The following is a 56176-nucleotide window of genomic DNA, read 5'->3' as shown; positions in this document are numbered from 1 at the left end:
AGGGGTCACCGCTGACCGCGGTGATGTCCTCCTCGCGGTCCGCCCACCGCTGCTCGGCGGTGGTGAGCTGGGCGAGCATCGGCAGCGAGGCGCTCTCCGGCGCCTCGCCGGGGGAGCGTTCGGCCCAACCCTTGTCCGAGGACCAGCGCAGGGTGGCGCTGGCTGGTGCCTGCGCCGCCGGTGCGGGGCGGCCGAGGCCGGCCAGGTCCTTGGGGGTCGGTACGCCCGTCCCCTCGCCGCGCGCGGGTTGTCCGGCGCTGGGGCTCTCGGGGGCCTCGGCCTCCGGCGTGGCCGGCTCGGGGGCGTGTTCGACGGCGTCCTCGGCGGTGGCGGGCGCCGCGGCGGCGGGCGCGTCGGGTGGCGCCGAGCCGTTCTTCGCGGACTCCGGGAGCGGGGCGGCCAGGATCGCCGCGATCTCCGGCCGGGGCGCGGGCTGCGGAGCGTACGCCCCGGTCAGGTCCTTGGCATGCACCGCGCGGGTGATCCAGGCGCGGTCCAGCACGCGGCGTTCGTCCGCCTCGGCCACCAGGTCCTCGGACTGGTTGTAGTCGCCGTCCGCGGCCTGGACCGCCCAGAGGTGTACGGCGACACCATGCTCCTTGGCCGACACGAGGCCCGGCAGCAGATCGCCGTCCCCGGTCACCAGCACGATGTCGGAGCAGGCGCGGTTCCGGGCCAGTTCGGTCAACTCGGCGTGCATCGCCGCGTCCACGCCCTTCTGCGCCCAGCGGCCCTCGCTCCTGGTGAGGGCACCGAGGCGAACGGTGACGCGGGGCATGACCCGCAGCCGCCGGTGCTCCGGTTGCGGCACCCGGTCCGGGGCACCGTCGAACCAGTAGATGCGCAGCAGCGAGCACCCCGTGTCGGCCTCGGCACGCTCACGCAGCGTCTGGATCAGCTCCGTGTGGTCGACGGTGATCCGGGAGCGCGCGGGCTCCCCGGCCAACAGGCTCGCGGCGGCGCCCAGCAGATATCCGGCGTCCACCAGGACGACGCAGCGGTCCACGTTTCACCTTCTCTCGCAGCTTTTCCCTTGGAGTCTGCCCGAGGCTACCGGGGTCCACTGCCTGGACTCGATCATCAGTGTGGCGGGCTCCCACAGCGTGTTCCCACTCATGGTATCTGCCCGGAATGCGGCTTTTATAGGTGCGTGCGAGGCTGTTCGCGGTCCCCTTCCACGGTCCCTCAGGAGGACGACGACCATGGCCAAGAACAAGAACCGAGAACGCAAGCAGCAGCCACGCAGCGCCGCCGAGCGTGGCGCGGACCACGCCAAGCGCCAAGCGGAGGCCACCGCCTCGGGCGACATGACACCGGAGGGCGGGCCCACCGCCACCGCGCACAAGGGCCGGAAGAAGAGCTTCGGTCACAACTGACGCGGGCGCGCCCGTACGGCACCGGTGTGCGCCGTACGGGCGCCCCGTCGGGCGTGGCTGTGGCCTCGGCCGTCCAACGGCCACGCCACGGGCCAGTCCGGTCGTCAGGGCTCAGGGCGTGCCGGCCCAGGCCGCGGCGCCCAGGCTGCCCTTGATGTCCGAGGCGAAGCCGTTGTCCGGGTCCACCAGGTAGCCCAGCTCGAAGACGGTCGTCCGCGCCCGGCCCTCCAACCGCAGCCGCACCGGGTTCTCTCCCGGGTGGGACTGCAGGGTGCGCTTCAGCTCGGTGACGGTGCCCGGGTTCGCGCTGCGCTCCTGGAGCACGATCAACACCGGTGGCTTGCCGCCGTGTTCGGCTCCGGAGATGTCGAGCACGTTCAGCTCGGCGCCGATCAGGTTGATGTCGCCGTCCCGGTCCTTGACCCGGCCGCGTACGGAGATCACGTTGTCCTCCACCAGCTCCGGCGCGATCAGCTGGTAGCTCTGCGGGAAGAACAGCACGGGCACGGAGCCGTCCCGGTCGGTCAGCGTGACGATCGCCCACTGGTTGCCCTGCTTGGTGATCTTCCGGTCGATCGCGGTGATCAGCCCGGAGACTCGGACCTCGTTCCCCTCACGCTGTTCGGAGGCCAGCAACTCGGCGACCGGCATGTCGCGGTTCCGGGCGAGGATGTGCTCGGCGCCGTCCAACGGGTGCGCGGAGACGTAGAGCCCCAGCATCTCCCGCTCCAGCGAGAGCTTCGCCTTCCGGTTCCACTCCTGCTCGCCGATCGGGAAGTCCAGCCCCACCGCGGGCGCGCCGTCCTCCGCGTCCAGGCCGCCGAACAGGTCGTCCTGCCCGATCGCCGCCTGCTTCTTGACCGGGACGATCGCCTCCACCGCCTGCTCGGCGACCTCGCTGAGTCCCTTACGGGAATGCCCCAGGGAGTCGAACGCGCCGGCCTTGATCAGCGAGTCGATCGCCCGCTTATTGCAGGCCGCCAGCTCGGACTTGTCCAGGAAGTCGGTGAACGAGGTGTACTTGCCCTTGCTCTTGCGGGTACGGACCATCGCCTCGATGACGTTGCTGCCCACGTTCCGGATGCTCTTCATCCCGAAGCGCACGTCCTCGCCCACGGCGGTGAAGTCCGCCACCGACTCGTTCACGTCCGGGGGGAGCACCGTCAGACCCATGCTGCGGCAGTCCGCGAGGTAGATGGCGGCCTTGTCCTTGTCGTCGTCCACGGAGGTGAGCAACGCGGCCATGTACTCGGCGGGGTAGTTCGCCTTGAGGTAGGCGGTCCAGTACGACACCAGGCCGTAGCCCGCGGTGTGCGACTTGTTGAAGGCGTAGCCGGAGAACGGCAGCATCACGTCCCACAAGGCCTTGGTGGCCTCCTCCGAGTAGCCGTTGTCGATCATGCCCTGGTGGAACTTCTCCCACTCCGCCGCCAGCACCTCCGGCTTCTTCTTGCCCATCGCCCGGCGCAGCAGGTCCGCGCCGCCGAGGCTGTAGCCGGCCAACTCACGGGCGATCGCCATGATCTGCTCCTGGTACACCAGCAGGTGGTAGGTGGTGCCCAGGATCGGCTCGAGCGCGGACTCCAGCTCCGGGTGGATCGGCTCGATGGCCTGTCGGCCGTTCTTCCGCTCGGCGTAGTTGATGTGCGCGTTCGCGGCCATCGGGCCGGGACGGTAGAGCGCGAGGACGGCGGCGATGTCCTCGAACCGGGTCGGCTGCATCAGCTTCAGGAGGTTGCGCATCGCGGCGCCGTCGAGTTGGAAGATGCCCAGCGTGGTGCCGCGGGCCAGCAGTTCGTACGTCGCGGTGTCATCCAGCGGGAGCGTCTCGGTGTTGACGTCCACACCGCGGTTCTCCTTGATGATCTGCACGGTGTGATCGATGATGCCCAGGTTCCGCAGGCCCAGGAAGTCCATCTTGATCAGGCCCATGTCCTCACAGGACGGGTAGTCGAACCCGGTGAGGATGGTGCCGTCCTTGTCCCGCATGTGCAGCGGGATCAGGTCCATCAGCGGAGTGGCCGAGAGAATCACCGCGGCGGCGTGCACGCCCGTGCCGCGGATCAGGCCCTCCAGGCCACGGGCGGTGTCGAAGACGTTCTTGACGTCCGGCTCGTTCTCGTACATCGCCCGGACCTCGCCCGCCTCGTGGTAGCGGGGGTGCTCGGGATCGAAGATGCCGGCCAGCGGGATGCCCTTGCCCTGCACGTCCGGCGGCATCGTCTTGCTGATGCGGTCGCCCAGGGCGTAGCCGTAACCGAGGATGCGGTTCGCGTCCTTGATGGCGGCCTTCGCCTTGATCGTGCCGAAGGTGTTGACCTGCGCGGTGTACTCGCCGCCGTACTTGTCCGTCAGATAGCGGACCATCTGGTCGCGCTTCCGGTCGTCGAAGTCGAGGTCGACGTCCGGCGGGTTCAACCGCTCCGGGTTCAGGAACCGTTCGAAGAGCAACTGGTGCTCCAGCGGATCCAACTCGGTGATCCGGGTGAGGTACGCCACCAGCGAGCCGGTGGCCGAGCCACGCCCCGGCCCGATCGGGATGCGATTGTCCCGGGCGTACCGGCAGATGTCCGCGACCACCAGGAAGTACGAGTCGAACCCCATCGGCGTGATGACGTTGAACTCCGTCTCCAGCCGGTCCAGCACCTCCTGGCTCGGGCCGTCCGGATAGCGCAGCTCCAGCCCGCGCTCGCACTCCTTGCGCAGCCAGGACGCCTGCGTCTCGCCCTCCGGCACGTCCGGGAACTGCGGCATCTGGTCGACGTACTCGAATACCTCGTCGTACGGCTCCACCCGCTCGGCGAGCTCCAGCGTGTTGTCGCACGCCTGCGGCAGCTCGTCGAACAACTGCCGCATCTCCTGCGCCGACTTGATGTAGTAACCCGAGCCGTTGAACTTGAAGCGGCCCGGATCCGACTTGTTCTTGCCCACACCGACGCACAGCAGACTGTCGTGCGCGTCCGACTGGTCCTCGGTGACGTAGTGCGAGTCGTTGGTCGCCAACAGGGGGATGTCCACCTGCTGGGCGATGCTCAGCAGGTCCGACCGCACGTCGCGTTCGATGGACAGTCCGTGGTCCATCAGCTCGAGGTAGAAGTTCTCCTTGCCGAAGATGTCCTGCCACTCTCCGGCGGCCTTCACCGCCTCGGCGTACTGCCCCAGCCGCAGGCGGGTCTGCACCTCTCCCGAGGGGCAGCCGGTGGTCGCGATGATCCCCTCCGAATACCGGGAGATCAGCTCCTTGTCCATCCGCGGCTTCATGTAGTAGCCCTCGAAGGAGGCCAACGAGGACAGCCGGAAGAGGTTCCGCAGACCGGTGGCGTTGCGCGCCCACATCGTCATGTGCAGATACCGGCCGCCGCCCGAGATGTCCTTGCCGCCCTCGCCGTCGGCGTCCGCGCCGCGGCCCGAACCGCCCCAGAACACCCGCTGCTTGTGGAAGCGCGACTCCGGCGCGACGTACGCCTCGATACCGATGATCGGCTTGACGCTCTCGAACTTCCGCGAGGTCTGGAAGAACTCGTACGCCCCGAACATGTTGCCGTGGTCCGACATCGCCACCGCGGGCATGCCCTGGCGCTCGACCTCGGCGAACAGGCTGGAGTTCTTGGCGGCACCGTCCAGCATGCTGTATTCGGTGTGAACATGCAGGTGAGCGAAGTTTCCGGGCACGGCACAGACTCCTCGAGGGGCGGCAGCGGACTCCTGGGGGCGGTGCTCCACCCTATCCCCGTACGCCCCACGCGTGCCGGTGGTGGTGCGCTCGAACCGGTGTCGCACGCGGCACGGGTCACCCACCGCGAGGGTACGAGCCGCCCGGCCGCGGCGTCCGCGCGGTACGTCCACCGAGCGCGCTCGGCAGGCCGGCGCCCCGCGGCGTACCCTCACGCCTTGGACACAGCGGACAGCCCAGCAGCGAAGGGGAACTTCTCATGACGATCCAGCAGGCCGGCGCGACCGGGGCACGCGGTGAGCGGATTCTCGAGGTGTTCGGCGGCGCCTTCGGTGAACTGCTCGCCTCCGACCCGGCGGCGTTCCAGGTGAAGTTCCGGAAGATGGCCGCCTCCGCCTTCGCCTTCTATCGTGGGACGGCCTGCCTGTTCTACGCCGACCTGGACGACGGCGCGAACTCCGCCGGCCCCTTCCTGGACGAGCGCACCTCCCGGGTCTGGATGCACGGTGACCTGCACGCCGAGAACTTCGGCACGTACATGGACGCCAACGGCCGGCTGATCTTCAACGTGAACGACTTCGACGAGGCCTTCGTGGGGCCCTTCACCTGGGACCTGAAGCGCTTCGCCGCCTCCGTCGCGCTGCTCGGCTACACCAAGGCGCTCAGCGACGAGCAGATCTCCACGCTGGTGCGGTCGTACGTCAACGCCTACCGCGAGCGCGTCGGCGCGCTGGCGTCCGGCGCGAAGGACGAGGAGGTGCCGCCGCTCAACCTGGACACCGCGCAGGGTCCGCTGCTGGACGCGCTGCACGCGGCCCGGTCCAACACCCGCTTCGGGCTGCTGGACGGCATGACGGAGATCCGGGACTGGGAGCGCCGCTTCACGCCCGGCGGGGGAGCCATCGAACTGGACCCGGCCACCCGGCGGAAGGTGCTGGAGGCATTCGACGGCTATCTCGCGACGCTGCCCGGGGCGACCCAGCGGCGGCCGGACGCCTACCGGGTCAAGGACGTCGTCGGCCGGCGCGGCATCGGGATCGGCAGCGCGGGGCTGCCGTCGTACAACATCCTGCTGGAGGGACACAGCGACGCCCTGGAGAACGACCTCGTGATCTACATGAAGCAGGCCCAGGTCTCGGCCGTCTCCCCGTACATCACCGACCAGGCCATCCGCGACTACTTCCAGCACGGCGGCCACCGCACCGTCATCTCGCAGCGTGCCCTGCAGGCGCACGCCGACCCCTGGCTGGGCTGGACGGAGCTGGACGGGGCGGGGCAGTTGGTGGCCGAGGTCTCGCCGTACGCGGTGGACCTGGACTGGTCCGACCTGGACGACCCGGAGGAGATGGCCCAGGTGGTGGCGGACCTCGGCCGGGCGACCGCGACCATGCACTCGGCGGCGGACGACGAGAGCGGGCACTCGTTGGTGCCGTTCTCCACCGAGCGCGCCATCGACGACGCCATCGCCCAGGACGAGGACGGCTTCACGGAGCTGCTGGTGGACTTCGCCCACACGTACGGCGCAACGGCGCGGCGGGATCACCAGATCTTCGTGGACCTCTTCCGCAACGGCCGCATCCCCGGCCTGTGACGACCGACGACCGGCCCGTGGCCGGCGCGTACCGTACGGTCGGCGGGCCGGCCGTCGCCTGTGGCCGGAGCCCCGTGCCGCGTCCCCGTGCGGTACGTGCCACCGAGACTGGCAGGATGGCCGGGTGACGGCATCGAACCCCTCCTCGAACGGCCACGCCTTCTCCCGGGACGGCTCCTCGCACGAGCCCTGGAACGACAAGCCCGCGAACGGGCACGAGTCCCCGGGCGGCCCCGAGTGGCAGGCCGATGCCTGGGCGCACCACCCGGCCGGCAAACCCGGCCACGCGGCGGGCCCCGGCCTGCCCGTACGGCGGGAGGCCCGGGAGGCGGCGCTCGCCGCACTCGCGGTGACCGCGCTGGGCGTGCTGCTCGGACTGCTGTGGCTGTGGCTGGCACCCCGGGTGCCGCTGGTCACCAACGGCGAGGCGGTCTACCTCAAGAACCCGGAGGGGGAGGAGGCGATCGGGGCGGAGGGCACCTTCGTCCTGCTGTCCCTCGCGGTGGGCGCCGTCGCGGGTGCCGTGCTCTTCCTCTGCCGCCGGCAGGGCGGGGTGGGTCTGGTGGTCGGCCTGACGGTGGGCGGGCTGCTGGCCTCAGTCGTCGCCTGGCGGCTCGGCGTCTGGCTCGGCCCGACCGCGGACCTGGCGGCGCACGCCAAGGAGGTCGGTGCCGGTAACACCTTCGACGGGCCGCTAAAGCTACAGGCCAAGGGGGTGCTGCTGGCTTTCCCGTTCGCCGCGTTGGCCGTGCACCTGCTGTGCACCGCGATCTTCGGGGAGCGTGACCCGGAGCCACCCCCCGCGTCCGGGTGGTGAGCCCCGGCGGACTCCGGTGGCGTGCGCCGGGGCCGTCGCGTCACCTACGGGCGATGGGCGCCGTCCGTGCCGAGGTCAGCGCGACCAGGTCGGCCGGGGCCAGCTCGATCTCCAGGCCCCGCCGGCCCGCCGAGACGAGGACGGTGGGGTGCTCCCGCGCGGACGCGTCGACGACCGTGGCCAACCGCTTGCGCTGGCCCAGCGGAGAGATTCCGCCGCGTACGTAACCGGTGGCGCGCTCCGCGTCCGCCGGGTCCGCCATGACGGCGCGTTTCCCGCCGATCGCCACCGCCAGGGCCTTCAGGTCCAGGGAGGCGGAGACCGGCACCACGGCGACCGTCAGCGCGCCGTCCACCTGCGCCACCAGCGTCTTCAGCACCCGCTCGGCAGCCACCTGGAGCGCTTCGGCCGCCTCCTGACCGTAGGACTCCGCGGCCGGATCGTGCTCGTACGAGCGGGTGCTGAAGGAGATCCCGGCCCGGGTGGCGGCGACGGTCGCGGGCGTGGCCGCCGACTGCTTCCGCGGCTTCTTCGGCACGGTGTCCCTCCCATGTCCTTGTCGGACTGCCACGCACGCGCCTCGGTCCCGTCACGTACGTGCCGCCCATCGGCGGTCGTACGCCGGCTGGTTCTGCTGGTCCGGCTGGACGGGTTGTCCGAGGCGGTCAGTTACGGCTGGTCGGCCCGCGGGTGAGCTCCGCGGCCGGGAGGGAGGGCAGCTTGCCGATCACCGCCGTCTCCCGGCGCAGCAGCCGCAGTTCCTCCGCGAGCCGGGTGGCGGTGTCCGGTGCCTGCAGCAGCCGCTGCTTGCTCGGCGTGTCCAGCACGGTCGCCGCCGCGACCAGGTACGACACGACGGCTGGATCGTCCGGCAGCTCCTGCCCGGCGGCGAGCGTGCGCTCCCGCGCGCCGGCGAGCCGCTTCTGGTACGTACGGAACGCCCGCAGTACCCCGGAGGCCAGCGCTCCCGCGCCGTCCCCCTCGGCCTCCTCCAACTCCTCGACCTCCGCCATCAGGTACGGGCCGCTGGTGTCCACGGACAGCAGCCGGAATCGGGTGGTGCCGGTCGCCAGCACCTCGTATCCCCCGGCGGCCTCCTCCGCCCCGGCGGCCGGCGGTGCGCCCAACGGCTCCTCGTCCCCGTCCGCGTCCTCCGGCACGTCGCCCGCCCCGGACTCGCGGACGGTGGAGGCGTCGGCCACACAGCCGACGGGATAGAAGGACTTCATCGGCTCGTCCCCGAATCCGGCGGTCGGGTCCGTCCCCGTGGGCTCCGTGGGATCGGGCAACCCGGGGGCGGACGGTGCCACCTCCCGGCCGTCCCGGATGGCGACGACGGCGAACCGGCGGGGGGTGCCCTCCGGAAGCTCCAGGAGGTCGTGCATCAAGGCGCGGTACCGCTGCTCGAAGATGTTCAGCGGCAGCACGAGGCCCGGAAACAGCACCGAGTTGAGCGGGAAGAGCGGAAGCGCGACAGTCACGACCGGTAAGCGTAGTACGGTTCGCGCTTCCTGGGGGTGCGGGCCGGTGCGGGACGCCCGTACGGAGGAGAGCGGAGCCGGCCCGGTCGTGCCTATTGGTACCCGGGGGTCAGTGGCGGACATGACGCGTGCAGCCGTACGGCGGGTGGCGCGAGCGCGCCGGCCGCTGGTCCCGGCTGCCGCCCTCGAGGAGGCATAGAGGATGTCTATGGCGCGGGTTCGGATTTTTGATTCGACGTCGACTGCCGGCTCGTTCATCGTGTGTCCGAGAGGTCGGTGCACGCTCTGCGAGCGAAGGAGGGCCACCCGATGGCGCCCATGCGGACACCCGATGACGTGGATCCCTGGTCGGAGCCCCCGAAACCGCCACTGCCGCGCAAGGAACTCAAAGGGCTGCAACGCCGCCGCAACGGCCCCGCACTGCGCTACATGGCGGGACACCTGGCCATCGGCGCGCTGACCACGGCGCTCGTGGCGTGGAGTTGGGGCACCTGGTGGATGCTTCCGGCGATGTTCGCCCAGGGCGTGGTGTTGGTCTTCCTGTTCGCACCGATGCACGAGTGCACCCACGGTACGGCCTTCCGCACGCGGTGGCTGAACAGCGTCGTGGCGACGTTCTGCGGCGCCTTGATGATGCGGCCGGCGCTCTACTTCCGGTACCGGCACGCCGCGCACCACACCTACACTCAGGACCCGGCGCGTGACCCCGACCAGGTGCCCATGCCGGAGGGACTGTCCGGATACCTCGGCGAGGTGTTCGGGATGGAGTTCTGGCCGAAGATGGTGGGGACCCTCTACCGTGGCTGCGCCGGTCGCTACAACGAACGGGAGAAGCTCTTCCTCCCGGAGTCCCAGCGCTCCAGGGTGAGCTGGGAAGCCCGGCTGATGGTCGGCGGTTACGTCCTCGTCGCGGCCGGCGGCGTGCTCAGCGGAGCCTGGATCGGGCTGCTCGCGTACTGGCTGATCCCCCGGATCCTCGCCGAGCCCGCCCTCCGTCTGGTGCGGATGGCCGAGCACACCGGTATGGCGGAGGGCGCGGACCCGCTGACCAACACCCGGACCACGCTCACCAATCCGCTGGTCCGCTTCCTGTACTGGAACATGCCCTACCACGCCGAGCACCACCTCGCGCCGTCCGTGCCCTTCCACCGCCTCCGCCAACTGCACGAGGCGCTGCCCAACGCCCCGCAGGAGCGGGAGTACGTGGTCAGCAAGGGGTACGTACGGGCGCACCGCGACATCGTCCGGAACCTCGGCAACGGCGCCGGGTCCACCGTGCCGAGCAGCACCTCCGCGCGCGTGGCCGCCGGCTGAGCGGCGTACTGCGGCTTCCGCCCGCACCCTGACTCGCCGGCACGCTGCTTCCCGGCCGGCGCGTCTCCTCCCTCCTCCCGTGACCATCGCGATGCAAAGGAGCATCCGTTGCCCGGACAGCTTTCGCTCGGTGTCGACATCGGCACCACCAACGTCAAGGCGTGCGTCCTCGACACCTCGCGGGGACGGGTGCTGGCCTCGGCCGCGGCCGAACACCCGCTCCATCACCCGCATCCCGGCTGGGCTGAGCAGGACCCCGAGGCGTACTGGACGGCCGTCACCCACTGCATCGCCGGCTGCCTGGAGCAGTACCCGGGACCGGCCTCCGACGTGGTCGGCGTCTCCATCTCCGGACTGGTCGGTGTCACCCTCCCCGTGGACCGTACGGGTCGGCCGCTGCGGCAGGCGATGATCTGGATGGACAGCCGCTCGGAGGCCCAGTGCCGGAGCATCCGGGAGCGGGTGGGAGAGCGGCGTATCCAGGAGGTCAACGGGAACCGGGTGGCGCCCTGGTTCATCGAGCCGAAGGCCCTGTGGCTGCGGGAACACGAGCCGGACGTCCTCGAGCGGACCCACAAGCTGCTGTCGCCCGCCGGCTTCTGCACGATGCGGCTGACGGGCGAGTACGCCGTCAACCACGGCGACGCCGGACTGTTCTATCCGTACGACCACCGGCAGGGCCGCTGGGACCACGCGCTGACCGAGGCGCTGGGTCTGCCACCGGCCATCTACCCGGACATCCACAGTTCGGACACCGTCATCGGTACGGTCACCGCGGAAGCGGCGCGGGAGACGGGCCTCGCCGAGGGCACCGCGGTGGTGGCCGGCGGCACCGATATCGGGGCGGCCGCGCTGGGGGCCGGGGCGACCGAGGCGGGACAGGCGTACTACTCCATGGGCACCGGCTCCAACCTCGGCGTGCTGATCCCCCGGGGACAGCCGCTGGAGGAGTACCGCATCCTCAAGTGGCCGCACGTGCTGGACGGGATGACGCTGTTCGACGCGCCGATGGCCTTCACCGGGGCCTCGCTCAAGTGGTTCCGGGACAAGTTCGCCGACCCGGAGAGCGTCCTGGCCGAACGCATGGGGCGGAACGTGTTCGACCTCGTCACCGCGCAGGCCGAACAGGTCTCTCCGGGCGCCGACGGCCTGCTGTACCTGCCCTACCTGGGCAACTCCCTCGCACCGCGCTGGGACGGCAACGCCTCCGGGGTGTTCTTCGGCGTCCAGCCCTTCACCAGCCGTGCCCACGTCATTCGGGCACTCATCGAGGGCGTGGCCTTCGACCTCCACTCGAACGTACGGATCGCAGACGAGGCGGGAGCCGACTTCTCCGAGATGGTGCTCAACGGCGGGCCGACCAAGAGCGCGCTGTGGAACCGGATCACCGCCAACGTCACCGGACGGCGCCTGCTGATCCCCGACGTGGACGAGGCGGCCCCACTCGGCGACGCCGTCGTCGCCGCCTCCGGCGCGGGGCTCTACCGGGACATGACCGAACCCATGAAGCATCTCGCCCCGATCCGGCACGTGGTCGAGCCGGACCCCGAACTCCACGAGATGTACGGCGAGTTCTTCGACCTGTGGGAACGGCTCTACCGGGACCTCGAGGACAGCATGGCCCGCCACCACGCCCTCGTCGCCCGGCACAGCGACCCGGCGCCCAGCCAGATCAGCGGCGCGGGCAGCGACCACTGATCCGAGTGGGCCCGACGTACGGCCCGAACCCGGAGACGGCCACCGCCGCCGACACCCACACAAGGAAGCGAGTGAACGTGACCGAAGCAGGCCACAACTGGTGCCCACTGATCGCCGCCGCCGAAGTGGAGGAGGACGACGTGCTCTGCGTGCGGGCGTGCGGGCGGAACCTCGCGGTGTTCCACATCGACGGCGACTACCACGTCACCGACGACCGCTGCACGCACGAGGAGGCGTCGCTGTCCGACGGCTACCTCCAGGACGACACCATCGAGTGCCCGCGCCACCAGGGCGTCTTCCACGTGCCCAGCGGCAAGCCGATGGCCGCGCCGGTGACCCAGCCCTTGCGGGTGTATCCGGCGCGGGTCGAGGATGGGCAGGTCTGGGCCGACATTCCGGAATAGACCTGGGGGTGCTCGATGTCGGAGACCCCCGAGGAAGCGGCCGTACGCGGGGAGTTCACTCCGCCGCCTCCGGTTTCCTCGGTGTCTCCGCCACCGAGGAACAGCCTCCCGTACGTCAGCTTCAACCAACTCCGCTCCTTCCACGCCGTCGCGCTCGCCGGGAGCGTCACCGGCGCGGCTGCCCTGCTGCACGTCAGCCAGCCCACCGTGACGGTCCAACTGCGCCAGCTGGAAGCCCACTACAGCGTGGACCTGGTGCGGCGCACGCCACGCGGAGTGCGTCTGTCCGAACTGGGCGAGGCGCTGTACGAGCTCACCCAGCGGCTGTTCGCCCTGGAGGGCGAGGCCGTGGAACTGCTGAACTCCGCCGGCGGCACCCTGCGTGGCCGGCTGCGGGTGGGCGGCGTCGCGCCGCACTTCGTCATGCGGCTGCTGTCCGCCTTCAGCCAGGCCCATCCCGCCGTCGACCTGTCGCTGCGGCTGGACAACTCCACCTCCGTCATCCGCTCCCTGGTGGCCCAGGAGATCGACGTCGGCGTGGTCGGCCAGACCGCCCTGGACACCAGGCTGTACGCGCTGCCCTACAGCAAGCAGGACATCGTCCTCTTCTGCCGCGACGACCACCCCTGGGCCAGCCGGGAGGGCGTCGAACTCGCCGAACTCACCGGCCAGCCGCTGGTGATGCGGGAACAGGGCTCAACCTGCCGACTCACCCTGGAGCGCGCTCTGCAGGAACGGGAGGTGACCCCGCACATCGCCCTCGAGGTGGTGCGGGAGGGCGTACGCGACGCGGTGGTCGCCGGCTTCGGCGTCGGTGTCACCACCGAGTCGGAGTTCGTACCCGACCAGCGGACCCGGATGCTGCGCATCCTCGACGCCGACCTCTTCACCGAGGCGTTCACCGTGTGTCTGCGCCACCGCCGGAACCTCTCGGTCACCCGGGCGTTCATGAAGACGGCCGAGGAGTGCTTCGAGCGTCAGTAATCGGCGACCCGCCAGAAGAAGCCGTCCGGGTCGGCGAAGTGCCCGTGGTCGCCCCGCTCGGTCCGCACGGTCTCCGCGGTGATCCGGCCGCCGGCAGCCGCGGCGGCCGTCAGCACGGCGTCGACGCCGTCGGCGCCGTCGGCCTGCTCGGTACGATGCCGCAGGACCATCGCGGGGAAGCCACCGCCCTCCTGGCCGACTCCCGCGTCCTTCTTGAGGGTCGGGCGAGGCATCAGACAGAGCCAGCGGCTCCGTCGGCGGGATGGAAGTCGACGTACTTGCTGCCGTAGTCCCGGTCCGTCCTCATGCCCAGGGCCTCGTAGAAGGTCTTGGCGGTCTTCGGATCGCGGACCCCGAGAATGAGCGTGGTCTCGGTGGGACGAGGGGACGTCGCCGCCGGGCCGGTGTCCTCGCCGGTGCTCGCCGCCAGCTTCCAGACGGAGCCGTCCGGTGCTCGGAACACCGCGGAGTACGAACCGAACAGCGCCTTCTTCGCCGGCTTCAGGGTGTTCGCCCCGCCGCGTACGGCCTCCTCCCGCACCGTTCTGACCCCGGTGGGCTGAGTGAGGACGTAGGACAGGACATAGCCACGGAACCCCGAAGTCGCCTGCCCGGCACCGGCGTTCGTGGCCAGCGTCTCCGCCGGGGCCACGGCGAACCGACCGGCTCCGTGCATGTCGAGGTCGGCCGCGGCACACTCGTCGGTGACGGTGGGAGAGAGGGCGGACCGGTAGAACGTGCGTGCCTCGGCCACGTCGGGAGCCGAGAGCAGAACGGTGTCCAGTGAAAGGGTCAAATCGGCTCCTCGGGTTCGCCGGGAGCGGTGCGCCACGAGTGTGGAGCGGTGCTCCATGAGTGTGGATCACGCTAGGGGCGCTCGGAGAGAGCACGCTTCTCGATTCCTGACCGATGCTCGCCAGCGCCCCGCCGCGCGGCCCGCCCGTACGCCTACTGGCGGCGCAGGAGCCGCGTCGCGCCGGCCGCGACGGTGGTCGCCAGGAACCAGCCGAGCAGGATCATCGAGGCCGACGCCCACTGCTGCCAGCCGTCCATGCGCCAGGCCAGGTCCTGCCCGAAGGTGATCACCGGGAGCAGCAGGTCGAGGGTGTAGAGCGCGACGTTCCACTCCGGCGCCTCACCGCTCTTCAGCGGGTCCGGCTCGTCACCGGAGAAGAGCAGCATCCCCAGCAGCCACAGCACCGCCATCCACAGCGCGGCCTGGGCGGGACGGTAGCCGTAGGCCACCGTCCAGTCCTGCAGATAGCCCCAGACCTTCCCGGCCAGCGGCAGCGTCTCCCGTCTCCGGCGCTGCTTCGCCAGCAGCACCAGGCGCGCCGGGGCGTCCTCGCCGCGGTTCCGGTAGACGGTCGCCAGCTGTTCGTACGGCCTCGGGGAGTACTCCGGAGTGGCCGTGGCGAGCCAGCCCAGCCGCTGCTGCAGCGAGAAGCGGCCGCGCGGGATCAGCTCCTGGTACACGAAGCCGGCCATCCACAGCCGCTCGTCGCGTGGCCAACTGCCCACCTTGTCCACCAGCTTCTCCACGCTCGCCCCGGACAGCACGATCACGCCGCGCTCCGGTGCCTGCGAGGTGAAGCACAGCTCCGGAGTGGTGACCCGGCGCAGCGACAGCTCCTGGTCCCGCGCGAGCTGGAAGCGGGCGTTGTCCAGGACGAGTTGACTACCGAACCGTCCATCATCCAGCTTCACGCCGCCGTGGCACTCGAAGCGTTTCGTACGATGCCGCCCGGCGCCGCCCATGCCGTCGGGCAGCAGGTGCGTACCGGTCGCCGGGGTGGACCCCTGGGTGAGGGCCTGCCGTTCCGGCACGTCGTCGGCGAAGTGTGCGAACTGGTCGACGGTGAGCTGCGGCGCGTTGAGGGCGTACCGGCCCTGGTCGTTGCGCAGCACGCTGCCGTACATGAACAGCGAACCGCCGACCGTCGCCCCGCGCAGGTTCACCTCGCCGTCCGTGGCAAGCAGGCTGGCCTTGAGCTCCTGCGCGACGTTCAGCCCGTCGGCGGCGATCGCCCGGGACCGCCGGCGGCTGCCGATCCGCGACTCGTTCAGTACCAGGTCCGTGCCGATGCCGGCGTCGGTCAGCCGGACACCGTCCGGGATCTCACACCGGGCCAGGTGCAGGTCACCGCCGACACTGGCGCGGGTGGCCTCCAAGCGCGGTAAGTAGCAGTGCACCAGGCGTACGGTGGACAGCTGGGTCTCCGGCATCCGCAGCTCCTCCGCGAAGCGGCAGTGCCGAAGCTCGACGTACGACTCGACGCTGCCGCCCGCGAGATTCAGCGTCCCGATGATGTAGGCGCCGGTCAGGTGCAGCGAGGCGACCCGGCCGGGCAGCGCGGCCGGGCTGTGGTCCGGCAGCAGCAGCGTGCTGATCACCCGGGCCCGCACCGTACGCTCCGGACCCCAGTCGTGTTCGCTGCTCGGATCGTCCAGCTCCGGCTCGCCGCAGCGCAGGTCGTACGCGCTGCCGTTCCGGAACGCCTGCCACATGCCCCACTCCGCGGTGGTCGGCTGGAGCCAGGCGGGCGGATCGTCCGAGCCCGATGGTTCGCTCACGGTGTGTCCCCCCCAAGGCGCCTTGCCGGTCCGGCAGTCCCGCGGGACGTCCGGCGGGAGGTGGAGTCGGCCACCCCCTGCCGGACGCTCTTACCCGCGGGTGACCGGTTGAACGCCCCTCGTGGCGATCAGCTTTCGGACACGTGGCCGAGCGGGCCGACGGTCGGCCGTACCGTGGCGCTCGGCTCGTGGCGACCGCGCGCGGCGCTCGACCACGCGCCGTATCACCAGCTGATACGCGCGCCGGGCTCGCGCGCGGGGTCTGCGAGAATGGGTCCGTGATCTCCCGAATCGATCTGCGGGACTCCGCCCCCTCCGTCACCGACGGTACGCGCGCGCACGGAGTCGACCGCAGCCTGTTGCCCCGCGCCGAACTCGACGTCGAGGCCGTCCTGGAGAAGGTGCGGCCGATCTGCGAGGACGTGCGGCATCGTGGCACGGCGGCGCTGGTCGACTACGCCGCGCGGTTCGACGGTTGCGCGCTGGAGCGGACCCGCGTCCCCGCCGAGGCACTGCGACGTGCCCTGGCGGAGCTGGATCCCGCGGTGCGCGCGGCGTTGGAGGAGTCGATCCGCCGGGCCCGTGTCGTGCACCGGGAGCAGCGCGGCGCGGACTCCTCGGTGCGGGTCGTGCCGGGCGGCACCGTCGCGGAGCGCTGGGTGCCGGTGGAGCGGGTCGGGTTGTACGTACCAGGCGGCCGGGCCGTCTACCCGTCCTCCGTCGTGATGAACGTGGTGCCGGCCCAGGAAGCGGGGGTCGACTCGCTCGCCGTCGCCTCCCCGCCGCAGGCGGACTTCGACGGTCTGCCGCACCCCACGGTGCTGGCCGCCTGCGCGCTGCTCGGGGTGGACGAGGTGCACGCGGTCGGCGGCGCCCAGGCGGTGGCCATGTTCGCGTACGGCACCGCCGAGTGCGTGCCCGCCCAGCTGGTCACCGGGCCCGGGAACGTCTACGTCGCGGCGGCGAAGCGGCTGCTCAAGGGCCGGATCGGGATCGACGCGGAAGCCGGGCCCACCGAGATCGCGATCCTCGCCGACGACACCGCCGACCCCGTCCATGTCGCCGCCGACCTGATCAGCCAGGCCGAACACGACACGCTCGCCGCCGCCGTCCTGGTGACCCCCTCCGAGACGCTGGCGGACGCCGTCGACACCGAGCTGAAGAATCAGGTCGCCGCCACCCGACACCAGGAGCGGATCACCGAGGCGTTGGCCGGCCGGCAGTCCGGCACCGTGCTGGTGCGGGACCTGGCGCACGGCCTCGCGGTGGTGGACGCGTACGCCGCCGAGCACCTGGAGATCCAGACCGCGGACGCCCCGGCGGTCGCGGCCCGGGTGCGGAACGCCGGGGCGATCTTCGTCGGGGCGTACGCCCCCGTCTCGCTGGGCGACTACTGCGCCGGCTCCAACCACGTGCTGCCCACCGGTGGCTGCGCCTGCCACTCCTCCGGACTGTCCGTGCGCTCCTTCCTGCGTGCCATCCATGTCGTGGACTACTCCCGGGACGCGCTGGCGGAGGTCACCCAGCAGGTGGTGACGCTCGCCGAAGCCGAGGACCTGCCCGCGCACGGGGCGGCCCTCAAGGCGAGGTTCGACGGAAAGGTGCCACAGTAAGTGACCCGCGACACCCGTGACCCCCGGGAGGCCGGCGGCGCCCTGGACGACGGCGGCTCCCTGCCGGTGCGCGACGAACTGCGCGGCCAGTCGCCGTACGGCGCGCCGCAGCTGGACGTGCCGGTGCGGCTGAACACCAACGAGAACCCGTACCCGCTCCCCGAGCCGCTGGTCGCCCGGATCGCCGAGCGGGTCGCCGAGGCGGCCCGCGGGCTGAACCGCTACCCGGACCGGGACGCCCTCGAGCTGCGCGCCGGACTCGCCCGATACCTCACCGACTCCACCGGCCACCCGGTGCGTACCGACCAGGTCTGGGCGGCTAACGGCTCCAACGAGGTGCTGCAGCAACTGCTCCAGGCGTTCGGCGGCCCGGGGCGCACGGCGCTGGGCTTCGAGCCGACGTACTCGATGCACGCGCTGCTCGCCCGAGGCACCGGCACCGGCTGGATCGCCGGGCCGCGCCGGGCCGACTTCACCATCGACCTGGACGCGGCCGTGCGCACCATCGCCGAGCGGCGCCCGCAGGTCGTCTTCGTCTGCTCGCCCAACAACCCCACCGGCACCGCCGTCGACGCGGACACCGTTCGCGCGCTGTACGACGCCGCGCAGGCCGCCCGCCCCTCGCTGGTGGTGATCGACGAGGCGTACGGCGAGTTCAGCCACGCCCCCTCGCTGCTGCCGCTGCTCGAGGGCCGGCCGCATCTGGTGCTCTCCCGGACGATGTCCAAGGCGTTCGGCGCCGCCGGCCTGCGGCTCGGCTATCTCGCCGCCGCACCCGCCGTGGTGGACGCGGTGCAGCTGGTACGGCTGCCGTACCACCTCTCCGCCGTCACCCAGGCCACCGCCCTGGCCGCGCTCGAGTACACCGACACGCTGCTGGCGTACGTGGCGCAGCTCCGGAGCGAGCGGGACCGGCTGGTGGCCGAACTGCGTGCCGCCGGCTGCGCGGTGACCCCCTCGGACGCGAACTTCGTCCAGTTCGGCGTCTTCGCGGACGCCGCCGCGGCCTGGCGGCGGCTGTTGGACCAGGGCGTACTCGTACGGGACAACGGCGTGCCCGGACACCTGCGGGTCTCCACGGGCACCCCGGAGGAGAACGACGCCTTCCTGGACGCCGTACGCACCCTCACGAAGGAACACAGCATGACGGTCAGCACGCCGGACAGCACGACCGGCAGAATGTCGGAGGACCCAGCATGAGCCGCATAGGGCGCGCCGAGCGCAGCACGAAGGAGACCTCGGTCGCCGTCGAGATCAACCTGGACGGCAACGGGACGGTCGACGTGTCGACGGGCGTCGGCTTCTACGACCACATGCTCGACCAGCTCGGCCGGCACGGCCTGTTCGACCTGACCGTCAAGACGGACGGCGACCTGCACATCGACAGCCACCACACCATCGAGGACACGTCGCTGGCGCTGGGCGCCGCCTTCAAGCAGGCGCTCGGCGACAAGCGGGGCATCGTGCGGTTCGCCGACGCCTCGGTGCCGCTGGACGAGTCGCTGGCCCGGGTGACCGTCGACCTGTCGGGGCGTCCGTATCTGGTGCACAGCGAGCCGGCCGGGATGGCGCCGATGATCGGGCCGGCGTACGACACCACGATGACCCGGCACATCCTGGAGTCCTTCGTGGCCCAGGCCCAGATCGCGCTGCACGTCGACGTGCCGTACGGGCGGAACGCGCACCACATCGTGGAGTGCCAGTTCAAGGCGCTCGCCCGGGCGCTGCGTTACGCCAGCGAGATCGACCCGCGGCAGGGCGGTATCCCCTCCACCAAGGGGGCGCTGTGAACCGGCCCGTCCCGACTCGCCAGCCGTCCGCCGCCGGCGTCCCCGGGAGGTGCCGGTGACCGGGCTGTCCACCCTGTTGATCTTCGTCGGCCTGTTCCTCGCGGGCGGCGCCGTGTCCTTCTGGAAGCAGCAACTGCCCAAGGGCGTCGTGGCGTTGCTCGGCCTCGCCTCCGCCATGGCGTTGCTCGGCGGCATCCTGCGGCTGGAGTTCTGAGCGATGAGCGGCACTCTCCCAAGTAAGCGGACCGTCGTCCTCGACTACGGCTTCGGAAACGTACGCTCCGCCCAGCGCGCCCTCGAACGGGCCGGCGCGCAGGTGGAGATCACCGGTGACTACGACACCGCGATGGCCGCGGACGGCCTGCTCGTGCCCGGCGTGGGCGCGTTCGCCGCCTGCATGACGGGGCTGCGCGAGGCCCGTGGCGACTGGCTGGTCGGTCGTCGACTCGCGGGCGGTCGCCCGGTGTTGGGCATCTGCGTCGGCATGCAGATCCTGTTCGCCCGCGGGGTGGAACACGGCGCCGAGAGCGCGGGCCTGGACGAGTGGCCCGGCACCGTCGGCCCGCTGCGGGCCGACGTCGTCCCGCACATGGGCTGGAACACCGTGGACGCCCCCGCCGACTCCCGGCTGTTCCGCGGCCTCCCGGACGACACCCGCTACTACTTCGTGCACTCCTACGCCGCCCACGACTGGGAACTGGAGGTCACCCACGCCGCGATGCGGGCGCCCACGGTCAGCTGGACCACGCACGGCAGCCCGTTCGTCGCCGCCGTGGAGAACGGCCCGCTGTGGGCCACCCAGTTCCATCCCGAGAAGTCCGGCGACGCCGGCGCCCAGCTGCTCACCAACTGGATCGAGACCCTCTGATGCCCGCGCAACCGCCCGTGTCCCCGCCGGCGCACGCCACCCCTGCCTCCCGGTCCGACCAGCGGCTGGAGCTGCTGCCCGCCGTGGACGTACGCGACGGGCAGGCCGTACGCCTCGTGCACGGCGAGTCGGGCTCCGAGACCTCCTACGGCGACCCGCTGCGCGCCGCCCTGGACTGGCAGCGCTCCGGCGCCGAGTGGCTGCATCTGGTGGACCTGGACGCGGCGTTCGGCACCGGCGACAACCGGGAGCGGATCGCCGAGGTCACCGCCGCGATGGAGATCCAGGTGGAACTGTCCGGCGGCATCCGGGACGACGCCTCGCTGGAGGCCGCGCTGGCCACCGGATGCCGTCGGGTCAATCTCGGCACCGCCGCGCTGGAGACCCCCGAGTGGGTCGCGAAGGTGATCGCGGAGCACGGCGACCGAATCGCCGTCGGCCTGGACGTACGCGGCAGCACGCTGCGCGGACGCGGCTGGACCCGGGACGGCGGTGACCTCTACGAGACGCTGGCACGGCTGGACTCCGAGGGCTGTGCCCGCTATGTCGTCACGGACATCAACAAGGACGGCACGCTGCGCGGACCCAACCTGGAGCTGCTGCGGAACGTCTGCGCGGCCACCGACCGCCCCGTCGTCGCCTCCGGCGGTGTCTCCTCCCTTGACGATCTGCGGGCGCTCGCCACCCTGGTAGCAGCGGGCGTGGAGGGGGCGATCATCGGGAAGGCCCTGTACGCCCGGGCGTTCACCCTGGAGGAGGCATTGGAGGCGGTGTCACGATGAGCGGCGCTGGGGACGGTGTCCAGCGGGTGGGTTCGGGCAATCCGTGGGAGGAGAGCATCGGCTTCGCCCGGGCGGTCGCGGCCGGAGACCGGGTGCTGGTGTCCGGCACGACGCCGTTCTCGGACGGGGTGCTCCAGGCCGAGGGCCCGTACGAGCAGGCCCGGGCGGCGTTCGGCAACGCCCTGGCCGCGCTGGAGCGGTTCGACCTGGACGCCGACGCGGTGGTGCGTACCCGCATGTACCTCACCCACTCCCGGGACATCGACGAGGTGTCGCGGGCGCACAAGGAACTGTTCGACGCCGTACGGCCCGCGGCCACCATGCTCGTGGTGTCCGGGTTCGTCGACCCCCGGATCCTGGTCGAGGTGGAAGTGGAAGCCTTCCGCGGGGCCTGAGGCGGGCTCGGCCTCTCCTACGAGAGCCGTGACGTGAGAGAAGCAAGGTGAGGGAAGCAGCATGAGCGTGGCCGTACGCGTCATCCCCTGTCTGGACGTGGACGCCGGACGTGTGGTCAAGGGCGTCAATTTCCAGAACCTGCGGGACGCGGGTGACCCGGTGGAGATGGCCAAGCTCTACGACGCCGAGGGCGCCGACGAGTTGACCTTCCTGGACATCACCGCTTCCTCGGGGGATCGCTCCACCACCTACGAGGTGGTGCGGCGTACCGCGGAGCAGGTGTTCATCCCGCTGACCGTGGGCGGCGGGGTGCGCAGCGCCGAGGACGTCGACAAGCTGCTGCGTTCCGGGGCCGACAAGGTCGGCGTCAACACGGCTGCCCTCGCCCGTCCGGAGCTGATCCGGGAGATCGCCGAACGCTTCGGCCGCCAGGTGCTGGTCCTCTCGGTGGCCGCCCGCCGTACCGCTGGTACGGACTCCGGCTTCGAGGTCACCACGCACGGCGGCCGGCGCGGCACCGGCACCGACGCGGTCGAGTGGGCACACCGCGCGGCCGATCTGGGCGCCGGGGAGATCCTGCTGAACTCCATGGACGCGGACGGCACCAAGGACGGCTACGACACCGAGATGATCGCCGCCGTACGCGCGCGCGTGGGCGTCCCGGTGATCGCCAGCGGCGGCGCGGGCCGGCTCGCCGACTTCCCGCCGGCGATCGACGCGGGCGCGGACGCGGTGCTGGCGGCCTCCGTGTTCCACTTCGGTGACCTGCGGATCAGCCAGGTCAAGGACACCCTGCGGGCGGCCGGCCACCCGGTGCGGTGAGCGCTCCGCGGGGCGTGGCGCGGCACGCGGACGCTCCGGAGCTGTCACCGGGTGCCGAGTGGTGCCATGCNGCCTGGGCCGTACAGCAGGGTGATCGCCAGCGGCGGCGCGGGCCGGCTCGCCGACTTCCCGCCGGCGATCGACGCGGGCGCGGACGCGGTGCTGGCGGCCTCCGTGTTCCACTTCGGTGACCTGCGGATCAGCCAGGTCAAGGACACCCTGCGGGCGGCCGGCCACCCGGTGCGGTGAGCGCTCCGCGGGGCGTGGCGCGGCACGCGGACGCTCCGGAGCTGTCACCGGGTGCCGAGTGGTGCCATGCCTGCGTACCACCGGTTCCGGCGCCACCGGCGGGAGGGTGGCCGGCGGGCGAGGTTGTGGGATAACCGGGGGCGGGAGCCGGTCAGAGCTTCACGGTCACGACGCGACCGCCGCACAGCGCGCGTATGTCGTCCTCGTCGGAGGTGAGGACGGTGACCGGCGCGGGCTGCCGCAGGGCGATGGCTGCCAAAGATGCGTCGATGGCGTACTTGTGCCCGTGCAGTCCCGCCTCGCGAAGCAGGACGATCGCCTCCTTCGCGACGTCCTCGGTCACCGCTTCGACGTGGACCCGGGAGAGCGCCCAGTGCCACGCGGGTCGGTACGCCGTGCGGTCATAGGCCTCGATGAGAGTCATCGAGGTGGTCATGACGCGGAGACCGAGCCGAAAAGCCTCCTTGAGCCGGAATCCCATCCGCCGGTCACCGCGCACCCATTGGGACAGACCCTCACTGTCGAGCAGGTAGGTCATCGCCCCGGTCACGCCGCGCGCTGGGAGTCGTCACGAGCGGGCTTCGGCGCGCCTTCCTGGTCCGATTCCCGGGAAAGCTCCGCATGCCTGCGCTCGATGTCCTGGCGTTCCGCGGCGGCCTCGGCCATCTCGGCCTCGCTGACGGGTCCGTACTCGGACTCCCACCAGTCGATGGCCTCGCCCAGTCGTTCCTGTTCCCGCTTGCGCTCTATGGCCTGCGCGACGTAGCGGCTGAACCCCCCTGGCCCCACGTCGGCCCGAATGGCCTCGGCCAGCTCCTCGGGCAGTGTCACGGTGTACTTCTTCGTGGTCATACCAGCGACCATACCGAGGGGGAAGTGCTCCGGCCACTACACGGACGGGTGAAGCGCCGTGCTGGCCGTTTCGTCGGCCCCGGGGCTGGTGGGCGAGCGGCTGGTGGTGACCGCCCGGCCCGCGCGTGTCGCGTCCGAGAGCCAGCCGGAGGCGAGTGGGATCCATACGGGCACCCCGCGTCCGTACTGCTCGGTCATGGGCAGGAGCCCGGTCCGTACGCGCGCCGACCGACGTACCGGAGGCGGCTTTCGGGGCGCGGTCTCGGCCGTGTGCCAGCGGTGCGCGCGGCGCTTCGAGCAGCCGACCGTGCCGTACCCCCTCCAGGTCGACCTGCTGGAACGCGGGGCGTAGTGGCGCCCGGACGCCTCAGGGCTTGAGCGCTACGCCCGCCCAGAGACTGACCTCAGCGTCGGTCGGCGTCCGCTGGGGCGTCGTCCCCAGGGCGTGCGCGGGCGACGGGACCGTGATGTCAGGCCGCCATTCGTGGGCGAGGACGACGCCGGGGTCGAGCAGCTCGAGTCCGGCGAAGAAGGCGATGACCTCGTCGCGGCTGCGTGCCTGGGTGGGGACGCCCTTCTCGGTGTAGACCTGCACCAAATGCCCGACCCCGCGCGGATCGATGTCGGTGGTGACGTGGGACAGGAGCAGTGCCGAACCGGCCGGAAGCACGGAGAGCAGATGCGAGGCGATGCCGTACGGGTCACGTGCGTCGGGCACGAAGTGCATGACCGCGTTGATGGACAGCGCCACCGGCTGGGTCAGATCCAGGGTTCGGACCAGGTCCGCCGCGCCCAGGATGCTGTCCGGCTCCGTGATGTCGCCCTCGACGTACGCGGTACGGCCTTGTGCCGTGCTGTTCAGCAGCGCCCGTGCGTGCGCGAGCACGATGGGGTCGTTGTCGGCGTAGACGACACGGGCCTTGGGGTTGATCTGTTGGGCGACCTCGTGGAGGTTCGGGCTGGTGGGTATGCCGGTCCCGATGTCGAGGAACTGGCTGAACCCGGAGTGGGCGAGTACCTGGACGGCGCGGTGCATGAAGGAGCGATTGGCACGGGCGGCACTGCGGGCCGCCGGCCACGCCTTGAGAGCTTCCTCAGCGCCCTTGCGGTCGGAGTCGTAGTTGGTCTTGCCTCCGAGGTAGTAGTCGTACATACGGGCGGAGTGCGGGCGGTCGAGGCGGAGATCGCGTGGTTGACCGCTGCTGGCGTCGCTGATCGGCATTGTGCCGCCTTCCCGGGGAGTGGAGTTCTCGGCGAATGCTCCGTGCGTCAGAGGAGTGCGCGCGCCATAGTAATGACAACCGCCGCGAGTGATCACCGGAATCGTAACCACCATGGTGGTGAGCCGTCATGGTTACCGATGAACGTGCTCGTCGGTCAAGTGGCGAGAAACGGCAGGAGCTTGGAGCGCGCACCGCGCTCCCCGGCAAGTACGGCACGGCTGGGGACGTAACCGTGTGTCAGGGACCGTCCGGGTCGCGGTCGGCGTGCGGCGCCGGACGTCCTGGGCGTCGCGCCGCCGTGCTGCCCGCCACCCGGCCGAGTCCGACGGCCGAGAGCAGGCCGTTGCCGGAGGAGTAGCCGCGGCCTCCGGACCGCCCCGACAGCCCTCCGGTCACACCGCCGACCGCGTGGAGGCCGGGGACGGTGGTGCCGTCCTGGCGGATGACCCGGGCGTACCGGTCGACGTCCACTCCGCCCTGGGTGTGGAAGAGCGCCGGTACGGAACGGACCGCGCAGTAGGGCTCCTTCAGCGGTCCCATGGGGAAGTCGCGGCGTCCGGTGGCGTCGGCGGTGCCGGACGCCGCGGCCCGCTGCTGGTCGGTGATCGCCGCCTCGACGGCCGTCGCCGAGCAGCCGATGATCTCGGCGAGCGCGGTGGCACTGGTCGCTTCCTTGACACCCCCGATGGTGACCAACTCGGCGAACTCCGGCTCGTTTCCGGCGATGAAGTCCCGGATACGGGTGTCGAAGACCACCCAGCTCTCCTCGGCGACCTTGGCGACCTCGGAGGCGAAGCCGGAGTAGCCGACGCTCTCATCGCCCATACGGTGGCCGTCCGGGGCCAGCAGGAAGCCGCCCTTCTCCACCGAGGTCCAGCTGACGATGGATCCGTGTGGGTACGCCACGGCGGCGTAGCCCTGGTAGGCGCCCATGTTGAGCAGCCGGGCTCCGAGGTCGGTGGCCCAGGTGATGTTCTCCCCGGTGGAGCCGTCGGCACCGAAGTACTGCGCGGCGCTCGCCTCCGGGAGCCACCGGTCGATCATCTGCTGGTTGTTGCCGAAGCCGTTCCCCGCCAGTACGACCGCGTGCGAACGCAGTTCGTAACTGCCGCTTCGCTCGCCGGCCACGCGTACTCCCGAGACCCGCCCGTCCTCGACGAGCAGGCCGGCCACCGGATTCCCCACCACGATCTCCACGTCCAGCCGCCTGGCGGCGGCGGACAGGTCCCGGATCAGGGACTCACCGCGCCGGTCGGGCGGGGCGTGCAGACGCTGCACGCTGTGTCCGACGTGCTTGTAGTCGGTGATGATCCGAAGGTCGACGTCGTGCCGCTCCACCAGCCACTCCACCAGGCCCGCCGACTCCTCCGCGAGGAAGCGGACCAGGTGCTCCGCCTCGTGGTCGCCGCTCTGCCGCAGCAGGTCGGCCGTCATCCGTTCGGCGTCGTCCTCGATACCGGCGGCTCGCTGGTAGCGGGTCCCCCCGGCCGGGATGGAGCCGGTGGAGACGAAGGTGTTGCCCCCGGGACGGTCCAGCTTCTCCAGCAGAGCCACGCTGGCGCCGGTCTCCGCCGCCGCGATGGCGGCGGTCAGGCCGCCGCCGCCCGCGCCGACGACCACGACGTCCACGTCGGTGTTCTCCACGCTCATCGGTCCGTTCCTCGGGTACGCAGCTCCGCCAGCCGGGGCAACAGCTCCGCCGTGGTGGAGACGTCGGCGTACTTCTGCGCCATGTCGAAGAGGTTGGCCTCGTGCACCACGGGGCTGCGGTCGTACACCGCGTCACTGGGGACGGCGACGCGGAAGTTGAGGGAGAAGGCGTCCGTGACGCTGGAGCGGACGCAACCCGAGGTGGTGCAGCCCGCGACCACCAGGGTGTCCACGCCGGCCTCCACCAGGTAGCTGGTCAGCGGCGTCCCGAAGAACGCGCTCGGGTGCCGCTTGGGCAGCAGCACGTCGACGTCGGCGGGAGCGACCTCCTGGACGAAGTCGTAGCCGTGCTCCGGAATGTCCATGATGCCGGGGACCTTGGCCCCGAGCCGTCCGGCGTCGTAGCTGCGTTTCGGCGCCACGTGCGGGTAGAGCACCGGCCATCCCGTGTCCCGGAAGACCCCGAGCAGCGTGCTGATCCGGCCCACGGCGTCCCAACCCGCCTGACCGCAGCTGGTGGTGAACTCCTTCGTGGCCTCCTCGAACGGCTGTGGCCGGGTCCCGACGGTGCGGTACTGCACGTCGATGATGAGCAGTGCGGGTCGGGTGCCGAGTCCCGCCGGCCGGCCGAAGCCGGCCAGTTCGTAGCGTCGCCGGGTGGTCTCGTCGATCACCCCGGCGCCGCCCACGGTCCAGGGCTGGTCAGCGGTCGTCACAGTTCCTCCTTCTCGGCGGCGGCCAGCGCGCTCGCGCCGCTGCGTTCACGGTGCAGGTAGGACCCCCGCGGCTGTTCGGAGAGCTGCCCGTCGCGTACGGCGAAGTGGCCGCGTACGAGGGTGTGGACGATCCGTACGGGGGCGTGACGTCCCTCCCAGGGGGTGTAGTCGGCGGCTGAGTGCTGCTGTTCGGCGGCGATGGTCGTCTCGCCGTCGAGGTCCACCACGGCGAGGTCGGCGTCGGAGCCGACCCGGATGACGCCCTTGCGGGGGTAGAGGCCGAAGAGCTTTGCGGAACGGGTGCTGGTGGCGTCCACCAGGCGGGCGAGCGGCACGTGCCGCCGCAGTCCCTCGCCGAGGGTCAGCGGCAGCAGCACTCCGGTGCCGGGGAAGCCCGCGCTGGCCGACCAGATGTCCTTCTCCTTGAACGAGCGGTGCCGGGCGTTGTGGTCGGAACCGACGGTGTCCACGCTGCCGTCGGCGACTCCCGCCCACAGCGCCTCCAGGTCCGACTCGGGGCGCAACGGCGGGTTGACCTTGCCGTAGGTGCCGCAGCAGGCGGACGTCGTGAGGGTCAGATAGTGCGTGCAGGTTTCCACGAAGAGGTTCGGGTACGCGGAGCGCTGCATCCGCATGGCGTCGAGCCCGGCGGAGCTGGAGGTGTGCACGGCGTACGCGGACGCGCCGGTCGCCGCGGCCAGGTAGGCCACCCGTTGCTCGGCCTCGGCCTCCACCAGCGGCGGGCGGGTCAGGTGCCAGGCGTGCAGCGGACCCTTCGACTCGTCGCGGGGTTCCTGGCGCAGCCGCCAGACGATCTCGATGTTCTCGGGGTGCGGGTTGACCATGGCGCCGGCGTCGGCGGTGGTGCCCAGCAGGTCGTACATGAAGCCGTCGTCGTTCCCCGGCATGCCCAGGTAGGCACCCTCGTCACCGCGGAAGTTCATGAAGAACTTGAAGCTGGAGACGCCGAGTTCCCTGACGTAGGAGGGAACGGCCCGGACGTGCTCGTCGGTGCCGAGGACGTAGTGAAAACCGAAGTCGGTGTGTGTGCCGAGCTCCATGGCCGCCCGCGCGGAGTGGTGCACCTCGTCGTAGGGGTCGGAACTCATCAGGTAGATCAGCATCGAGGTGACGCCGCCGGCCGCCGCCGAGGCGGTCTCTCGTTCGGCGTCCTCGCGGTCCCTCGGGACCCGGATGTCCTTGCCGAGGTGGACGTGCGGGTCGATGGCGCCGGGCAGCACGGCGGCGCCGTTCAGGTCCACCGTCTCGATGGCCTGGGCGGGGGCGCTCGGGTCGATGACGCCGGCGATGCGCCCGTCGTGGATGAGCAGATCGGCCGTGGTGAGCCCGTTGTCGTGCAGGAAGACGCGGCCACCACGCAGCCGCAGGTCGAACTCGCTCATGGGGACTCCTCCGTACGTTCGGTCGCCGCGTAGCGCTCGTCGAGGGCGTCGAAGTGCGGCTTGCGCACCAGGTTCTGGCGCTCGCTCCAACTGATCATGAGGTCCTCGGCGTCCCGGGTGTCGCCGTGCTTCCGGAGGTGGTCGAGCACCGTTCGCATGCCGAGGACGGCGCCGCGCATGGCGGCGTTGGCGTAGAGAGCCACGGAGAAACCGAGGTCGCCAAGCTCCTCGCGGGGCAGCAGCGGGGTGAGTCCGCCCTCGACCATGTTGGCCATGTGACGGCCGGGAACATCCCGGGTGATCTGGCGCATCTCCGCGCGACTGACCGGCGCCTCGACGAACAGGACGTCGGCGCCCGCCTCGGCGTAGGCGGCGGCGCGCTCGCAGGCGGCCGTGATGCCCTCCATCGCGCGCGCGTCGGTACGGGCGATGACCAACAGATCGTCGTCCAGGCGCGCGTCGACGGCGGCGTGGATCTTGCCGAGCATCTCGCCCGTACTGATGACGTCCTTGCCGGCGAAGTGCCCGCACTTCTTGGGGCTGGCCTGGTCCTCGATCTGTACGGCGGCGGCTCCGGCCCGCTCCAGGCTACGCACCGTGCGCTGGGCGTTCAGCGCGTTGCCGAAGCCGGTGTCGGCGTCGACGACCAGCGGCAGACCGGTCGCGTCCGCCATCGCCGCGACCTGGCCGGCGAGTTCGGGCAGGCTGAGCAGCCCGAGGTCGGGCATGCCGAGCTGCGTGTTGGAGACTCCCGCGCCCGACACGTACACGGCCTCGAAGCCCGCCTCCTCGACCACGCGCGCGGTGAGGGCGTTCGGGGCTCCGGGCAGCATCAGCGGCCGGTCCTCGCGGTCGATGAGCCGCCGCAGCCTGGTAGTCGCTCTCATATGTCGTTCTCACTCCGGTTCTGTCGCGTGTCCCCCTCGGGTTTCCCGTCCCCCCCAGGTAGGCCTAGTGCCGCGATGGCGCTGTCCATCGAATGGTCGAGGTGCCGCGTCATCAGCGCGGTGGCCTCCTCCACATCGCGCCGGCGCAGCATCGCCACCAGGTCTCCGTGCTCGACCACGGCCGCGCGGGCGCGCGTCGGGCGCTGCGCGGACATCGAGCGGGCCAGGGAGAGCTGCCGCTGCACCTCCAGCGCGCTGCGCATCAGTGCCTGGTTGCCGGCGAGCAGCACCAACCGCAGGTGGAAGTCCGGTTCCTGTGGGTAAGCCGGGTCGGTGTCCCGCATACGGTCAGCGGTGTCGGCGAGCATGGTCTCCAGGTCCTCCAGCTCGGCGTCGGTGGCTCGGGCACAGGCCAGCCGCACCGCGTGCAGTTCCAGTGCGCCGCGCAGCTCGTACAGCTCGACGATCTCCGGCCGGGAGAAGGTGCGGACGAACGCTCCCCGGTGACTTATGACGGTGAGCAGGCCCTCGCTGACCAGCCGCTGGATGGCTTCCCGCAGCGGACCGCGGCTGATCCCGAGCGAGGAGGCGAGCGAGACCTCGTTGAGTCGTTCACCCGGCTGGAGGGAGCCGCCAAGGACCATGTCGCGCAGGACGGACTCGGTCGCCTCCGAGAAGGTGTTCCTCGACAGCAGCCGCTTCTGGCTGTATTCGGACACGAAGTCCCTACCTTTCTCTCAGGCGTCGCGCAACTGTGTGCCGGCAGTCTCCCTGAGGGCCACCGCGGCACCCAGGGTGATCAGCGCGGTGCCGACGACGAACCACGCCGGAGCGAGGGACGAGCCGGTGAGGTCCACCAGCCAGGTGCAGATGTACGGTGCGGTGCCGCCGGCCGCGGCACTGCCGAGGTTGAAGCCCAGGGCGATGCCGGTGTAGCGCACCCGGGTCGGGAACATCTCGGCGAAGGTGGCGAAGGCCGCGCCCATCAGCGCGGAGTCGATCAGACCCAGCACGATGTGCGAGGCGACCGCCCATCCCGTACTCACCTCGAAGAGCACGAAGCCGGGTACCGGCAGCGTGATCGCGGCTATCGAGGCGCCGAGGAGCACCGGCTTGCGTCCGACTCTGTCGGTGAGGGCGCCGAACAGCGGCATACAGGCGGTGGAGACGCCCAGCGTGGCCACGGTGGACCAGAACGCCACCCCCGAGGAGATGCCCAGGACCTCCTGGAAGTGGATGTTCACGTACACGTAGAACACGTAGTAGGCGGAGAAGAGCAGGATCGACAGGCCGAGGCACTGCAGTAGGGCCTTGCGGTGGGTGCGCAGTGCTTCGAGCAGCGGGGCGCTGGCCGTCTCCTTCTCCTCGTTGACCTGCTGGAAGGCGGGAGTGTCGTGCAGGCGGGCCCGGATCAGCAGCCCGACGACGCCGAGCGGGATGGCGATGAGGAACGGCACTCGCCAGCCCCAGTCCCGCATCGTCTCCTCGCCCAGGGTGGTGTTGAGCAGGGACACGCACAGCGCGGCGAGCAGGGCGCCGGCGAGCGCCCCGGTCTGGGTGGTGGAACAGTAGAGGCCGCGTTTGCCGTTCGGGGAGTGTTCGGCGACGAAGGACGCCGCGCCTCCCAGCTCGCCGCCGGCCGCGACGCCCTGAAGGCAGCGGGCCAGCACCAGCAGGGCGGTGGCGCCGACACCGATCGCCGCGTAGGTGGGAAGCAGACCGATGAGGCCGGAGGCGACGGCCATCAGCACGACGGTGCCGGCCAGGGCGTCCTTACGGCCGTAGCGGTCACCGAGGTGGCCGAAGATGACTCCGCCCACGGGGCGCAGGGCGAAGGCCACCGCGAAGGTCGCCAGGGTGGCGAGCAACCCGGCGGTGTCGTCTCCGCTGACGAAGAAGTGCGTCGACAGGATCGTGGCCACGTAGCCGTAGACCCCGAAGTCGAAGTACTCGACGATCGAGCCCACAGCGCCGGCCGCGACCACCCGTGGGGAAATGCGTTCGCTGTCCTGGCTGTCGGCTGTGCTGGTGAGTTCGGCCATGGCTGGCCTCCTTGTACGTGCGGCCGCGAGCTGCCGACCGTGAGTGAGAGGGGAGGACCGGAGCGGCGGCGGTGTTGTCACGCCTGGCTGCTGACAGTTGGGTGCTTACGTCCTGTGGCGCTGACCATGTCGCTGATCAGGCTTGGGGACTGCCGGCACGCTGACTCCGGCGGGGGGGGAGTACGCGATGCTCGGGCAGGAGCCACCTTCCAACCGCCAACTGACAACTGTCAACAGTTCACAGGAACATTGCTTTGGGTGCCCCATTCGTTTCCTGGAGTGATGAATCGGGCGCGGTTGTCGGCGCCACCACTCGCTGTGGGCCCTCCGCGTGGGGGCCGGTAGGGTCGCCCCTGGTCGGTGGCGGGGTACGAGGAGGTACGAGCCATGCCGGATAAGCCGAACCGCCCCCGCGCGCGGGACCTGGGGCTGCCGTTGCCGCCGGGTGAGCCCGGGCCGGACAACGCGCTGACCGACGTACCAGGCGTGGCTGTCGGGCACACCACCGTGACTGATCCGCCACGGGTGCACAGCGGGGTCACCGCGATCGTGCCGGACGGCATCGGGCCGGCTCCGGCCGGAGTCACGCTGCCCGCCGGGCTGTTCGCCGGCAACGGCTACGGCAAGCTGGTCGGGGCCACCCAGCTGACCGAACTGGGGCAACTGGAGTCACCGATCGTGCTCACCAGCACCCTGTCCGTCTTCCGGGCGGCGGACGCCGTGGTGAGCTGGCTGTTGGAGAGGCCGGAGTTCGCCGGGGTCGAGTCGTTCAGCCCGGTGGTGGGCGAGTGCAACGACGGTCACCTCTCGGACATCCGGGCCCGCCCGGTCACCGCGGCACACGTACGGGAGGCCATTGACGGCGCGCACGCCGGCCCGGTCGCGGAGGGCTGCGTGGGCGCCGGCACGGGCACCCGAGCGCTGGGCTTCAAGGCGGGCGTCGGCACCGCGTCCCGGCGGGTGGAGCTGGCGGGCGAGCGGTTCACCCTCGGGCTGCTGGTGCAGGCCAACCACGGCGGCACGCTGCGGGTCGGGGGGATGGCGGTCCGTCCGTCGGAGCCGGCCGAGTCGCCGGCGGCGGACAGCGGCTCTCCGCCGCCGGACAACGGCTCCTGCATGCTGGTCCTGGCCACCGACGCGCCCCTGGACGCCCGGCAGTTGGGCCGATTGGCCCGCCGCGCGGTCTTCGGGCTGGCGCGTACCGGCGCGGCGTACGGCAACGGCAGCGGCGACTATGGCCTGGCCTTCAGCACCCGGCACGAGGCGCCGGCGCCGCCGGACCGGCTGTTGGACCCGCTGTTCGAGGCGGCCCTGGACCTCGCCGAGGAAGGGGTGCTGAACGCGCTGTGCGCGGCGGTGACGACCCTCGGCCGGGAGGGACGTACGGCCGAGGCCGTGTCCCCGGAGACGTGGGCGGACCGCGCGCGGCGGGCGGCGCGGGCCGAGGACCGGGACCGGCTTGCGGAGCGGAGGCCCGGCGACGGGGGCACATGACCGTTCGGCGACCGTACGGGTCAGCCAGGGTGGCGCCAAACGGACCACCCGGTTATCCGGTGTCCTGATCTTTCCCCGAGGACGCCGGCCCGGTGGGGCATGCTGGAGGAGCGGATGCGGGTAGGAACGGATCTAGCCCCGCGAAGAGAGGAACGAGAGCCATGAGCGGCACCACGGAAAGCGCCCCGGAGGGCAACACCGAGTACGGCCGTAAGCCCTTCAAGCGTTCCAAGAGCCACTTCGCCGACCGCATCACGGCGGACGGGCGGGACGGGTGGCCGGTGGAGCCGGGCCGCTACCGTCTTGTCGTCAGCCGCGCATGCCCCTGGGCCAGCCGCGCGTTGGCCTCCCGCCGGCTGCTGGGGCTGGAGGACGCCATTTCACTGGCCGTCGTGGACCCCCTGCAGGACGACCGCAGTTGGCGGTTCACGCTCGACCCGGACGACCGCGACCCGGTGCTGGGCATCCGTTTCCTGCACGAGGCGTACGACAAGCGGGAGACCGGCTACCCGGGCGGCGTGAGCGTGCCCGCCATCGTGGACATCCCCAGTGGTGAGCTGGTCACCAACGACTTCCAGCAGATCACGCTGGACTTCGCCACCGAGTGGTCCGCCCTGCACCGCGAAGGTGCCCCGGACCTCTACCCGGAGGCGCTGCGCGAGGAGATGGCCGAGGTGATCGAGGGCGTCTTCCGGGACGTCAACAACGGCGTGTACCGCGCCGGTTTCGCCACCACCCAGTACGACTACGAGTTGGCGTACGAGGACGTCTTCCGCCGGCTGGACGCGCTCTCGGCCCGGCTCGCGGACCGCCGTTACCTGGTCGGCGACCACCTCACCGAGGCGGACATCCGACTGTTCACCACCCTCGTCCGGTTCGACGCCGTCTACCACGGCCACTTCAAGTGCAACCGGAACAAGATCACCGAGGACCCGGTGCTGTGGGCGTACGCCCGTGACCTCTACCAGACCCCCGGGGTGGGCGACACGGTCGACTTCGACCACATCAAGCGGCACTACTACGAGGTGCACACCGGCATCAATCCCACCCAGATCGTGCCCGCGGGCCCGGACCTGTCCGGCTGGCTGGAGCCGCACGGCCGGGAGCGGCTCGGCGGCAGCCCGTTCGGTGACGGCACTCCGCCGCCCCCGCCACCGGCCGACGAGGTGATCCCCGGCGGTCCCCAGGCCTGAGGCCGCCGCCTTACGGGCCGCGCGTGCGGGCCGTGTGGCCGGGTCGCTGGTGAGGGCCGCGACGCACACCCGTCGTGGCCCTCCGTTGTCCGTGGCGAATGTACGACGCGGGCTCCGACAGGTCCGTGCGGCGCCGGAGCGGCCGAGGCCGAGCGCGTTCGACGAGTCCGTGCTGAGGACGCCGGACACGGTCCTGGGGAAGCACGCCAAACATGCCGCGTGGCAGGGCGGTTGACCCAGGTGCTCCCGCCGGCGGGGCGGCACCGCGCGGGGGGAGGAGGGGACGCCTCGACCGGGGGCGAACGCCGTACGCGGGGCACGTGACGGTTTGTTAGCGTGAGGCATCGAGGGAGGGCTTCTGACGTGCGACCGGGAGCGGCCAGCGGTGGCTGGTTCCGGAGGCACGACACGGACCCCGGTGGGCGGGACCGTGCCCGCGACGGTCGCGGAGTACGCGGCGTGTCCGCGGCGTTCGCCGGCCCACACCCCACACCGACGTCTGCGATGGGAAGTCCATGACCGGCGAACAGCACCTGCCCCCCGAGATGAACACGTCGGTCGCGCACTCCGCGCGGGTGTGGAACTACTGGCTGGGCGGGAAGGACAACTATCCCGCCGACCACGACGCGGGTGACGCGTACAGCGGAAAATACCCGCTGATCACCACCTTCGCCCGGGAGTCCAGGGACTTCTTGCGGCGCACGGTCAGCTATCTGGCCCGGGAGGCGGGCGTCCGGCAGTTCCTCGACCTGGGCGCGGGCCTCCCGACGGCCGACAACACGCACGAGATCGCCCAACGCATCGCGCCCGACTGCCGGGTGTTGTACGTCGACCACGACCCGCTGGTCCTGCTGCACGTCCACGTGCTGCTGACCAGTACACCCGAGGGCGCGACCGACTACGTACAGGCGGACATGCGGGACACCGACGCGGTCCTGGAGGGAGCCGCGAAGGTACTCGACCTGACCCGCCCCGTCGGCCTGGTGATCAACGACGTGCTGGGGCACATCGAGGACTGGGACGAGGCGCTGTCGCTGGTGCACCGGCTGATGGAGCGACTGCCCTCGGGCAGCTATCTCGCCGCCAGCCACTCCACCGCCTCCGACGAGGAGCACCGGGCGGTGCAGGAGGAGTACAACAACTCCGGCGCGATCCCGTACATCTTCCGGGAGCCGGAGCAGACCGTCGCCTTCTTCGACGGTCTCGAGCTGGTCGAGCCCGGCATGGTCTCCTGGCCCAACTGGCGGCCGGACGAGCACACCGGCCGCACCACCGACCGGGCTGGGTGGGGCGCGGTCGGGCGCAAGCCCTGAGGCGGCAGGGTACGCGCCCACGAGCGGACGGGCACGCTCTGGCCGCGAGTTCAGTGCCGCGCTTCGGTCGGCAGGGTGAGGATGTCGGCTCCGTCGTCGGTGATGGCGATGGTGTGTTCGCTGTGCGCGGTCCGGCAGCCGGTCGCGCTGCGAAGCGTCCATCCGTCGGCGTCGGTGACGAGCTTGGCGGTGTCCGCCATGACCCATGGTTCCAGCGCCAGCAGCAGCCCGGGGCGTAGTGGGTATCCACGGCCGGGGCGTCCGGTGTTCGGAACATGCGGATCCTGGTGCATCGTTGATCCGATGCCGTGACCGCCGAACTCGGTGTTGATCTCATAGCCGGCCTCGCGCAGCACGCCGCCGATGGCGTGTGAGAGGTCGCCGATACGGGCCCCGGGCCCGGCGGCGGCGATGCCCGCGGCCAGTGCGCGTTGGGTCGCACTGATCATCGCGAGGCTTTCCGGGGGCCGCGCGTCGCCCACGACGAAGCTGATGGCGGCGTCCGCGGCGACGCCTTCCAGGGACACGGCGAGGTCGAGCGTCAGCAGGTCGCCGTCGCCGAGCCGGTAGTCGTACGGTCGCCCGTGGAGCACGGCGTCGTTGACGGCCGTGCAGATGTAGTGGCCGAACGGGCCGCGTCCGAACGACGGTTCGTAGTCGACGTAGCAGGACAGCGCCCCCGCCTCGACGATCATGGCCTTGGCCCACTGGTCGATCTCCAGAAGGTTGGTGCCGATCGTGCTCCGACTCTTCAGCGTCTGCAGGATGTCGGCGACCAGGGAGCCGGTGCCTCTCGCCCGGGCCAGGAGAGTGGGGTTCAGGATCTCGATCATGCGGCACCTCTTCGTCGTCCACCAATAACTATACCGGGATTACTATACCGGCATTAGAATAGGGGCATGGTCAGATATCCGCTCACCCCCGCAGAGGTCGAACGCGGACAGCGCCTCGGAGCCCTTCTCCGCAGAGCTAGGGGAGAGCGCTCGATGCTCGATGTCGCGCTCGCGTCACGTGTCTCGCCGGAAACCCTCCGGAAGGTCGAGTCGGGCCGCGTGGCCACGCCAGCCTTCTCGACCGTCGCGGCGATCGCCGACGCCCTCGGCCTCTCCCTCGACGCGGTGTGGGCCGAGATCAGTCAGCCCGAACGGGACGCCGGACCGACTGACTCCGCCCGCAACGCGCCTGAGCGGACCGCCTCTTAAGGCCCCATCGCGCCGGAGCGCGCGCCTCTCGCTACGCCAGCCACCTCCGGCGGAGCATGCTGGAACGGCGTACGCTCAACGCCCGCCGCCGCGCCGTACCGCCCGCAGGTAGTCCCGGTTCATCGCGGCGATGGACGGCAGCGGGACGCCCTTCGGACAGGCGGTCGCGCACTCGCCGGTGTTCGTGCACCCGCCGAAGCCCTCCGTGTCCATCTGCCCCACCATGTCCAGCACCCGGCTATCCCGCTCCGGTGCCCCCTGCGGCAGTTCGCCGAGATGGACGACCTTCGCCGCGGTGAAGAGCATCGCCGAACCGTTCGGGCAGGCCGCCACGCACGCGCCACAGCCGATGCACTCGGCGTTCTCGAACGCCGTCTCGGCCGACTCCTTCGGTACGGGCGTGGCGTGCGCCTCCGGCGCGCTGCCGGTCGGCGCGGTGACGTAGCCGCCGGCGCCGATGATCCGGTCGAGGGCGCCACGGTCCACCACCAGGTCCCGCAGCACCGGGAAGGCCGCCGCCCGCCACGGCTCGACCACGATCGTGTCCCCGTCGGCGAAGTGCCGCATGTGCAACTGGCAGGCCGTGGTGCGTTCCGGCCCGTGCGCCTGCCCGTTGATGACCATGCCGCAGGCGCCGCAGACGCCCTCACGGCAGTCGTGGTCGAAGGCGACCGGCTCCTCACCGCGCTCCGCGAGCTGTTCGTTGAGCGTGTCCAGCATCTCCAGGAAGGACATGTCCGGGCTCACGCCGGTGATGTCGTACGAGGTCAGCGCGCCCTCGGCGGCCGGCCCCGGCTGTCGCCAGATCCGCAAGCGCAGGTTCACGAGTAGCTCCGTTGGGTGGGGTGTACGTCCTTGAAGTGCAGCTGCTCCCGGTGCAGTACGGGCGGCTCGCCCGCGCCCGCGTACTCCCAGGCGGCGACGTACGAGAAGCCCGCGTCATCGCGCAACGCCTCGCCCCCGCCGTCCTCGCCGGTCTCCCGGCCTCGGGTTTGGCTCTCCTCCCGGAAGTGCCCGCCGCAGGACTCACCGCGGTGCAGCGCGTCCAGGCACATCAGCTCGGCGAGCTCCAGGTGGTCGGCGACCCGGGCCGCCTTCTCCAGCGACTGGTTCAGCTGCCGGCCCTCGCCCGGCACCCGGACCCGTCGCCAGAAGTCCTCGCGCAGTGCCGGAAGTTGCTCAAGAGCTTTGCGCAACCCGGCCTCCGTACGCGACATCCCGCACTCCTCCCAGAGCAGCTCCCCCAGATCCCGGTGGAAGGCGTCCGGGGTGCGGTCGCCGTTGTTGGACAGCAGGGCGTAGAGCCGGTCCGAGACCGCGCCGACCGCCTCGTGCACCGCCGGGTGATCCGCCGGTACGTCCTCGCGCGGCTGTCGCGCCAGATAGTCGCCCAGAGTGGCGGGCAGCACGAAATAGCCGTCGGCGAGACCCTGCATCAGGGCGGAGGCCCCGAGCCGGTTGGCGCCGTGGTCGGAGAAGTTGGCCTCGCCGATCGCGAACAGGCCGGGCACGGTCGTCTGCAGGTCGTAGTCGACCCACAGCCCGCCCATGGTGTAGTGGATCGCCGGATAGATCCGCATCGGCACCTCGTACGGGTCCTCGGCGGTGATCCGCTCGTACATCTCGAAGAGGTTGCCGTAGCGCTCCGCCACCGTCGCGCGCCCCAGCCGCGCGAGCGCGTCCGCGAAGTCCAAGTACACGCCCTGCCCGCCCGGACCGACCCCCCGCCCCTCGTCGCACGCCTGCTTCGCGGCGCGGGAGGCGATGTCGCGCGGCACCAGGTTGCCGAAGGCCGGATACCGCCGCTCCAGGTAGTAGTCCCGCTCCTCCTCGGGGATCGCGGCCGGCGGCCGGTCGTCGCCCGGCACTCTCGGCACCCAGATCCGCCCGTCGTTTCGTAGCGACTCGCTCATCAGCGTCAGCTTCGACTGGTGCGCGCCGGAACGCGGGATGCAGGTCGGGTGGATCTGCGTGAAGCACGGGTTGGCGAAGTACGCCCCTCGCCGGTGCGCGCGCCAGATCGCGGTCGCGTTGGAGTTCTTCGCGTTGGTGGAGAGGTGGAAGACGTTGCCGTAGCCGCCGGTCGCCAGCACCACCGCGTCCGCCAGATACGTCTCCACCCGGCCGGACAGCAGGTCGCGCGCCACTATGCCGCGCGCCCGCCCGTCCACCACGACCAGGTCCAGCATCTCGGTGCGCGGGTGCATCTCCACCCGCCCGGCCGCGATCTGCCGGGACAGCGCCTGATAGGCCCCCAGCAGCAGCTGCTGCCCGGTCTGGCCGCGCGCGTAGAACGTACGGGAGACCTGCACGCCGCCGAAGGAACGGGTGTCCAGCAGCCCGCCGTACTCCCGGGCGAACGGCACGCCCTGTGCCACGCACTGGTCGATGATCTCCGTCGACACCTCGGCCAGCCGGTACACGTTGGACTCGCGGGAGCGGAAGTCGCCGCCCTTGACGGTGTCGTAGAAGAGGCGGCGGACGGAGTCGCCGTCGTTGCGGTAGTTCTTCGCGGCGTTGATGCCGCCCTGCGCGGCGATGGAGTGAGCGCGGCGTGGCGAGTCCTGGTAGCAGAACTGCACGACCCGGTAGCCCTGTTCGGCCAGCGAGGCGCCCGCCGCGCCGCCGGCCAGCCCGGTGCCGACCACGATGACGGTGCGCTCCCGCCGGCCGGCCGGGCTGACCAGCTTCGCCTCGAAGCGGCGCCGACGCCAACGCTCGGCCAGCGGACCGTCCGGGGAGGCGGTGTCGACCAGCGGCTCGCCGAGGGTGTAGCCGATGGCCTCGGGGTTCGTGGCGGTCGTTGTTGCCTCTCGTACGTCGGCTGCGTCTCGTACGTCGTCCACGTCGTCTGCGGCCATGTCAGCTCACGACTCCCGTCATCACGGCCAGCGGTATGGAGAGGAATCCGGCGGTCAGCACCAGTGCCAGCGCGTTCGCGGTGGCCTTGAGCGCCCGCTCGCGTCGCGGGCGGTTCACCCCGAGGGTCTGCGCGGCCGACCAGAAGCCGTGCCGTACGTGCAGCCCGAGGGCGAGCATCGCCACGACGTAGATCGCGTTGCCGTACCAGGTGCTGAAGGTGGCGACGATGTTCTCGTACGGGTGGCCCGCCCGACCCCGCGGATTCACCGTGCCGGTGGTCAGGTCGAGGATGTGCCACACCAGGAACAGGGCCAGGATCACCCCGCCCCAGCGCATCGTCCGGGTCGCGTAGCTGTCCCGTGCCGTGGCCCGCCGCCGAGCCGCGTACGGCACCGGGCGGGCCGCCAGATCACGCCGGCTGAGCTGGTACGCGCTCACGCCGTGCAGCCCCACGGCCGCCAGCAGCACGCAGCGCGCCAGCCAGACGAACCACTCGTGACCCAGGAAGGGCTCGCCGACGGTGCGCAGCCAGTGCGCGTAGCCGTTCATCTCGTCCGGGCCGGCGAACACCTTCAGGTTCCCCAGCAGATGGCTGACCAGGTACAGCAGCATGATCAGCCCGGTGACCGCCATCACCGCCTTCTTGCCGATGGTGGAGCGCCAGAGCAGCCGGGCCGGGGACGGCCGCCGGTCGGTACGGGTCGCCAGTGCCATGCCCAAGACGGTAGGGAGCGCGGTCTCCATCAGTCCAAGACATGGTTCCGCTGATCTCCATAGTCGTGTCCTATGGAGCTGTGTGACCCTGGGGCCCATGCAACTCCAGCAGCTGCGCTACTTCACCGCCGTCGCCGCCCCCCGCCACTTCACCCGCGCCGCCGAGCGCGAGCATGTCGCACAGCCCTCGCTCTCCCAGCAGATCCGGGCGCTGGAGCGGGAGTTGGGCGCCGAGCTGGTGCACCGCGCGCGGGGCCACATCGCACTCACAGACGCGGGCGAGGCGCTGCTGCCGCTGGCCCGCCGTATCCTCGCGGACACCGAGACCGCCCGCCGCGAGGTGCAGGAGGTCGCCCAGCTGCGCGCCGGCCGGGTGCGGCTGGGGGCACCGCCCAGCCTGTGCGCCAGCATGGTGCCGGGCGTGCTGCGGGCCTTCCACGACAGCTATCCGGGCGTGGAGCTGGTGGTGCACGAGGACGGTTCGCAGGACCTCGTACGCGTCCTGGCCGCCGGCGAACTCGACCTCGCCCTGGTCATCACCCCGCTGGTCGCCCAGGCCCCGGCGCTGGCCACCGCCGAGCTGCTGTGCGAGGAGCTGGTGGTCGTCTCCGACCCGGCGGCGCCGTCTCCGGTACGCCGCGACCGTATCCGTATCGAGGACCTGCGAGGCCGGCCGCTCGCGATGTACCGGCGCGGCTACGACCTGCGGGACTTCACCCTGGCCGCCTGTCGCAACGCCGGCTTCGAGCCGACCCTCGGGGTGCAGGGCGGCGAGATGGACGCGGTGCTCGGCTTCGTACGGGCCGGGCTCGGGATCGCCGTCGTGCCCGGGATGGTGGCGGCCCGCTCCGGGCTGCGTACGACACCGTTCGCGTCGCCGGGGCTGCACCGCACCATCTCGGTCGCCCACCGTGGCGACGTCTCCCCGCCGCGCGCGGCGCGCGAGCTGCAGCGCATCCTGCGCGAGCGGGTGGGCACGGCGGGGGTGCGTGGGTGAGAGGAAGCGGCGCGGAGGGTGGGACCACCGGTCCGGCGGGGCTCGTACGATGTCGCTTATGGCATCGCGACGACCCGTACTCGCCCTGGTACACAGCCCGTTGGTGGGAGCCGAGACCTGGCAGCGGGTCGCCGGGGCACTGCGAGCCCGAGGACACGAGACGATCGTGCCCTCGCTGACGGAGGTGTTCCGGGGGCCTGGCCCGTACTATCCGCGGCTGACCGCCGCCGTCGTGGACGAGATCGATCGGTACGCGGATGGCGGACGGGTCGTGCTCGTCGGGCACAGTGGTGCCGGCGCCCTGTTGCCCGCCGCCGCCCGTGCGACCGCGGAAGCGGTCGAGGGCCTGCTGTACGTCGACGCGCTGCTGCCGCACCCCGGTCGCTGCTGGTTCGAGACGGCCCCGGAGGAGATGACAGCCCAGTTGCGCGGTCTCGCCGAGGATGGGCTGTTGCCTCCCTGGAACGAGTGGTTCCCGCCCGGCACGGTCGAGGAACTGCTGCCGGACCCCGATACACGTGCCCGGTTCTGCGCGGAGCTGCCGCGGTTGCCGCTGGCGTACTTCGAGGAGACGGCCCCCGAGGTTCCCGGTGTGCCGGTTTTCGGGAGCGCGTACCTGCGACTGAGTGAGGGGTACGCGGACGAGAACGCGCGGGCCGAGCGAGCCGGCTGGCGGGTCGCTCAGCACCCGTCCCACCACCTGGCCATGCTCACCGAACCGGCGGAGGTCAGCGCGCGGTTGGCCGAACTGGTCGATGGCTTGGAGGCCGATCAGCGTGGTGGCGGCTTCACCTGAGGCGGCGGCCTTCCGGACCGTGTGACGAGCGGTTGCTTAGCGCGGGTGATCGAGCAGGCGGCGGACCTGCTTGCCGACGGCGGTGAAGGTGGTGTGCCAGCCGGGAGCGAGATGGTCGATCAGCGGGAGACCCCGCCCCGACTCGCTCTCCGCGTCCTCGGTCGGGACGCCGACACGGCGGGGCATGCGGAGGGTCTCCGGGTCGTGCACCTTGACCCACACGCCGGTGGGAGCGGTGTGCACGTCGACGACGAGCGGCACGTGATCGCCGCACACCCATTACATCTCGCTTGAGTCGGACGCGGACCGGATCATTTCGTGGTCTCCACTGCTCGTCCCCGGCCTGTTGCAGACACCCGGGTACGCCAGAGAAACGATCTCGGGCACCACCACCACCCGAACTCCGGACGAGATCAACGCCCTTGTGGAGGTGAGGCAGGCGCGGCAGGCCGTACTCTCCCGTCCCGGCCAACCGCTCGACCTTTGGGCGGTCATCCATGAGGCGGCGCTGCGCAAACGCTTTGCTGCCCGGCCTGCCACCATGCGGGACCAACTATGTCGCCTGTCGGAGATTTGTGAGCTCCCGAATGTCACCCTGCAGCTGATGCCGCTGAACTCCACAGCGCATCCCGGACTGTTGGGAAGCTTCCTCCTCGCGACGTTTCCGGGTCCCACTCCAGAAGCGGCGCTCTTGGAGAACGTGGCCGGCGCGACGTACGTTGAAGGTGAGGACACTGGTCCCTTCGCCAGCGCGCTCGCTCGCATCCGCGCTGCCGCGCTTTCGGTGGAGGACACCATGGTCCGCATCGGGCAACTGGCGGAAGGGCAGGGCAGGTGACCGACTCTGGGGCAACGCTGTACGGATTCGACGTCGCCCCTGCGACGTGGCGAAAGTCCTCTTCTAGCGCCGGAGAGCACGAGTGCGTGGAGATAGCTGACCTGGCCGACAGTCGGGTGGCCGTACGCGACTCGAAGCGTCCGGAGGGGAAGGTCCTGCGCTTCACCGGGCCCGAGTGGGCCGCGTTCCAAGCGGGCCTGCGCGCCGGGACGATCTGACCGGTCGGTCACCCGTACGGCAACCGACCGACCGGCCAGGCTGGTTACTTGGGCTTCTCCGAGTCGATCCCGGACCGCTCCTTCTCCCACAGTCCCCGGGTGAAGTCCGGGATCTCCTGCGGGGCGCCGCCCGCCTTGATGGAGGCGTGGCTCAGCGGTACGGGCGTGCTCCAGGTCGCGCCGTCGTACACGTCGAAGTCCGGCACGATCCCCAGCCGCATGCACTGCACCAGCCGGAACAGCATGATGTAGTCCATGCCGCCGTGCCCGCCCGGCGGGTTGGAGTGCTCCTTCCACAGCCAGTGGTCCCACTTGGCGTAGTCGGCGAAGTCGCCCCACTCGTGGCCGCTCATGTCCGGCTCGAGGTAGATGCGTTCCGGGTAGTCCTCGAACACGCCCTTGGTGCCGGCGAGCACGTTCAGCCGGTCGTACGGGTGCGGATTGGAGACGTTCTGCTCCAACCGGATCACCCGGCCCCTGGCCGTCTGGACGAGGCTCATCGTCATGTCGCTCTTGACGTAGCTCTCCTTCCAGCTCTCGTGCCCCTTCGGCATGTTCTCCTCCCGGTAGGCGGCCAGCCCCAGCGCGGGCGTGCCGAAGGAGGAGATGTGGGTGGCCCGGTCGCCGCGGTTGACATCCAGGTAGTTCGCGGCCGGCCCGAAGCCGTGGTTGGGGTAGAGATCGCCCTTCAGCCGGGTGTGCCAGCGGCGGCGCCAGGGCCCCTCGTAGTAGTCCGGGTCGAACATCAGCTCACGCAGATCGTGGATGTACGCCCCGGCGCTGTGCAGCAGGTCGCCGAACAGCCCCTCGTGCGCCATCCGCAGCACCCGCATCTCGTTCTTGCCGTACGCGCAGTTCTCCAACTGCATGCAGTGCTTGCGGGTGCGCTCGGACAGGTCGACGAGCTTCCACAGTTCGTCGATCGTCATCGCCATGGGGCACTCGACGCCGACGTGCTTGCCGCCCTCCAGGGCGGCCTTGGCCATCTCGAAGTGCCAGCCCCAGGGCGTGACGACGTAGACCAGGTCCAGGTCGTTGCGCTGGCACAGCTTCTCGAAGTCCCGCTCGCCCTTGGTGTAGAGGGTGGGCTTCGGCTGGCCGGCGTCGGTCACCTTCTTGGCCGCCGCCTCCGCGCTCTCCCGTACGGGATCGCAGAGCGCCGTGACCCGCACGCCCTCCAGGGCGAGGAACACCTCCAGCATCCCGGTGCCGCGGTTGCCCAGCCCGATGATGCCCAGCCGGATCGTGTCGCGGCCCTCGAAGGGGACGCCGATCATGGTCTCGGCGCTGCTCGGGGGAGCCGACCGCGCGGCGCGCGCGGCGTCCGGGGCCGCCGCCGAGGCGGACGTCGCGCCGAAGGTGCCGAGCCCCAGCCCGGCGCCGACGACGCCGGTGGCCTGCAGCGCCGAACGGCGGCTGAAACCATGGTCGTTCATTGAAACTCCCGGTATCAGGCGTGCGAGTGACGAGCGTGCGTGTCCGTCAGCAGCACCCTGACGTGGCCCTCCGCAAGGGACAAGAAGTCGCGCATGGACTCTTGGTCGCGGCCGCGTGGACTTTCCGGGCTGGGACCTCGCCCGCCGCTGCTCAGGTAGGCCAAAGACGTGTCGTCGCCTCCGGTCAGCCCTTGACCGCGCCCGCTGCCAGACCGCCCACCAGATGCCGCTGGACGGCGGCGAAGAGCAGCAGCACCGGGATCATCATCACGGTCGAGGCCCCCATCAGCAGCCCCCAGTTCACCGAGTGCTTGCCGACGAAGCCCAGCAGCGCCAGCGGCGTGGTGCCCAGGTCCGGGTCGGTGAGGAAGACCATCGCGAAGATGAAGTCCTGCCAGGCGGTGAAGAACACGAACACCGCCACCGCCATGATGCCCGGCACGGACAGCGGCACAACCACCGTCCAGTACGCGCGGAACTGGCTGAGCCCGTCCATCCGCGCGGCCTCCTCCACCTCGATCGGTACCGCGGAGAGGTAGCCGCGCAGCAACCAGATGCCCACCGGCAGGTTGAACGCGAGCATCGCGACCATCAGTCCGGTACGGGTGTTCAGCAGCCCCAGATCGCCGGCCATCCGGTAGATGGGCACCAGCAGCACGGCGTGCGGCAGGAGCTGGGACACAAGGATGGCGCCGAGCATCCCGGAGCGCCCGCGTAGCCCTGGCCGGGTCAGGGTGTAGCAGGCCAGCAGCGCCAAGGCGAGGCACAGCACGGTGGTGCCGGCGCACACCAGCGCGCTGTTCAACAGGGATCGGCCGAACTCGCCCGTGGCGGCGTCCCGCAGATTGCCCAGGGTGACCTCCCGGGGCCACCAGGTGGGCGGTCGCGAGAAGACCTCCCGCGGTGTCTTCAGCGCGGTCAGCAGCATCCACACGAAGGGGCCGAGGACGAACGCGGCGAGTGCGAGCGCGCCCGCGTACAGCCCGGTGGCGCGGCCGGTGGCCCGCCACTGTTTCCGTGCGCGTGCGTTCATCGGAGCCCCCCGGTATGCCGCATCTGGCGCAGGTAGAAGACGGAGAAGACCGTCAGGACGGTCACCGAGACCATGCCGTACGTCGCCGCCGAGCCGTGGTTCACGTCCACGAACGCGGTGCGGTAGATGAAGCTGGACAGTACCTCGCTGGAGACGCCCGGGCCGCCCTTGGTCATCACGTAGATCAGGTCGAAGCTGTTGAACGTCCACACCGTCGTCAGCAGCAGCGTGACCCGGATCGTCGGTGCCATGCCCGGCAGGGTGACGTGCCGGAACACCTGCCACGGGCGGGCGCCGTCCATCCGCGCCGCTTCCCGCAGCTCCTCCGGGACGCCCTGGTAGGCGGCCAGATACATCACCGCCGACATCGGGAAGCCCTTCCAAGCCGCCGCCACGGCCACGGCGTACAGCGAGGTACTCTCCTCGCCGAGCCAGGCCGGGTTGCCCTCCACCAACCCGAGGCCGCTCAACAGCGCGTTCACCGGGCCGAGATACGGGTCCTCCAGCATCTTCCACACCAGGCCGGCCGTGATGCCCGGCATGATCCACGGCACCACCACCAGCACCCGCAACACGGCACTGCCACGGAACCGCTTGCTGAGCAGTACGGCGGCCGTCATGCCCAGTACGAACTGCGCCACCACCACGACGACCGTCCACACCAGGGAGTTGAGTAGCACGGCGCGGAACTGGGGGTCGCCGAACGCCTCGGCGTAGTTCCGCCCACCGACGAACTCCGGGTCCGGGTTGATCAGGCTGCTGTGCGTGAGGCTCAGCCAGGCGACGTCCAACACGGGGTAGAGGACCAGCACGCCGAGTAGCAGCAGTGGAGGGGCGAGGCACGCCAACCGCAGCAGCGTCTCCCGGCGCCGCGCCCGGCCGCGGGGCAGCGACGGGAGACGGAGCGGGCTCCGGCGTTCTCGTCCCACGCGGGCGCGTGCGGTCGCCGCGTCGGGTGCGTCCGTACGGGCGGCAGCCCGGCCCGTACGAGCCGTTGGGCTCGTCGCGGTTGACGCCTCGCTGGTCTGCGGTGGTCTCGGTGGCATCGGCGCACGTCCCTTCACGGCCGGTCGATCGCTTGCTGCATGGACCGCTCCGCCTCCGCGAGGGCGCCGCCTATGTCCTCGCCGCTCAGGATCGACTGCAGCGCGCCCTGCTGCGCGCGGGAGATCCGCACGTAAACGGGGGAGACCGGCCGGGGCTCGGCGGTCTCCAGGAGACGGAGCACCTGCTCGGGACGCTCCCGGTGCTCGCGTACGAACCGCTCGCCGGCCTTCCGCAGCGCGGGCACCGAGTCGTTCGTGGCGAGCTGGTGCGGGACGGAGGCCGTCGCCAGTCTCGCGAACGAGAAGGCCAGTCGCTTGTCCGGCGCCTCGGAGCCAACCGCCAGGTTGTAGCCGCCCATCGCCCCGGTGAAGTCCCGCCCTGTGGGGGAGGGGGGTGTGGTGACGCGCCAGTCGAAGGACACCTGCTCGCCGATGCTGCCCGACTGCCAGCCGCCGTCCAGCAGCATGCCGGTCTCTCCGGCGGTGAAGTGGGCCATGGTGTCCTCGGCGCACGCGCCTGCCACACCGTTGGGGGTGTGCTCCGCCAGCCGCTGGAAGAAGCCGTAGGCCCGGCGGTTGGCCGGGGTGTCGAAGTCCGCTCGACCGTCCCGGGTGAGGTGACCACCGGCGGAGTAGAGAAAGGAGTCGGTCAGCACGGACGACGCCTCGTCCCGGCAGCCGATCAGCGAGATCCCGGAGTGTGCCGGCAGCTTGTCGATCCGCTCCGCCGCCCGCTTCCACTCCCTCCAGGTACGCGGCGGTTCGTCGGGGTCCAGACCCGCCTCGCGGAACAGGTCGGCGTTGTAGAACATCCGCTGCCACGCGCCGACGTTGAACGGCAGGCCGTAGATCCGCCCCTGCCATCGGTTCGAGGCCCACGCGGCCGGGAAGTAGTCCTTCTCACGGACGCCGGCTCGCTGCGTCCGGCGGTCGAGCGGTTCGATCAGCTTCGCGGCGGCGAACTCCGGGGACCAGATCTGGTCCAGCGCCATCACGTCCGGACCGGCACCACCCTGCACGGCCAGCACCAGTTTGTCCCGGTACTGCTGGTACGGCACCTGGGTCAGCTCCACGTCCACGTCTGGGTGCCGGCGCTCGAAGTCCGCCACCAGGGCGTCGTAACCCTCGGCCACCTGCGGGATGTTGGCCTCCACCAGCCAGACCCGCAGAGTGCTGCCGTCCCGGTCGTCGCCGCCGGCGCAGGAGGCCAGCGCGGCGGTCAGCGTGAGCGCGAGCAGCGCGGTCGCGGCGGTACGGCAGCGGCGGCGCCACCGTACCGCCGCGAGCCATCGTGGGTGTGCGGGCCAGCGCACGCGCTCAGGCCCAGCCCGCCGCGTCGCGGAAGGCGTAGTGCCGCTCCGGCGCGTACCTCGGTCGGGGCTGGTAGGTGTTCACCTCGCCGGGGTCGCCGCGCAGCCAGAACGCGCTCGGATAGGGCTGTTCCGGCGCGGTGATGCGGGTGGAGGTGGGGATGTAGCGGATCGTCAGGCCGCAGCGGCGGTGCGGGGAGGTGTTGGCCTGGCTGCCGTGCACGATGTTCGGGTGGTGGACCTCCACGTCACCGGGGCGCAGCACGATGTCGTGCGCCTCCGACTCGTCGACTTCGGTGGCGATCTCCTGCCCGAGGACGTTCTCCACCTCAATGTTGTCCCGTACTGCGGCGATGTCCTGCCGGTGGCTGCCGGGGATCACCCGCAGGCAGCCGTTCTCCGTGGTGGAGTGGTCGACGGACAGCCACAGGGTCACCACCCGCATGGGGTCGAGCGGCCAAAACGCGCTGTCCTGGTGCCACAGCACCGGTTGGCCGGAGTACGGCGACTTGCTGATGTAGTGCGAGGCGAACAGCGCGATGTCGCCACCGACGAACAGCTCCGCGATGTCGAGCAACCGGTCGTCGGAGACCAGCCGCACCCAGAAGGGGTCGTCCCGCAGGAACTCGTGCCCGAGCTGTTCCGGTCGTATCTCCGGATGCTGCCGGCCCAGCCAGTCCACATGGCCCTGGACCTCGCCGATCAGCTCGGGGTCGAGGACGTCCCGGAAGATCGTGTAGCCGTCCCGCTCGAACTCCGTCAGCGGGCTGTGTGTGGTTCCGTTCGTGGTGGACATGGCGCTCCTCGGTGATTCGCGTCGGTGATCCCGCGTGGTGACCGCCGTCTCGTCGCCACCATGGTGTGCCGTGAGCCAACGGCTGAATAGCAATGGGCTTGCACGAATATGTACTGTGTTGATGTGTCCGACGACCTCCTCCAGTTCGCCGATCACGCGCCGGGGCTGCCCTACCACGCGGCACTCGTGATGCAGTCCTCCCGGATCTCCGAACAACACGGGCACGCCGACTTCTTCGAGTTCATGGCGTTGATCTCGGGGTCGGGCCGGCAGCTGTCGCCGGACGGCGAGCAGCGGCTCGCCGCGGGTGACGTGGTGCTGGTGCGCCCGCGCGACCGGCACGCCCTGCAGGGAGCCGCACCCGGGGGCATGGAGTTCGTCAACATCGCCTTTCCGACGGTGCTGTGGCGGGGATTCAGCGCGCTGGTGGGAGCGGAGACCGTCGGCGGCTGGGAGGAGCCGGTCGTACCGCCGATCTGGCGGCTGCGCGGCGAGCCGGCTGGTGTGGCCGCCGAGGTGTTCCAGCGTGCGCTTGACCGCTATCAGGATCAGCCCGCCATGTTCGACCTGATGCGCTTCTGGACGGACGTCACGGAGCTGGTGACACGGGAGGCGGGGACGATGCCCGGCGTCTCCGAGACCGCCGCACCGGCTGCCGGCCAGGAGTGCGGCGCCGGTCGCCAGTCGGACTGGCTTCACGAGGTGTGCGCCGCGATGGGACGTGAGGAGAACCTGCGCGGTGGCCTGCCCACCATGCGGAGTCTGGCGGCCGTCAGCCCCGCTCACCTGTCCCGCAGCGTACGGGCCCACTTCGGCATCACGCCCACCGAGTACGTCACCGAACTACGGTTGCGGCGCGCGGCGGAGCTCCTCTCCGCGACGTCCGAGCCCGTGACGGCGATAGCGCAGCGCTGCGGGTTCGCCAGCCAGTCGTACTTCACCCGGTGCTTCCGGGCGGCGCACGGGATGTCCCCGCGGGAGTACCGACAGCGCGCCTGGCGTGCGTTCGTGCCGTGAGTACGCGTCTCGGCTCGGCCCGACGGTCGCCGGTGGTCCACTATGATGAACGAGGAAGTTCATCTCGTTGTCTCTAGGGGAAGCCGTGCATCCTGACCTCCAGCGTTGGCTGGACACCGCCGCCATCGATCCGTCCGTACGCGAGCTGCGTCCCGACTACCGGGCCCTGCTCATCGTGGCGGAGGGCCTCGAACCCGGCCCCAGTGACGAGACCAGCGAGAAGCTGCTCGCAGTGGCGGAGGCGGAAGCCCGTGTCCGCTTCGCCGACACCCCGCCCGAGGAACACCCGCATCTCGCCGCCTGGCGCGCGGCCTTCCGCGCCTTCGGCGCTAAGCCGCAGCGCACTCGGCCCAGCGCCGAGGCGCTGCTGTACCGGCTGGACGACGGGCTGCCCCGGGTGGATCGGCTGACCGACGCGTACAACGCGGTCTCGGTCGCCCACGCCCTGCCGCTGGGTGGCGAGGACCTGGACCGGTACGCGGGGCCGGCGCGACTCGTAAGGGCCGACGGCACCGAGCCGTTCGAGGTCACCAAGGGCGGCGAGGCGGCGGTGGAGCACCCCCGTGCGGGCGAGGTGGTGTGGCGGGACGACGCGGGCGTGACGTGCCGCCGCTGGAACTGGCGCCAGTGCGTCCGCACCCGGCTGACGCACGAGACCACCCGCGCCCTGTTCGTCCTGGACGCCCTGGAGCCACTGACGGACGAGGCGCTCCAGGCGGCGGGCGCGGCGCTGTGCGAGGCCCTGCGCGCGACCAGTCCGCAGGCCCGTACGGCCTCCCGCCTGATGGGCTGACTTTCGACGGAAACCGGTGACGTGAGGGGCAGGAGCGAGCCCACGGGTCGATCACCGTGCCCCGAGACATCGCGAAGGCCGCGCGCGTCGTCTCCCGCGCGGCCACACGCCATGCTCTGTGCTACGACGCTCGCCGCTCCGGGCCTTGGCCGTGCCACCTCGGCCACCTCGTGGCGTGGTGTGGCGGCCAGGCCACCGTGCTGTCCGACCAGGTCTCCGACCTCACCCGCCGGAGGGGGTGAGCGCCCCGGCCTCCCTGCGCCGTAGCTCCGGTCGCGGAGCACTCGCGCCTCTCCAGAGCTGCTCGCTGCCCCCTCGTACGTCGACCCGTCCGCCGCTGTTTCCGTCGGTGACCCCTTGACGGGTCGAGACACGAGTCATCATGCTGTGCGCCGCAAATAGCAACGGTGTTGCGTTTTGCGCACCGATCAGCGGGCGTGACGGATGACGGAGAGCACTTCATGGCGTGGAACGACTCCCCACCACCCAGTCCGGGCGACACCCCCGAGAGGGCGAACGGCGGGCTGCGGACAGTGGACCGCGCCCTGGTGGTGCTGCTCGCCTTCACCGAGCAGCGGCCGGAGTGGGGAGTCAGCGAACTGGCCCGGCACCAGGGCTGGGACAAGGCCGTCGTACAGCGGCTGCTCACCACGCTGACCGCGCGCGGTTTCCTGCTGTGCGACGAGGCCACGCGACGCTATCGGCTCGGCCCCACCCTCTCCCGACTGGCGCGGGTGGCCGAACACAGCGGCGTGCTGTCCACGCTGGCCCGACCGGTGCTGGCCCGGCTGCTGCGCGAGATCGGCGAGAGCGTCGTGTTGAACGTGGCGCACGGCAGCAGCTACCGCTGCGAGGCCGCGGTCGACGGCACCGGCCCGGTGCGGTACACCGCGATAATCGGTGCCGTCATGCCGGGCCACGCGGGGGCCTCCGGGCACGCGCTGTTCGCGTACCGGCCCGAGAACGAGACCCGGCGGATGTTCGGCAGCTCCGGACTCCAGCGCTTCAACGAGCACACGATCACCGACCTGGAGGCGCTGCTCACCTGCTACGCCCAGGTGCGCGCCGACGGTTACTGCGTCAGCCACGGTGAGTACGACGAGGCCGTCACCGCGATCTCGGCGCCGGTCTTCCAGGGCGGGAACGTCGCCGCCTCCCTCACGGCCATCGGGCCGGCGCACCGGGTGGACCGGGACGTCGAGGCACATCTGCGACGGGTCCTCGCCGGCGCGGCCGACCTCACCGCCGCGCTCGGCGGCTGAGCCGGCCGCCCGCTCCGCCCGCCGCGCGCCGTACGACCGGTCGCGGCGCGACTCACCTACCGGTCGAACCGCCGCCTCGCGGTAACCCGGCCCCGAACCAAGCAAAGGGGGTGCCATGGGGCACCACACCTCACCACCTGACCGGGCGGGCCCGACACAGAGCGCACAGCCGCCGCACGGTCAGCCGCCGTCCGGTGCGCAGCCGCCCGGGAGCCGGCCGAGCACCGGTCAACGGGGCCCCGGCGAACAGGGCCCGGGCACCAGCCACCCGCGGGTGTGGGAGCCGATGACGCTCCTGCTGCTGGTGTTGTTGTCCACGGTGGGTGCCGTCATCGGCATCGACCTGATCTCCAAGCTGGGAATCTCCGCCAACACCTCCGTGGTGGGTGCCCTGGTGGCGATGCTGATCGGGCGCGTCCCGCTGTCCTGGCTGCGCCGGATGCGTTCCGTGCACCGGCAGAACCTCGCGCAGAGCGCCATCTCCGCCGCCACGTTCGCCGCCTCCAACGTCCTGCTGACGTCCGTGGCGGTGCCGTACGCCTTCGGCCGACACGAACTGGTGTGGCCTATGCTGGCCGGCTCCTGCATCGGGCTGGTGGTGGACGCCTGGGTGCTGTTTCGCGCCTTCGGCTCCCGCCTGCTGCCGGCGACCGCGGCCTGGCCGTCCGGCATCGCGGCGGCCGAGACCATCAAGGCCGGCGACCGGGGCGGGCGTCGCGCCCTGGTCCTCGCGGGCGGCACCGTCACCGGGATCGTCGGGGCCACCGTGTTCAGCCTGCCGTTGTCCGCGGCCGGGGTGGCGTTCCTCGGCAACATGTGGGCGCTGCTGATGTTCGGCATCGGCCTGTTGCTGCGCCAGTACGGCGTGGATCTCTTCGGCACGGATCTGGGCACCGGATACATCCCGCACGGCGTCATGGTGGGCGCGGGCCTGGTCGCGCTCGTCCAGGCCGTGCTGCTGCTGCTCCGACGTCGGGACCGTACGGGGGGCGGCCCCGACCGGCACCGTACGGACACGTGCGCCCCGGAGCGGACGGAGTGCTCGGACAGGCCGCGGCCCGGATCGGTCACCGGCGAGGACCCGGACGCGTTCACCGTGGACGAGCGGGCGTTGCGCCGCGCGCTGCTGCACGGGTACGCGCTGTTCACCGTCGGGGCCGCGGTGCTCGCCACGCTGGGCGGGATCGTCGGCGACATGAGCGTGCCCGGGATCGTCGGCTGGGTGCTGTTCGCCGCCTTCGCGGCGGTGGTGCACGAACTCATCGTGGGGCTCGCGGCCATGCAGGCCGGCTGGTTCCCCTCCTTCGCGGTCACCCTGATCTTCCTCATCGCCGGCCTGCTGATGGGCATTCCCTCGGTGCCACTGGCGTTGCTCGTCGGGTACGTGTCAGCCACCGGCCCGGCCTTCGCGGACATGGGATACGACCTCAAAGCCGGTTGGCTACTGCGACGGGACCACCGGCCGTGGGACCCGTACGAACGTGCGGGACGCCGGCAGCAGTTCCTCGCCGCGCTGGTCGGATTCGCGGTGGCGCTGACCGTGGTGGCGTTCGCCTGGCGTTCCTACTTCGAGGAGGGCCTGATCCCGCCGGTGGCCACGGTGTTCGCGGACACCATCCGGGGCGGCATGGACGACTCGGAGACCGTGCGCACCATGCTGCTGTGGGCCGTACCGGGCGCGCTCATCCAACTGTTGGGCGGGACGAAGCGGCAGTTGGGCGTGATGCTGGCCACCGGCCTGCTCATCCTCAGCCCGCAGGCTGGCTGGCTGGTGCTGGGCGCCCTGTTGATCCGCTGGGGGTACGGCCGGCTCCGTGGCCCGAAGGCCGACGGTGACCTCAATCTGGTGGGCGCGGGCCTGATCGCCGGCAGTTCGCTCGGCGACTCGGCGCAGATCCTCAAGTCCGGGTGAGCCATCAGGAGCCATGCGGCGCGGAAACGTTCCTCCTACCCTCCCCGGTCCCCGTGGCCGTGTCGTTGACCCCGACATTCCCTGAACCCCCCATCCGATAAGGAGCGTCATCACCATGGACATGTACAGCAGGCTGGAGCCCCGCCCGGAGTACCTCGGCTTCGAACTCGCCCTGGCCGCCCGTAAGCTCGTCGAGGAGGTCATGCTGGTCAAGGAGGGCGAGCACGTCGTGCTGACCGGAGACACCAGCAGCGACCGGCGCGTCCTGGACGCCACCGCCCACGCGGTGGCCGCCGCCGGCGCACACCCCGTCATCGTCTGGTACGAGACCCGGCCCGGCTCCTCGATGGAGCCGCCCCGTCCGGTGGCCGGCGCCATCGCGGACGCCGATGTGTGGATCGAGTTCGCCGTCTCCTACGTCATGCACTCCGACGCCTTCCGCCGAGCCATGGCGAACGGCTGCCGCTACACCAACCTCACCGCCATGGACGTACAGATGCTGGTCGCCACCGTGGGCCGGCCCGACTTCCAGGGGGTCATGCGCCTCGGCAATGCGCTGGTACGCCTGCTGGAGGCGGCGGACGAGGTGCGCATCACCTCCGCCAACGGCACCGACCTGGTCGGCCGGAACGGCGACCGCCCGATCAACCTGCGCGGCAAGCCGGCCGAGAAGCCGGGGGAGAGCGTCATGCTCTCCGGACAGATCTCCTGGAACCCGCTGGAGGAAACCCAGGACGGCGTCCTGGTCTTCGACGGGGCGCTGTGGCCGCCGGACGAGATCGGACTGCTGCGCGCGCCGGTCCGCTGCACCGTCGAACGGGGCGTGGTGACGAGGATAGCGGGCGAGGGCGGCGACGCGGACACCTTCCGCCGATGGATGGAGTCCTTCGAGGACCCGAACATGTTCCGTGTCGCCCACTGGTCGCTGGGCTTCAATCCGGGAGTGCCGGCCCCGACCGGCCGCATCGTCGAGGACGAACGTGTCTTCGGCTGCGTCGAGTTGGGCATCGGCACCAAGGGCGCGTGGATCGGAGGGGAGCCGTGGGTGGCCGCCGCGCACACCGACGGCAGTGTCCTGGGCCCCAGCATCTACCTGGACGGGGTGGCCATCGAGGAGGAAGGGCGTTACGTGCACCCGGAGTTGATCGAGATCTGCCGGGACCTCGGCGTCGCCGGATACTGATCCGCGTGCTTCCGGGATCCCGCGGGGCCGGCCCGTCGTACGAACGGCGGCCCCACCACGGTGCTCCGGGTGCCTGCCCGGAGCACCGGTCCCGAGCGCCTGAACCCCCTGAGACCCGACCTTGGCCCCGAAGGAAGGAACCGAAACCGTGCCCCTGCCCGGATCAACCTCCGGATCGCCGGAAAGCCCGGTGACCTACCGGCACAACGGCCTCGTATGCGTCGACCACACTCTCGACGTGCCGCTCGACCACACCGTGCCCGAGGGCCCCAGCCTGCGGCTCTTCGCCCGCGAGATCGTCGCGGAGGGCCACGAACACGAGGAGCTGCCCCGTCTCCTGTGGCTACAGGGCGGCCCCGGCAACCGCGCGGAGCGTCCCAACGCGCCCGGGGCGTGGCTGCGGCGCGCCCTCCCGCACTTCCGGGTGGTGCTGCTCGACCAGCGCGGCACCGGCCGCAGCGCGCCGGCCGACCGGCGTACGCTCGCCCGCTTCGGCGACGACCACCAGCGGGTGGCGGATCACCTGGCGCACTTCCGGGCCGACTCGATCGTCCGGGACGCCGAACTGCTGCGACGATCCCTACAGGGCGATCGGCCCTGGACCGTGCTGGGCCAGAGCTTCGGCGGATTCGTCACCCTGACCTACCTCAGCCTCGCCCCCGAGGGCTTGGTACAGGCGTACGTCACCGGCGGGCTGCCCACCCTCACCGGACACGCGGACGACGTCTACCGGGCCGCGTACGCCCGCACGCTGGCGCACAACGAACGGTTCTTCGCCCGCTACCCCGACGACCAGCGACTGGCCGACGCGGTGGCCGCCCACCTCGCGGAACACGACGTGCGGCTGCCCGGCGGCGAACGGCTGAGCGTACGCCGCTTCCAGACACTCGGGATCACCTTCGGCACCGCGGATCGGTTCGACAGCCTGCACTACCTGCTGGAGACGGCGTTCACCACCGGGCCCTCCGGCACCGAACTGTCCGACGTCTTCCTGCGGGGCGTGGACGCCCTCGTGTCGTACGCCGAACGGCCGCTGTACGGCGTACTCCACGAGCCGATCTACGCGCAGGGCGGGCGTCCCACCGCCTGGTCGGCGCACCGGGTGCGGGCCGAGTTCCCGGCGTTCGACGCTCAGGGCGCGGGTCCGATCCGGTTCACCGGTGAGATGATCTACCCCTGGCAGTTTGAGGAGGACCCGGCACTGGTGCCGCTGCGCGGCGCGGCCGAGACCCTGGCGGCACGCCGTGACTGGCCGGCGCTCTACGACCTGGACCGACTGGCGGCCAACGAGGTGCCGGTGACGGCGGCCGTGTACGCGAACGACATGTTCGTGGACCGGCGGCAGTCCCTGGAGACCGCGCGCGCCGTCCGCGGACTGCGTACCTGGGTCACGGACGATCACGCGCACGACGGGGTACGGGTCGACACCGCCGTACTGGACCAGCTGTTCGCGCTGGCCACGGACGGCGGCTGACCCGCCCGCGCAAGGCTCACATCCCGCGCGGGTACGGCCTACGCGTCCGCCTCCTCGGCCGTCCGCGCGGGACCGCCGGCGC

At 71.0% G+C, this 56176-nt stretch carries 56 protein-coding genes and 1 pseudogene (1 of these 57 running past the window's edge); 31 read left to right on the top strand and 26 right to left on the bottom strand.

From position 1 onward, the window contains the following. On the bottom strand, positions 1–1006 hold the 5' portion of the coding sequence (locus AN216_RS17545; protein WP_070197625.1) for an NYN domain-containing protein. 257 nt of this gene lie to the left of the window's left edge; 1006 of the gene's 1263 nt are visible here — the first part of the coding sequence; it begins with the start codon at positions 1004–1006; its stop codon lies off the left edge, out of view. Between the two features lie 196 nt (positions 1007–1202). Between AN216_RS17545 and AN216_RS29320 the strand changes: the two genes are divergently transcribed. Then, the gene (locus tag AN216_RS29320; RefSeq protein WP_170843155.1) at positions 1203–1376 is read left to right on the top strand and encodes a hypothetical protein; all 174 of its coding nucleotides are present in this window, start codon (positions 1203–1205) and stop codon (positions 1374–1376) included. 111 nt (positions 1377–1487) lie between these two features. Here AN216_RS29320 and dnaE read toward each other — a convergent pair whose 3' ends face one another. Then, a complete protein-coding gene (dnaE, locus tag AN216_RS17540) occupies positions 1488–5048 on the bottom strand; it encodes a DNA polymerase III subunit alpha (RefSeq protein ID WP_079166710.1) in 3561 nt (1186 codons plus the stop codon). A gap of 260 nt (positions 5049–5308) precedes the next feature. Here dnaE and AN216_RS17535 point away from each other — a divergent pair, with 260 nt between their 5' ends. Both AN216_RS17535 and AN216_RS17530 read left to right on the top strand, forming a co-directional pair. Next, complete coding sequence (locus tag AN216_RS17535; RefSeq protein WP_070197624.1) at positions 5309–6640, top strand: DUF2252 domain-containing protein; 1332 nt, start codon at positions 5309–5311, stop codon at positions 6638–6640. 124 nt (positions 6641–6764) lie between these two features. After that, positions 6765–7457 carry a hypothetical protein gene (locus tag AN216_RS17530; RefSeq protein WP_244502516.1) on the top strand — a complete coding sequence of 231 codons (693 nt, stop codon included), beginning with the start codon at positions 6765–6767 and terminating at the stop codon, positions 7455–7457. A gap of 40 nt (positions 7458–7497) precedes the next feature. Here AN216_RS17530 and ybaK read toward each other — a convergent pair whose 3' ends face one another. Next, the gene (gene ybaK, locus AN216_RS17525) at positions 7498–7995 is read right to left on the bottom strand and encodes a Cys-tRNA(Pro) deacylase (protein WP_070197623.1); all 498 of its coding nucleotides are present in this window, start codon (positions 7993–7995) and stop codon (positions 7498–7500) included. A gap of 127 nt (positions 7996–8122) precedes the next feature. Next, complete coding sequence (locus tag AN216_RS17520) at positions 8123–8938, bottom strand: LON peptidase substrate-binding domain-containing protein (protein ID WP_070197622.1); 816 nt, start codon at positions 8936–8938, stop codon at positions 8123–8125. Between the two features lie 309 nt (positions 8939–9247). Between AN216_RS17520 and AN216_RS17515 the strand changes: the two genes are divergently transcribed. The 4 genes from AN216_RS17515 to AN216_RS17500 all read left to right on the top strand — a co-directional run bounded on the left by AN216_RS17515 (position 9248) and on the right by AN216_RS17500 (position 13338). Further along, positions 9248–10252: a fatty acid desaturase gene (locus AN216_RS17515; RefSeq protein WP_079166708.1), complete on the top strand. Its 1005-nt coding sequence runs from the start codon at positions 9248–9250 to the stop codon at positions 10250–10252. A 108-nt stretch (positions 10253–10360) separates the two neighbouring features. Beyond that, on the top strand, positions 10361–11950 hold the full coding sequence (locus AN216_RS17510; protein ID WP_070197621.1) for a xylulokinase: 1590 nt from the start codon (positions 10361–10363) through the stop codon (positions 11948–11950). Positions 11951–12027: 77 nt separating this feature from the next. Beyond that, entirely contained in the window at positions 12028–12354 is a 327-nt protein-coding gene (locus AN216_RS17505) for a non-heme iron oxygenase ferredoxin subunit (RefSeq protein WP_070197662.1), read from the top strand. A 15-nt stretch (positions 12355–12369) separates the two neighbouring features. Continuing rightward, positions 12370–13338 carry a LysR substrate-binding domain-containing protein gene (locus AN216_RS17500; protein WP_079166707.1) on the top strand — a complete coding sequence of 323 codons (969 nt, stop codon included), beginning with the start codon at positions 12370–12372 and terminating at the stop codon, positions 13336–13338. Here AN216_RS17500 and AN216_RS27295 read toward each other — a convergent pair. From AN216_RS27295 to AN216_RS17490, 3 genes are all read right to left on the bottom strand, one after another. After that, a complete protein-coding gene (locus tag AN216_RS27295; protein ID WP_079166706.1) occupies positions 13332–13571 on the bottom strand; it encodes a VOC family protein in 240 nt (79 codons plus the stop codon). The genes AN216_RS17500 and AN216_RS27295 overlap by 7 nt on opposite strands. Then, entirely contained in the window at positions 13571–14134 is a 564-nt protein-coding gene (locus AN216_RS17495; RefSeq protein WP_079166705.1) for a VOC family protein, read from the bottom strand. Before AN216_RS17495 ends, AN216_RS27295 begins: the two co-directional genes overlap by 1 nt. Before the next feature lie 152 nt (positions 14135–14286). Continuing rightward, the gene (locus AN216_RS17490; protein ID WP_070197620.1) at positions 14287–15912 is read right to left on the bottom strand and encodes an oxidoreductase; all 1626 of its coding nucleotides are present in this window, start codon (positions 15910–15912) and stop codon (positions 14287–14289) included. A gap of 278 nt (positions 15913–16190) precedes the next feature. Here AN216_RS17490 and hisD point away from each other — a divergent pair, with 278 nt between their 5' ends. The 9 genes and pseudogenes from hisD to AN216_RS17450 all read left to right on the top strand — a co-directional run. Continuing rightward, entirely contained in the window at positions 16191–17525 is a 1335-nt protein-coding gene (hisD, locus tag AN216_RS17485; RefSeq protein WP_070197619.1) for a histidinol dehydrogenase, read from the top strand. Next, the gene (locus tag AN216_RS17480; protein ID WP_244502515.1) at positions 17526–18725 is read left to right on the top strand and encodes a histidinol-phosphate transaminase; all 1200 of its coding nucleotides are present in this window, start codon (positions 17526–17528) and stop codon (positions 18723–18725) included. It abuts the gene before it with no gap. Then, on the top strand, positions 18722–19315 hold the full coding sequence (hisB, locus tag AN216_RS17475) for an imidazoleglycerol-phosphate dehydratase HisB (RefSeq protein ID WP_070197618.1): 594 nt from the start codon (positions 18722–18724) through the stop codon (positions 19313–19315). Before AN216_RS17480 ends, hisB begins: the two co-directional genes overlap by 4 nt. Positions 19316–19370: 55 nt before the next feature. Continuing rightward, the gene (locus AN216_RS29315; RefSeq protein ID WP_170843154.1) at positions 19371–19529 is read left to right on the top strand and encodes a hypothetical protein; all 159 of its coding nucleotides are present in this window, start codon (positions 19371–19373) and stop codon (positions 19527–19529) included. Positions 19530–19532: 3 nt separating this feature from the next. Further along, on the top strand, positions 19533–20183 hold the full coding sequence (gene hisH, locus AN216_RS17470; RefSeq protein WP_070197617.1) for an imidazole glycerol phosphate synthase subunit HisH: 651 nt from the start codon (positions 19533–19535) through the stop codon (positions 20181–20183). Continuing rightward, the gene (priA, locus tag AN216_RS17465) at positions 20183–20965 is read left to right on the top strand and encodes a bifunctional 1-(5-phosphoribosyl)-5-((5-phosphoribosylamino)methylideneamino)imidazole-4-carboxamide isomerase/phosphoribosylanthranilate isomerase PriA (RefSeq protein ID WP_244502514.1); all 783 of its coding nucleotides are present in this window, start codon (positions 20183–20185) and stop codon (positions 20963–20965) included. The genes hisH and priA overlap by 1 nt, the downstream gene beginning before the upstream one ends. Continuing rightward, complete coding sequence (locus AN216_RS17460; RefSeq protein ID WP_070197616.1) at positions 20962–21360, top strand: RidA family protein; 399 nt, start codon at positions 20962–20964, stop codon at positions 21358–21360. The genes priA and AN216_RS17460 overlap by 4 nt, the downstream gene beginning before the upstream one ends. Before the next feature lie 61 nt (positions 21361–21421). Further along, complete coding sequence (gene hisF / locus AN216_RS17455; protein WP_070197615.1) at positions 21422–22183, top strand: imidazole glycerol phosphate synthase subunit HisF; 762 nt, start codon at positions 21422–21424, stop codon at positions 22181–22183. A 90-nt stretch (positions 22184–22273) separates the two neighbouring features. Continuing rightward, a pseudogene (locus AN216_RS17450) lies at positions 22274–22432 on the top strand (HisA/HisF-related TIM barrel protein); the annotation flags it as partial. Between the two features lie 151 nt (positions 22433–22583). On the opposite strand, the gene AN216_RS17445 reads toward AN216_RS17450, so the two are convergent. Both AN216_RS17445 and AN216_RS17440 read right to left on the bottom strand, forming a co-directional pair. Then, on the bottom strand, positions 22584–22970 hold the full coding sequence (locus AN216_RS17445; protein ID WP_070197658.1) for a hypothetical protein: 387 nt from the start codon (positions 22968–22970) through the stop codon (positions 22584–22586). A gap of 8 nt (positions 22971–22978) precedes the next feature. Next, positions 22979–23284 (bottom strand): hypothetical protein, encoded by a 306-nt coding sequence (locus AN216_RS17440; RefSeq protein WP_070197613.1) that lies wholly within the window; start codon positions 23282–23284, stop codon positions 22979–22981. A gap of 58 nt (positions 23285–23342) precedes the next feature. Here AN216_RS17440 and AN216_RS31095 point away from each other — a divergent pair, with 58 nt between their 5' ends. Then, positions 23343–23636 carry a hypothetical protein gene (locus tag AN216_RS31095; RefSeq protein WP_070197612.1) on the top strand — a complete coding sequence of 98 codons (294 nt, stop codon included), beginning with the start codon at positions 23343–23345 and terminating at the stop codon, positions 23634–23636. Between the two features lie 15 nt (positions 23637–23651). On the opposite strand, the gene AN216_RS17430 is transcribed toward AN216_RS31095, so the two are convergent. From AN216_RS17430 to AN216_RS17400, 7 genes are all read right to left on the bottom strand, one after another. Continuing rightward, the gene (locus AN216_RS17430; RefSeq protein ID WP_070197611.1) at positions 23652–24506 is read right to left on the bottom strand and encodes an SAM-dependent methyltransferase; all 855 of its coding nucleotides are present in this window, start codon (positions 24504–24506) and stop codon (positions 23652–23654) included. Between the two features lie 238 nt (positions 24507–24744). Further along, positions 24745–26157 carry an FAD-dependent oxidoreductase gene (locus tag AN216_RS17425; protein ID WP_070197610.1) on the bottom strand — a complete coding sequence of 471 codons (1413 nt, stop codon included), beginning with the start codon at positions 26155–26157 and terminating at the stop codon, positions 24745–24747. Beyond that, positions 26154–26873 carry an isochorismatase family protein gene (locus AN216_RS17420; protein WP_079166703.1) on the bottom strand — a complete coding sequence of 240 codons (720 nt, stop codon included), beginning with the start codon at positions 26871–26873 and terminating at the stop codon, positions 26154–26156. Before AN216_RS17420 ends, AN216_RS17425 begins: the two co-directional genes overlap by 4 nt. Next, positions 26870–28276 (bottom strand): dihydroorotase, encoded by a 1407-nt coding sequence (locus AN216_RS17415; protein WP_070197609.1) that lies wholly within the window; start codon positions 28274–28276, stop codon positions 26870–26872. The genes AN216_RS17420 and AN216_RS17415 overlap by 4 nt, the downstream gene beginning before the upstream one ends. Beyond that, complete coding sequence (locus tag AN216_RS17410; RefSeq protein WP_070197608.1) at positions 28273–29163, bottom strand: isocitrate lyase/PEP mutase family protein; 891 nt, start codon at positions 29161–29163, stop codon at positions 28273–28275. Before AN216_RS17410 ends, AN216_RS17415 begins: the two co-directional genes overlap by 4 nt. Beyond that, the gene (locus tag AN216_RS17405; RefSeq protein ID WP_070197607.1) at positions 29160–29882 is read right to left on the bottom strand and encodes a GntR family transcriptional regulator; all 723 of its coding nucleotides are present in this window, start codon (positions 29880–29882) and stop codon (positions 29160–29162) included. The genes AN216_RS17410 and AN216_RS17405 overlap by 4 nt, the downstream gene beginning before the upstream one ends. A gap of 18 nt (positions 29883–29900) precedes the next feature. Then, a complete protein-coding gene (locus AN216_RS17400; RefSeq protein WP_070197606.1) occupies positions 29901–31205 on the bottom strand; it encodes an MFS transporter in 1305 nt (434 codons plus the stop codon). Positions 31206–31592: 387 nt separating this feature from the next. On the opposite strand from AN216_RS17400, the gene AN216_RS17395 reads away from it, so the two are divergent. The 3 genes from AN216_RS17395 (at position 31593) to AN216_RS17385 (ending at position 35205) form a co-directional block, all read left to right on the top strand. Continuing rightward, positions 31593–32699 (top strand): P1 family peptidase, encoded by a 1107-nt coding sequence (locus AN216_RS17395; RefSeq protein ID WP_070197605.1) that lies wholly within the window; start codon positions 31593–31595, stop codon positions 32697–32699. A gap of 161 nt (positions 32700–32860) precedes the next feature. After that, on the top strand, positions 32861–33892 hold the full coding sequence (locus AN216_RS17390; RefSeq protein ID WP_070197604.1) for a glutathione S-transferase family protein: 1032 nt from the start codon (positions 32861–32863) through the stop codon (positions 33890–33892). A gap of 515 nt (positions 33893–34407) precedes the next feature. Continuing rightward, positions 34408–35205, top strand: coding sequence for an SAM-dependent methyltransferase (locus AN216_RS17385; RefSeq protein ID WP_070197603.1), 798 nt, complete (start codon positions 34408–34410; stop codon positions 35203–35205). A gap of 50 nt (positions 35206–35255) precedes the next feature. Here the strand turns inward: AN216_RS17385 and map are convergent, their stop codons facing one another. After that, positions 35256–36038, bottom strand: coding sequence for a type I methionyl aminopeptidase (gene map, locus AN216_RS17380; protein ID WP_070197602.1), 783 nt, complete (start codon positions 36036–36038; stop codon positions 35256–35258). Positions 36039–36104: 66 nt separating this feature from the next. On the opposite strand from map, the gene AN216_RS17375 reads away from it, so the two are divergent. After that, on the top strand, positions 36105–36407 hold the full coding sequence (locus AN216_RS17375) for a helix-turn-helix domain-containing protein (protein WP_070197601.1): 303 nt from the start codon (positions 36105–36107) through the stop codon (positions 36405–36407). Between the two features lie 75 nt (positions 36408–36482). On the opposite strand, the gene AN216_RS17370 is transcribed toward AN216_RS17375, so the two are convergent. The 3 genes from AN216_RS17370 to AN216_RS17360 are packed head-to-tail and all read right to left on the bottom strand — an operon-like array spanning position 36483 to position 39983. Beyond that, positions 36483–37232: a succinate dehydrogenase/fumarate reductase iron-sulfur subunit gene (locus tag AN216_RS17370; RefSeq protein WP_070197600.1), complete on the bottom strand. Its 750-nt coding sequence runs from the start codon at positions 37230–37232 to the stop codon at positions 36483–36485. After that, positions 37229–39268 carry a fumarate reductase/succinate dehydrogenase flavoprotein subunit gene (locus AN216_RS17365; RefSeq protein ID WP_079166702.1) on the bottom strand — a complete coding sequence of 680 codons (2040 nt, stop codon included), beginning with the start codon at positions 39266–39268 and terminating at the stop codon, positions 37229–37231. The genes AN216_RS17370 and AN216_RS17365 overlap by 4 nt, the downstream gene beginning before the upstream one ends. A gap of 1 nt (position 39269) precedes the next feature. Then, positions 39270–39983, bottom strand: coding sequence for a succinate dehydrogenase cytochrome b subunit (locus AN216_RS17360; protein WP_070197655.1), 714 nt, complete (start codon positions 39981–39983; stop codon positions 39270–39272). 97 nt (positions 39984–40080) lie between these two features. On the opposite strand from AN216_RS17360, the gene AN216_RS17355 reads away from it, so the two are divergent. Both AN216_RS17355 and AN216_RS17350 read left to right on the top strand, forming a co-directional pair. After that, on the top strand, positions 40081–40980 hold the full coding sequence (locus AN216_RS17355) for a LysR family transcriptional regulator (RefSeq protein WP_070197599.1): 900 nt from the start codon (positions 40081–40083) through the stop codon (positions 40978–40980). A gap of 58 nt (positions 40981–41038) precedes the next feature. Further along, complete coding sequence (locus tag AN216_RS17350; protein ID WP_070197598.1) at positions 41039–41776, top strand: alpha/beta fold hydrolase; 738 nt, start codon at positions 41039–41041, stop codon at positions 41774–41776. Between the two features lie 36 nt (positions 41777–41812). Here the strand turns inward: AN216_RS17350 and AN216_RS17345 are convergent, their stop codons facing one another. Continuing rightward, positions 41813–42052 carry an ATP-binding protein gene (locus tag AN216_RS17345; protein ID WP_070197597.1) on the bottom strand — a complete coding sequence of 80 codons (240 nt, stop codon included), beginning with the start codon at positions 42050–42052 and terminating at the stop codon, positions 41813–41815. 7 nt (positions 42053–42059) lie between these two features. Between AN216_RS17345 and AN216_RS17340 the strand changes: the two genes are divergently transcribed. Both AN216_RS17340 and AN216_RS17335 read left to right on the top strand, forming a co-directional pair. Continuing rightward, entirely contained in the window at positions 42060–42614 is a 555-nt protein-coding gene (locus AN216_RS17340) for a DUF5753 domain-containing protein (protein WP_275522372.1), read from the top strand. Beyond that, positions 42611–42832: a DUF397 domain-containing protein gene (locus AN216_RS17335; RefSeq protein ID WP_070197595.1), complete on the top strand. Its 222-nt coding sequence runs from the start codon at positions 42611–42613 to the stop codon at positions 42830–42832. The genes AN216_RS17340 and AN216_RS17335 overlap by 4 nt, the downstream gene beginning before the upstream one ends. Before the next feature lie 44 nt (positions 42833–42876). Here AN216_RS17335 and AN216_RS17330 read toward each other — a convergent pair whose 3' ends face one another. The 5 genes from AN216_RS17330 to AN216_RS17310 form a co-directional block, all read right to left on the bottom strand. Next, positions 42877–44268, bottom strand: coding sequence for a Gfo/Idh/MocA family protein (locus AN216_RS17330; protein ID WP_079166701.1), 1392 nt, complete (start codon positions 44266–44268; stop codon positions 42877–42879). 184 nt (positions 44269–44452) lie between these two features. Beyond that, positions 44453–45301 carry a carbohydrate ABC transporter permease gene (locus AN216_RS17325; RefSeq protein WP_070197593.1) on the bottom strand — a complete coding sequence of 283 codons (849 nt, stop codon included), beginning with the start codon at positions 45299–45301 and terminating at the stop codon, positions 44453–44455. Beyond that, positions 45298–46149: a carbohydrate ABC transporter permease gene (locus tag AN216_RS17320; RefSeq protein WP_212732717.1), complete on the bottom strand. Its 852-nt coding sequence runs from the start codon at positions 46147–46149 to the stop codon at positions 45298–45300. Before AN216_RS17320 ends, AN216_RS17325 begins: the two co-directional genes overlap by 4 nt. A gap of 212 nt (positions 46150–46361) precedes the next feature. After that, positions 46362–47660 (bottom strand): ABC transporter substrate-binding protein, encoded by a 1299-nt coding sequence (locus tag AN216_RS17315; protein ID WP_070197591.1) that lies wholly within the window; start codon positions 47658–47660, stop codon positions 46362–46364. A gap of 4 nt (positions 47661–47664) precedes the next feature. Beyond that, a complete protein-coding gene (locus AN216_RS17310) occupies positions 47665–48453 on the bottom strand; it encodes a phytanoyl-CoA dioxygenase family protein (RefSeq protein WP_070197590.1) in 789 nt (262 codons plus the stop codon). A gap of 123 nt (positions 48454–48576) precedes the next feature. Between AN216_RS17310 and AN216_RS17305 the strand changes: the two genes are divergently transcribed. The 6 genes from AN216_RS17305 to AN216_RS17275 all read left to right on the top strand — a co-directional run bounded on the left by AN216_RS17305 (position 48577) and on the right by AN216_RS17275 (position 56094). Further along, a complete protein-coding gene (locus AN216_RS17305; RefSeq protein ID WP_212732716.1) occupies positions 48577–49470 on the top strand; it encodes a helix-turn-helix transcriptional regulator in 894 nt (297 codons plus the stop codon). 85 nt (positions 49471–49555) lie between these two features. Further along, complete coding sequence (locus AN216_RS17300) at positions 49556–50263, top strand: B3/B4 domain-containing protein (RefSeq protein WP_070197588.1); 708 nt, start codon at positions 49556–49558, stop codon at positions 50261–50263. Positions 50264–50724: 461 nt separating this feature from the next. Beyond that, on the top strand, positions 50725–51525 hold the full coding sequence (locus AN216_RS17290) for an IclR family transcriptional regulator (protein WP_079166699.1): 801 nt from the start codon (positions 50725–50727) through the stop codon (positions 51523–51525). Positions 51526–51811: 286 nt separating this feature from the next. Beyond that, positions 51812–53437, top strand: a complete 1626-nt coding sequence (locus AN216_RS17285) for an OPT/YSL family transporter (RefSeq protein WP_070197586.1) — start codon at positions 51812–51814, stop codon at positions 53435–53437. A gap of 115 nt (positions 53438–53552) precedes the next feature. Next, the gene (locus AN216_RS17280; protein WP_070197585.1) at positions 53553–54620 is read left to right on the top strand and encodes a 2,5-dihydroxypyridine 5,6-dioxygenase NicX family protein; all 1068 of its coding nucleotides are present in this window, start codon (positions 53553–53555) and stop codon (positions 54618–54620) included. 148 nt (positions 54621–54768) lie between these two features. Continuing rightward, the gene (locus tag AN216_RS17275) at positions 54769–56094 is read left to right on the top strand and encodes an alpha/beta fold hydrolase (RefSeq protein WP_244502513.1); all 1326 of its coding nucleotides are present in this window, start codon (positions 54769–54771) and stop codon (positions 56092–56094) included. Positions 56095–56176 lie beyond the last annotated feature (82 nt).

The organism is Streptomyces oceani (genome assembly GCF_001751245.1).
Classification (GTDB): Bacteria; Actinomycetota; Actinomycetes; order Streptomycetales; family Streptomycetaceae; genus Streptomyces; species Streptomyces oceani.
This window is presented reverse-complemented; position numbering and strand designations above follow the sequence as displayed.

Excerpts from the sequence above, each read along its gene's own strand:
- AN216_RS17280 (WP_070197585.1), top strand. The coding sequence starts at position 53,553 with ATGGACATGTACAGCAGGCTGGAGCCCCGCCCGGAGTACCTCGGCTTC.
- AN216_RS17400 (WP_070197606.1), bottom strand. The coding sequence starts at position 31,205 with ATGGCCGAACTCACCAGCACAGCCGACAGCCAGGACAGCGAACGCATT.
- AN216_RS17290 (WP_079166699.1), top strand. The coding sequence starts at position 50,725 with ATGGCGTGGAACGACTCCCCACCACCCAGTCCGGGCGACACCCCCGAG.
- AN216_RS17365 (WP_079166702.1), bottom strand. The coding sequence starts at position 39,268 with ATGGCCGCAGACGACGTGGACGACGTACGAGACGCAGCCGACGTACGA.
- priA (WP_244502514.1), top strand. The coding sequence starts at position 20,183 with ATGCCCGCGCAACCGCCCGTGTCCCCGCCGGCGCACGCCACCCCTGCC.
- AN216_RS17385 (WP_070197603.1), top strand. The coding sequence starts at position 34,408 with ATGACCGGCGAACAGCACCTGCCCCCCGAGATGAACACGTCGGTCGCG.
- AN216_RS29320 (WP_170843155.1), top strand. The coding sequence starts at position 1,203 with ATGGCCAAGAACAAGAACCGAGAACGCAAGCAGCAGCCACGCAGCGCC.
- hisB (WP_070197618.1), top strand. The coding sequence starts at position 18,722 with ATGAGCCGCATAGGGCGCGCCGAGCGCAGCACGAAGGAGACCTCGGTC.
- AN216_RS17535 (WP_070197624.1), top strand. The coding sequence starts at position 5,309 with ATGACGATCCAGCAGGCCGGCGCGACCGGGGCACGCGGTGAGCGGATT.
- AN216_RS17330 (WP_079166701.1), bottom strand. The coding sequence starts at position 44,268 with ATGAACGACCATGGTTTCAGCCGCCGTTCGGCGCTGCAGGCCACCGGC.
- AN216_RS27295 (WP_079166706.1), bottom strand. The coding sequence starts at position 13,571 with ATGCCTCGCCCGACCCTCAAGAAGGACGCGGGAGTCGGCCAGGAGGGC.
- map (WP_070197602.1), bottom strand. The coding sequence starts at position 36,038 with ATGATCGAGATCCTGAACCCCACTCTCCTGGCCCGGGCGAGAGGCACC.
- AN216_RS17310 (WP_070197590.1), bottom strand. The coding sequence starts at position 48,453 with ATGTCCACCACGAACGGAACCACACACAGCCCGCTGACGGAGTTCGAG.
- AN216_RS17500 (WP_079166707.1), top strand. The coding sequence starts at position 12,370 with ATGTCGGAGACCCCCGAGGAAGCGGCCGTACGCGGGGAGTTCACTCCG.
- AN216_RS17355 (WP_070197599.1), top strand. The coding sequence starts at position 40,081 with ATGCAACTCCAGCAGCTGCGCTACTTCACCGCCGTCGCCGCCCCCCGC.
- AN216_RS17430 (WP_070197611.1), bottom strand. The coding sequence starts at position 24,506 with ATGCCGATCAGCGACGCCAGCAGCGGTCAACCACGCGATCTCCGCCTC.
- AN216_RS17410 (WP_070197608.1), bottom strand. The coding sequence starts at position 29,163 with ATGAGAGCGACTACCAGGCTGCGGCGGCTCATCGACCGCGAGGACCGG.
- AN216_RS17390 (WP_070197604.1), top strand. The coding sequence starts at position 32,861 with ATGAGCGGCACCACGGAAAGCGCCCCGGAGGGCAACACCGAGTACGGC.
- AN216_RS17440 (WP_070197613.1), bottom strand. The coding sequence starts at position 23,284 with ATGACCACGAAGAAGTACACCGTGACACTGCCCGAGGAGCTGGCCGAG.
- AN216_RS17325 (WP_070197593.1), bottom strand. The coding sequence starts at position 45,301 with ATGAACGCACGCGCACGGAAACAGTGGCGGGCCACCGGCCGCGCCACC.
- hisF (WP_070197615.1), top strand. The coding sequence starts at position 21,422 with ATGAGCGTGGCCGTACGCGTCATCCCCTGTCTGGACGTGGACGCCGGA.
- AN216_RS17395 (WP_070197605.1), top strand. The coding sequence starts at position 31,593 with ATGCCGGATAAGCCGAACCGCCCCCGCGCGCGGGACCTGGGGCTGCCG.
- hisH (WP_070197617.1), top strand. The coding sequence starts at position 19,533 with ATGAGCGGCACTCTCCCAAGTAAGCGGACCGTCGTCCTCGACTACGGC.
- AN216_RS17285 (WP_070197586.1), top strand. The coding sequence starts at position 51,812 with ATGACGCTCCTGCTGCTGGTGTTGTTGTCCACGGTGGGTGCCGTCATC.
- AN216_RS17425 (WP_070197610.1), bottom strand. The coding sequence starts at position 26,157 with ATGAGCGTGGAGAACACCGACGTGGACGTCGTGGTCGTCGGCGCGGGC.
- AN216_RS17460 (WP_070197616.1), top strand. The coding sequence starts at position 20,962 with ATGAGCGGCGCTGGGGACGGTGTCCAGCGGGTGGGTTCGGGCAATCCG.
- AN216_RS17350 (WP_070197598.1), top strand. The coding sequence starts at position 41,039 with ATGGCATCGCGACGACCCGTACTCGCCCTGGTACACAGCCCGTTGGTG.
- AN216_RS17375 (WP_070197601.1), top strand. The coding sequence starts at position 36,105 with ATGGTCAGATATCCGCTCACCCCCGCAGAGGTCGAACGCGGACAGCGC.
- AN216_RS17360 (WP_070197655.1), bottom strand. The coding sequence starts at position 39,983 with ATGGCACTGGCGACCCGTACCGACCGGCGGCCGTCCCCGGCCCGGCTG.
- AN216_RS17415 (WP_070197609.1), bottom strand. The coding sequence starts at position 28,276 with ATGAGCGAGTTCGACCTGCGGCTGCGTGGTGGCCGCGTCTTCCTGCAC.
- AN216_RS17445 (WP_070197658.1), bottom strand. The coding sequence starts at position 22,970 with ATGACCTACCTGCTCGACAGTGAGGGTCTGTCCCAATGGGTGCGCGGT.
- AN216_RS17515 (WP_079166708.1), top strand. The coding sequence starts at position 9,248 with ATGGCGCCCATGCGGACACCCGATGACGTGGATCCCTGGTCGGAGCCC.